General features: G+C 63.1%; 51 protein-coding genes (2 of these 51 only partly in view). 29 read left to right on the top strand and 22 right to left on the bottom strand.

Going from position 1 to position 56,905, the window contains the following annotated elements; genetic code table 11:
• Positions 1-529, top strand: the 3' portion of a protein-coding gene (locus C6V82_RS13955; protein ID WP_102587399.1) for a fumarylacetoacetate hydrolase family protein. It extends 137 nt beyond the left edge of the window; only the last 529 of its 666 coding nucleotides appear in the window; its start codon lies off the left edge, out of view; the stop codon is at positions 527-529.
• A 100-nt stretch (positions 530-629) separates the two neighbouring features.
• Here the strand turns inward: C6V82_RS13955 and speA are convergent, their stop codons facing one another.
• The 3 genes from speA to C6V82_RS13940 all read right to left on the bottom strand — a co-directional run bounded on the left by speA (position 630) and on the right by C6V82_RS13940 (position 3,940).
• The gene (gene speA, locus C6V82_RS13950; RefSeq protein WP_102587400.1) at positions 630-2,555 is read right to left on the bottom strand and encodes a biosynthetic arginine decarboxylase; all 1,926 of its coding nucleotides are present in this window, start codon (positions 2,553-2,555) and stop codon (positions 630-632) included.
• On the bottom strand, positions 2,552-3,511 hold the full coding sequence (locus tag C6V82_RS13945) for a homoserine kinase (protein WP_102587401.1): 960 nt from the start codon (positions 3,509-3,511) through the stop codon (positions 2,552-2,554). The genes speA and C6V82_RS13945 overlap by 4 nt, the downstream gene beginning before the upstream one ends.
• A gap of 87 nt (positions 3,512-3,598) precedes the next feature.
• Positions 3,599-3,940 carry a DUF2782 domain-containing protein gene (locus tag C6V82_RS13940; protein ID WP_229843209.1) on the bottom strand — a complete coding sequence of 114 codons (342 nt, stop codon included), beginning with the start codon at positions 3,938-3,940 and terminating at the stop codon, positions 3,599-3,601.
• A gap of 141 nt (positions 3,941-4,081) precedes the next feature.
• On the opposite strand from C6V82_RS13940, the gene polA reads away from it, so the two are divergent.
• The gene (gene polA / locus C6V82_RS13935; protein WP_102587441.1) at positions 4,082-6,847 is read left to right on the top strand and encodes a DNA polymerase I; all 2,766 of its coding nucleotides are present in this window, start codon (positions 4,082-4,084) and stop codon (positions 6,845-6,847) included.
• Between the two features lie 48 nt (positions 6,848-6,895).
• Here the strand turns inward: polA and C6V82_RS13930 are convergent, their stop codons facing one another.
• The 3 genes from C6V82_RS13930 to C6V82_RS13920 are packed head-to-tail and all read right to left on the bottom strand — an operon-like array spanning position 6,896 to position 10,511.
• A complete protein-coding gene (locus C6V82_RS13930) occupies positions 6,896-7,609 on the bottom strand; it encodes a sulfite exporter TauE/SafE family protein (protein WP_102587402.1) in 714 nt (237 codons plus the stop codon).
• Positions 7,606-9,141, bottom strand: a complete 1,536-nt coding sequence (locus tag C6V82_RS13925) for an amidohydrolase family protein (protein WP_219724484.1) — start codon at positions 9,139-9,141, stop codon at positions 7,606-7,608. Before C6V82_RS13925 ends, C6V82_RS13930 begins: the two co-directional genes overlap by 4 nt.
• Before the next feature lie 2 nt (positions 9,142-9,143).
• Positions 9,144-10,511 carry a uracil-xanthine permease family protein gene (locus tag C6V82_RS13920; protein WP_102587403.1) on the bottom strand — a complete coding sequence of 456 codons (1,368 nt, stop codon included), beginning with the start codon at positions 10,509-10,511 and terminating at the stop codon, positions 9,144-9,146.
• 199 nt (positions 10,512-10,710) lie between these two features.
• Here C6V82_RS13920 and C6V82_RS13915 point away from each other — a divergent pair, with 199 nt between their 5' ends.
• Positions 10,711-11,616 (top strand): LysR family transcriptional regulator, encoded by a 906-nt coding sequence (locus C6V82_RS13915; RefSeq protein WP_102587404.1) that lies wholly within the window; start codon positions 10,711-10,713, stop codon positions 11,614-11,616.
• Between the two features lie 82 nt (positions 11,617-11,698).
• Here C6V82_RS13915 and C6V82_RS13910 read toward each other — a convergent pair whose 3' ends face one another.
• The gene (locus C6V82_RS13910; RefSeq protein ID WP_102587443.1) at positions 11,699-12,727 is read right to left on the bottom strand and encodes a Fe(3+) ABC transporter substrate-binding protein; all 1,029 of its coding nucleotides are present in this window, start codon (positions 12,725-12,727) and stop codon (positions 11,699-11,701) included.
• 291 nt (positions 12,728-13,018) lie between these two features.
• Between C6V82_RS13910 and C6V82_RS13905 the strand changes: the two genes are divergently transcribed.
• Positions 13,019-14,140 (top strand): ABC transporter ATP-binding protein, encoded by a 1,122-nt coding sequence (locus tag C6V82_RS13905; protein ID WP_102587405.1) that lies wholly within the window; start codon positions 13,019-13,021, stop codon positions 14,138-14,140.
• Here C6V82_RS13905 and C6V82_RS13900 read toward each other — a convergent pair.
• From C6V82_RS13900 to dctP, 4 genes are all read right to left on the bottom strand, one after another.
• Entirely contained in the window at positions 14,057-15,664 is a 1,608-nt protein-coding gene (locus C6V82_RS13900; protein ID WP_102587444.1) for an ABC transporter permease, read from the bottom strand. The genes C6V82_RS13905 and C6V82_RS13900 overlap by 84 nt on opposite strands.
• A gap of 452 nt (positions 15,665-16,116) precedes the next feature.
• Entirely contained in the window at positions 16,117-17,445 is a 1,329-nt protein-coding gene (locus tag C6V82_RS13895; RefSeq protein ID WP_102587406.1) for a TRAP transporter large permease, read from the bottom strand.
• Complete coding sequence (locus C6V82_RS13890) at positions 17,442-17,945, bottom strand: TRAP transporter small permease subunit (RefSeq protein WP_102587407.1); 504 nt, start codon at positions 17,943-17,945, stop codon at positions 17,442-17,444. The genes C6V82_RS13895 and C6V82_RS13890 overlap by 4 nt, the downstream gene beginning before the upstream one ends.
• Positions 17,946-18,056: 111 nt before the next feature.
• On the bottom strand, positions 18,057-19,160 hold the full coding sequence (gene dctP / locus C6V82_RS13885; RefSeq protein WP_102587408.1) for a TRAP transporter substrate-binding protein DctP: 1,104 nt from the start codon (positions 19,158-19,160) through the stop codon (positions 18,057-18,059).
• Positions 19,161-19,551: 391 nt separating this feature from the next.
• On the opposite strand from dctP, the gene C6V82_RS13880 reads away from it, so the two are divergent.
• Both C6V82_RS13880 and C6V82_RS13875 read left to right on the top strand, forming a co-directional pair.
• Positions 19,552-21,723 (top strand): tRNA(Met) cytidine acetyltransferase TmcA, encoded by a 2,172-nt coding sequence (locus tag C6V82_RS13880; RefSeq protein WP_102587409.1) that lies wholly within the window; start codon positions 19,552-19,554, stop codon positions 21,721-21,723.
• 92 nt (positions 21,724-21,815) lie between these two features.
• Positions 21,816-23,276, top strand: a complete 1,461-nt coding sequence (locus tag C6V82_RS13875) for an aminoacyl-histidine dipeptidase (protein WP_102587410.1) — start codon at positions 21,816-21,818, stop codon at positions 23,274-23,276.
• A 42-nt stretch (positions 23,277-23,318) separates the two neighbouring features.
• Here C6V82_RS13875 and C6V82_RS13870 read toward each other — a convergent pair whose 3' ends face one another.
• The 3 genes from C6V82_RS13870 to C6V82_RS13860 all read right to left on the bottom strand — a co-directional run bounded on the left by C6V82_RS13870 (position 23,319) and on the right by C6V82_RS13860 (position 25,692).
• Positions 23,319-23,702 (bottom strand): hypothetical protein, encoded by a 384-nt coding sequence (locus tag C6V82_RS13870; RefSeq protein ID WP_102587411.1) that lies wholly within the window; start codon positions 23,700-23,702, stop codon positions 23,319-23,321.
• A gap of 228 nt (positions 23,703-23,930) precedes the next feature.
• Positions 23,931-24,404: a Dps family protein gene (locus C6V82_RS13865; RefSeq protein WP_102587412.1), complete on the bottom strand. Its 474-nt coding sequence runs from the start codon at positions 24,402-24,404 to the stop codon at positions 23,931-23,933.
• Positions 24,405-24,555: 151 nt separating this feature from the next.
• Positions 24,556-25,692, bottom strand: coding sequence for a glycerate kinase (locus tag C6V82_RS13860; protein ID WP_102587413.1), 1,137 nt, complete (start codon positions 25,690-25,692; stop codon positions 24,556-24,558).
• A gap of 125 nt (positions 25,693-25,817) precedes the next feature.
• On the opposite strand from C6V82_RS13860, the gene C6V82_RS13855 reads away from it, so the two are divergent.
• The 4 genes from C6V82_RS13855 (at position 25,818) to C6V82_RS13840 (ending at position 28,541) form a co-directional block, all read left to right on the top strand.
• A complete protein-coding gene (locus tag C6V82_RS13855; protein WP_102587414.1) occupies positions 25,818-26,357 on the top strand; it encodes a hypothetical protein in 540 nt (179 codons plus the stop codon).
• 8 nt (positions 26,358-26,365) lie between these two features.
• A complete protein-coding gene (locus C6V82_RS13850; RefSeq protein ID WP_102587445.1) occupies positions 26,366-26,737 on the top strand; it encodes a hypothetical protein in 372 nt (123 codons plus the stop codon).
• A gap of 185 nt (positions 26,738-26,922) precedes the next feature.
• On the top strand, positions 26,923-27,543 hold the full coding sequence (locus tag C6V82_RS13845; RefSeq protein WP_102587415.1) for a DUF1007 family protein: 621 nt from the start codon (positions 26,923-26,925) through the stop codon (positions 27,541-27,543).
• Positions 27,534-28,541, top strand: coding sequence for a nickel/cobalt transporter (locus C6V82_RS13840; RefSeq protein WP_102587416.1), 1,008 nt, complete (start codon positions 27,534-27,536; stop codon positions 28,539-28,541). The genes C6V82_RS13845 and C6V82_RS13840 overlap by 10 nt, the downstream gene beginning before the upstream one ends.
• Here C6V82_RS13840 and C6V82_RS13835 read toward each other — a convergent pair.
• A complete protein-coding gene (locus C6V82_RS13835; protein WP_102587417.1) occupies positions 28,538-28,960 on the bottom strand; it encodes an HIT domain-containing protein in 423 nt (140 codons plus the stop codon). The genes C6V82_RS13840 and C6V82_RS13835 overlap by 4 nt on opposite strands.
• 123 nt (positions 28,961-29,083) lie before the next feature.
• Here C6V82_RS13835 and C6V82_RS13830 point away from each other — a divergent pair, with 123 nt between their 5' ends.
• Both C6V82_RS13830 and C6V82_RS13825 read left to right on the top strand, forming a co-directional pair.
• Positions 29,084-29,830, top strand: coding sequence for a sulfite exporter TauE/SafE family protein (locus tag C6V82_RS13830; RefSeq protein WP_102587418.1), 747 nt, complete (start codon positions 29,084-29,086; stop codon positions 29,828-29,830).
• Between the two features lie 76 nt (positions 29,831-29,906).
• Positions 29,907-30,038, top strand: a complete 132-nt coding sequence (locus tag C6V82_RS13825) for an entericidin A/B family lipoprotein (RefSeq protein ID WP_102587419.1) — start codon at positions 29,907-29,909, stop codon at positions 30,036-30,038.
• A gap of 67 nt (positions 30,039-30,105) precedes the next feature.
• On the opposite strand, the gene C6V82_RS13820 is transcribed toward C6V82_RS13825, so the two are convergent.
• The 3 genes from C6V82_RS13820 to C6V82_RS13810 form a co-directional block, all read right to left on the bottom strand.
• Entirely contained in the window at positions 30,106-30,639 is a 534-nt protein-coding gene (locus tag C6V82_RS13820; RefSeq protein WP_102587420.1) for an acyl-CoA thioesterase, read from the bottom strand.
• A 115-nt stretch (positions 30,640-30,754) separates the two neighbouring features.
• A complete protein-coding gene (locus C6V82_RS13815) occupies positions 30,755-32,065 on the bottom strand; it encodes a short-chain fatty acid transporter (RefSeq protein ID WP_102587421.1) in 1,311 nt (436 codons plus the stop codon).
• A gap of 98 nt (positions 32,066-32,163) precedes the next feature.
• On the bottom strand, positions 32,164-33,549 hold the full coding sequence (locus tag C6V82_RS13810) for an MATE family efflux transporter (RefSeq protein ID WP_102587446.1): 1,386 nt from the start codon (positions 33,547-33,549) through the stop codon (positions 32,164-32,166).
• 252 nt (positions 33,550-33,801) lie between these two features.
• Here C6V82_RS13810 and C6V82_RS13805 point away from each other — a divergent pair, with 252 nt between their 5' ends.
• A complete protein-coding gene (locus tag C6V82_RS13805; protein ID WP_102587422.1) occupies positions 33,802-34,173 on the top strand; it encodes a hypothetical protein in 372 nt (123 codons plus the stop codon).
• A gap of 20 nt (positions 34,174-34,193) precedes the next feature.
• Here the strand turns inward: C6V82_RS13805 and C6V82_RS13800 are convergent, their stop codons facing one another.
• From C6V82_RS13800 to C6V82_RS13790, 3 genes are all read right to left on the bottom strand, one after another.
• A complete protein-coding gene (locus tag C6V82_RS13800; protein WP_102587423.1) occupies positions 34,194-34,442 on the bottom strand; it encodes a YfhL family 4Fe-4S dicluster ferredoxin in 249 nt (82 codons plus the stop codon).
• An 88-nt stretch (positions 34,443-34,530) separates the two neighbouring features.
• The gene (gene coaD / locus C6V82_RS13795; protein WP_102587424.1) at positions 34,531-35,010 is read right to left on the bottom strand and encodes a pantetheine-phosphate adenylyltransferase; all 480 of its coding nucleotides are present in this window, start codon (positions 35,008-35,010) and stop codon (positions 34,531-34,533) included.
• Entirely contained in the window at positions 35,011-36,891 is a 1,881-nt protein-coding gene (locus tag C6V82_RS13790) for a beta-ketoacyl synthase (RefSeq protein ID WP_102587425.1), read from the bottom strand. It abuts the gene before it with no gap.
• 423 nt (positions 36,892-37,314) lie between these two features.
• Here C6V82_RS13790 and trmB point away from each other — a divergent pair, with 423 nt between their 5' ends.
• The 16 genes from trmB to C6V82_RS13705 all read left to right on the top strand — a co-directional run bounded on the left by trmB (position 37,315) and on the right by C6V82_RS13705 (position 56,050).
• Positions 37,315-38,028 (top strand): tRNA (guanine(46)-N(7))-methyltransferase TrmB, encoded by a 714-nt coding sequence (gene trmB, locus C6V82_RS13780; RefSeq protein WP_102587426.1) that lies wholly within the window; start codon positions 37,315-37,317, stop codon positions 38,026-38,028.
• On the top strand, positions 38,025-38,357 hold the full coding sequence (locus C6V82_RS13775; RefSeq protein ID WP_180978241.1) for an SMR family transporter: 333 nt from the start codon (positions 38,025-38,027) through the stop codon (positions 38,355-38,357). Before trmB ends, C6V82_RS13775 begins: the two co-directional genes overlap by 4 nt.
• 67 nt (positions 38,358-38,424) lie before the next feature.
• On the top strand, positions 38,425-39,876 hold the full coding sequence (gene dacB / locus C6V82_RS13770; RefSeq protein WP_102587447.1) for a D-alanyl-D-alanine carboxypeptidase/D-alanyl-D-alanine endopeptidase: 1,452 nt from the start codon (positions 38,425-38,427) through the stop codon (positions 39,874-39,876).
• A 9-nt stretch (positions 39,877-39,885) separates the two neighbouring features.
• Complete coding sequence (locus C6V82_RS13765) at positions 39,886-40,257, top strand: diacylglycerol kinase (protein ID WP_102587428.1); 372 nt, start codon at positions 39,886-39,888, stop codon at positions 40,255-40,257.
• A gap of 76 nt (positions 40,258-40,333) precedes the next feature.
• Positions 40,334-43,339, top strand: a complete 3,006-nt coding sequence (glnE, locus tag C6V82_RS13760) for a bifunctional [glutamate--ammonia ligase]-adenylyl-L-tyrosine phosphorylase/[glutamate--ammonia-ligase] adenylyltransferase (protein ID WP_102587448.1) — start codon at positions 40,334-40,336, stop codon at positions 43,337-43,339.
• A gap of 240 nt (positions 43,340-43,579) precedes the next feature.
• A complete protein-coding gene (locus tag C6V82_RS13755) occupies positions 43,580-44,515 on the top strand; it encodes a sugar ABC transporter substrate-binding protein (RefSeq protein WP_102587429.1) in 936 nt (311 codons plus the stop codon).
• A gap of 174 nt (positions 44,516-44,689) precedes the next feature.
• A complete protein-coding gene (locus C6V82_RS13750; protein ID WP_102587430.1) occupies positions 44,690-45,700 on the top strand; it encodes an ABC transporter permease in 1,011 nt (336 codons plus the stop codon).
• A gap of 16 nt (positions 45,701-45,716) precedes the next feature.
• Entirely contained in the window at positions 45,717-46,676 is a 960-nt protein-coding gene (locus C6V82_RS13745) for an ABC transporter permease (protein WP_102587431.1), read from the top strand.
• Complete coding sequence (locus tag C6V82_RS13740; protein ID WP_229843210.1) at positions 46,673-48,325, top strand: sugar ABC transporter ATP-binding protein; 1,653 nt, start codon at positions 46,673-46,675, stop codon at positions 48,323-48,325. The genes C6V82_RS13745 and C6V82_RS13740 overlap by 4 nt, the downstream gene beginning before the upstream one ends.
• 71 nt (positions 48,326-48,396) lie before the next feature.
• Positions 48,397-49,476, top strand: a complete 1,080-nt coding sequence (locus C6V82_RS13735; RefSeq protein ID WP_102587432.1) for a maleylacetate reductase — start codon at positions 48,397-48,399, stop codon at positions 49,474-49,476.
• Complete coding sequence (locus C6V82_RS13730) at positions 49,473-50,858, top strand: amidohydrolase family protein (protein WP_102587433.1); 1,386 nt, start codon at positions 49,473-49,475, stop codon at positions 50,856-50,858. Before C6V82_RS13735 ends, C6V82_RS13730 begins: the two co-directional genes overlap by 4 nt.
• Positions 50,855-51,811, top strand: a complete 957-nt coding sequence (locus C6V82_RS13725) for an NAD(P)-dependent oxidoreductase (RefSeq protein ID WP_102587434.1) — start codon at positions 50,855-50,857, stop codon at positions 51,809-51,811. Before C6V82_RS13730 ends, C6V82_RS13725 begins: the two co-directional genes overlap by 4 nt.
• A gap of 1 nt (position 51,812) precedes the next feature.
• Positions 51,813-52,676: an intradiol ring-cleavage dioxygenase gene (locus C6V82_RS13720; protein WP_102587435.1), complete on the top strand. Its 864-nt coding sequence runs from the start codon at positions 51,813-51,815 to the stop codon at positions 52,674-52,676.
• Positions 52,677-52,755: 79 nt separating this feature from the next.
• The gene (locus C6V82_RS13715) at positions 52,756-53,346 is read left to right on the top strand and encodes a malonic semialdehyde reductase (protein WP_102587436.1); all 591 of its coding nucleotides are present in this window, start codon (positions 52,756-52,758) and stop codon (positions 53,344-53,346) included.
• A gap of 106 nt (positions 53,347-53,452) precedes the next feature.
• Complete coding sequence (locus C6V82_RS13710) at positions 53,453-54,193, top strand: sulfite exporter TauE/SafE family protein (RefSeq protein ID WP_102587437.1); 741 nt, start codon at positions 53,453-53,455, stop codon at positions 54,191-54,193.
• A gap of 66 nt (positions 54,194-54,259) precedes the next feature.
• The gene (locus C6V82_RS13705; RefSeq protein ID WP_102587438.1) at positions 54,260-56,050 is read left to right on the top strand and encodes an ABC transporter substrate-binding protein; all 1,791 of its coding nucleotides are present in this window, start codon (positions 54,260-54,262) and stop codon (positions 56,048-56,050) included.
• Positions 56,051-56,158: 108 nt separating this feature from the next.
• Here the strand turns inward: C6V82_RS13705 and C6V82_RS13700 are convergent, their stop codons facing one another.
• On the bottom strand, positions 56,159-56,905 hold the 3' portion of the coding sequence (locus C6V82_RS13700) for an SDR family NAD(P)-dependent oxidoreductase (RefSeq protein WP_102587439.1). 57 nt of this gene lie beyond the right edge of the window; only the last 747 of its 804 coding nucleotides appear in the window; the start codon falls outside the window, past its right edge — the gene reads right to left on this strand; its stop codon occupies positions 56,159-56,161.

The raw sequence follows: 56,905 nt of genomic DNA, 5'->3' as shown, positions 1-56,905 counted from the left end.
CAAACCCGCCACCAGCGCGGTGGAACTGGAAAAGCCCATCGAGGCGCCCTTTTCGCGAGGCGAAGTACACTATGAGACCGAACTTGCGCTGCTGATAGGTGAGGAGCTTACCCACGCCACCACCGACGAGGCCGAGCGTGCGGTGGTGGGTATCGGCCTTGCGCTGGACCTGACCTTGCGTGATGTCCAGGCGCGGCTCAAGGAGAAGGGCCACCCCTGGGAGGCCGCCAAGGCCTTCGACGGTGCTTGCCCGCTCTCCGCGTTCCTGCCGCTTTCCCAGGTGCCCAACTGGAGTGCACTGACCTTCAGCCTGGAGGTCGATGGCGAGGCGCGCCAGCATGGCGAAGGTTCCGACATGCTATTCCCGGTGGCCACGCTGGTAGCCGAGATGAGCCGTCATTTCACTCTGTTGCCGGGCGATGTGGTGCTGACCGGCACCCCGGCGGGTGTCGGCCCGCTACCCCGGGGGGCCGAGCTGCACTTCACGCTGACCGGGGGGCTCGATATCACCACCCGTGTGGTGGACTGAGCCGCTCGGGCTAGCCGGACGCGAAAACGCCAATGCCTCGCCCCCTGGCGTGTCGATCAGGACGGCGGGGCATTGTGTGGTCGTGATGCGGTGGCCGGTGTCACTCGAGGTAGGTATAGCCCGCGAGTCCCTCCGAGAGGTCATTGAGGAAGCGGCGCTGTTCGGCGCTGCTCAGGCCGCTGCCGCGCAATTGCATGGCCAGGCGGTCGCGCAGCACGCCGGCATCGAAGTTCACGTAGCTGAGCACCTGGGCTACGGTGTCGCCCTGGAGCACTTCGGAGAGCACCCAGTTGCCATCGCCGTCGAGTGCGGCATCCACCGAATCGGTATCGCCGAACAGGTTGTGCAGGTCGCCAAGAATCTCCTGGTACGCGCCGACCATGAAGAAGCCCAGCAGCTTTTCCTCGCCTTCCCGCCACTCGGGCAGTGGCAGGGTGGTTTCCACACCCTGGCCATCCACGTAGCCGTCGATACGTCCGTCGGAATCACAGGTGATGTCCTGGATGACACCGCGGCGTTCGGGCTCCCGATTCAGGCCGGTCAGCGGGAGTACCGGAAATATCTGCTGGATGCCCCACACATCGGGCACCGACTGGAACAGTGAGAAGTTGACGAACAGCTTGTCGGCAAGCTTTTCGGCCAGTTCGTCGGCGATCTCGCGGTGGGCGCGGTTGCTGCGGGTGTCCAGCCGCTTGCGCAGCTTGGCGCAGGCGGCGAAGTAGACGGCTTCGCCCTCGGCACGCGCGGTAATGTCGGTCATGCCGATCACGAAGCGTTCGTGCAGCTCGCCCATTGACTGAACCAGATCATGCCACGCCTCGACCAGGCCGCGCGGTTCCACCTGGGCGTGCAGCAGGTCATGGACCCGCCATAGCTCGTTGACCTGCGGGTCACCCTCGACCCGACGTTCGGGGGCCTGTTCGCTGATTCGCTCCTCGCCAATCACGTTGGCGATGAGCACCGCATGGTGGGCAGTAAGCGCGCGGCCGGATTCACTGATCAGGTGGGGCTCGGGCAAGTTCTGCTCCTGGCAGGCTTGACGGAACGCATAGACCACGTTGCGGGCATACTCGAGCATCGAATAGTTGGCCGAACAGAAGCTGCGCGAGCGGGTTCCCTCGTAATCGACGCCAAGACCGCCACCCACATCCACGGTATCCACCGGTGCGCCTAGCTCGACCAGGCTCTGGTAGAAGCGCGCGCATTCGCGCAGCCCGCCCTGGATGTCGCGGATGTTGGCGATCTGCGAACCAAGGTGGAAGTGCACCATTTGCAGACTATCGAGTGCATCCGCATCGCGCAGCTGATCCACTACGCTCAAGATCTGGCTTGCCGTCAGGCCAAACTTGGACTTCTCGCCACCGGTGTTCTGCCAGCGGCCACGGCCCACCGAGGCCAGCCGTGCGCGCAGGCCGATGCGTGGCTTGACGCCGATGCTCTCGGCCTCCTCGAGGATCAACGGTAGTTCGGAAAGCTTTTCGACCACCAGGTAGACGCGATGGCCGAGCTTCTCGCCCATCAAGGCCAGCCGCACGTATTCGCGGTCCTTGTAGCCGTTGCAGACGATCAACGAGGAGCCGTCGCCGGAAAGTGCCAGCACCGCGAGCAATTCCGGCTTGCTGCCGGCTTCCAGGCCCACGCGGCCACGGCCACGCTCCTGGGTGGCGAGGATCTCCTCCACCACCCGGCGCTGCTGGTTGACCTTGATCGGATAGACGGCGGTATAGCCACCGGAGAAATGCTCCTCGGCCATGGCAGTATCGAAGGCGGCACACAGCTGCTCGACCCGGTCATGCAGGATATCCGAGAAGCGCACCAGCACTGGGAGTCGTAGATTGGCGCGACGCAGCTCCGTGACGAGTTCGCTCAGCGGCAGCGCCGGCCCCTCGGCCTCGCTGCCCAGTGGCCTCACCAGGGCATTTCCGGCGTCGTCGACGTCATAATAGCCGCTGCCCCACTGGTCGATGTTCCATACTCGCCGGGCACGTTGCACCGGGTTGTCGTCACTGCCAAGGGGCTGGGTCATTCGGATACCTCCGGAAGCGGTAGAGCACCATGATTCAGGCGTGCCAACAGGATGCTGCGGAATTGCTCGGGGTCGTGAGGCGTCAGGTCGTGGGCGGGTGGGTCGACATAGACCACCAGCAGACGCGATAGCCAGTAGCGTAGCGCCGTCATGCGCAGCATCATCGGCCACGCCTCGCGCTCCGCATCGGTCAGCGGTCGTCGCACTTGGTAGGCGGAAAGGATGGCGTCGTGACGCTTGGCATTCAACTGACCATCGGCATCGGTAGCCCAGTCGTTGATGACGATGGCCAGGTCGAACAGCAGATCACCCGTGCAGCCGTTATAGAAGTCGATGATGCCGCCCAGTCGGTCACCTTCGAACAAGGTATTGTCGCGGAACAGGTCGCCATGCAGGGCGCCCTGGGGCAGCTCCGGGGCGGCACCAAATACACCCTGGTACGTCTCTACCTCGTCCTTCATCAGCGTCTGGTCCTGTGGCGAGAGGTACCCAAGCACCTTGTGGTGCATGGGCAACAGCCAGTGCAGGTCGCGCGGGTTGGGTCGGTGACCGGGGAAGTATCGGGAGACCTTGTGCATGCGCCCAAGCGCGTCACCCAGCGCCTGGCACTGGGCCAGGTTGGGCGCCTTGGGAAACTTGCCGGGCATCCGCGGGAACAGCAGGGCCGGCTTGCCGGCCAGGCTGTGCAAGGCGACACCTTCGCGGTCATGCAACGGGCCGGGCACCGGCAGGCGGTGCTCGTCCAGGTAGTCCAGCAGCTCGACGAAGAACGGCAGCTCCTCGTGATCACCCTGTTCGAACAGGGTCAGTACCAAGTCGCGCCGGTCGGTGGTGACGAAGAAGGTACTGTTCTCGGTGCCTGCGGGCACGCCCTCCAGGGAGACCAGCGAACCGGCGTCGAAGCGGTCCAGGAAGTCCGCGACTTGAGTCTCGGATAGCGGTGTGAATACGGCCATGTGTCTCTCACCCGGGTTGCCAAGCCGCCTATTGTAGCGACTTGACGGTATGATGCACGTGCCCGGGGGCGAGTTTCGTTCGCAGGCTCAGAATGTCCGCAGTATCCATTCCGGCACAGCGATACGGTTACCATCCTGACGCTCGAAATTGCCGTCACCATCGCGGTCGACCAAGTAGTAAGCCGGCCCGCTGGAGGGTCGGATCTCGATGGCGTAGAGCTCGCCATTGACGCGGTACTCGCGAATGGTACGGTCCTGCTCCTCGCGGATGGTGATATCCGGCTCGAGGTCGGCAGCCGATTGCGCCAGTGCTGGTGTGCCGGCCACCAGGGCAAGCCCCAACGCCGAGGCAGCCAGCGTCAGGATGATTCGATGGTGGGCGTGCATGATGACCTCCGTGCCGATATCGGCGGGAAGATGTGATGTCATCAGTGTAAGGCCTGAGGCGGCCAACGCCTATGATTGGGGAGGCACGCGCGGCAAAATGGCGCCGCAATGCGTATCATGGATGACCAGCATCAAGCCTTTCGTATCCACTGCTTCTGCATCGACCCACAGGATTGCCGATACATGGCCGACTCGCCCATCGTTCTCGTCGACGGATCTTCCTATCTCTACCGCGCCTTTCACGCGCTGCCGCCTCTGACCACCTCGAAAGGACAGCCAACGGGCGCCATCAAGGGTGTGCTCAACATGCTCAAGCGGCTGATCAAGGACTATCCGGACAGCCCCATGGCGGTGGTCTTCGATGCTCCCGGCAAGACCTTTCGCGATGAGCTGTTCGAGCAATACAAGGCGCAGCGTCCGCCGATGCCCGATGACCTGCGCTCCCAGGTCAAGCCGCTGCACGAGTGCGTACGTGCGCTGGGGCTGCCGCTCTTGTGCATCGAGGGCGTCGAGGCCGACGATGTGATCGGTACCCTGGCGCGCATTGCCACAGAGGCTGGCCGTGACGCGGTGATCTCCACCGGCGACAAGGACATGGCGCAACTGGTGAATGGCCATATCACACTGGTCAACACCATGAAGGACGAGACCCTGAATCGCGAAGGCGTGCAGGAGAAATTCGGGCTGCCACCGGAACTGATCATCGACTTCCTGGCGCTGATGGGTGACAAGGTCGACAACATCCCCGGCGTGCCGGGGGTCGGCGAGAAGACCGCGCTCGGTCTGCTGCAGGGCATCGGCGGTGGGCTCGACACCCTCTACGCCGACCTCGACAAGGTCGCGACCCTGGGGTTTCGCGGTGCCAAGACACTGCCGAAGAAGCTCGAGGAACATCGCGAGCAGGCCTTTCTCTCCTATCAACTGGCCACCATCAAGACCGACTGCGATCTGCCGGTGGGGCTCGATGATCTGGTCATCGCCCAACCGGACCGCGAGGCGCTAAAGACGCTCTACCAGGAGCTCGAGTTCAGGGCATGGCTATCCGAACTGCTCGATGGCAAGGATCAGGGTGTCGACGATGTGGCCGGCGGCACGCCGACTCCGGCCGACGATGAACCGGCCTCGTCTCCTGGCCGCCAGGCCCGTGAGGATTGCGTGATCGTCGAGCAGGCCGAATTCGACGCCTGGCTCGAACGCCTGAAGGCTGCCGATCGATTCTGCTTCGATCTCGAAACCACCAGCCTCAACTACATGGAAGCCGATATCGTCGGCGTCGGGCTGGCATTGCAGTCCGGTGAGGCCGCCTATATTCCGCTGGCCCACGACTATCTGGATGCCCCGGCCCAGCTCGATCGTAACGCCGTTCTCGAGGCGCTCAAGCCACTCTGGGGAGATGCCACGAAAACCAAGATCGGCCAGAACCTCAAGTACGACATCTCGGTACTGGCGCGCGCCGGCATCGAGGTGGCCGGTCCGCTCGAGGACACCATGCTCGAATCCTATGTGCTGGATTCCACGGCCACCCGCCATGACATGGATTCGCTGGCGCTGAAGTATCTCGGCGAGAAGACCGTCTCCTTCGAAGAGATCGCCGGCAAAGGGGCCAAGCAACTGACGTTCAACCAGATTGCCCTGGAGCAGGCCGCGCCCTATGCCTGCGAGGATGTCGACATCACCCTGCGGCTGCACGAGACCTTGCGGCCACGCCTGGATGCCGAGGGGCGTCTCGGCGAGGTGCTCGACTCAATCGAGCTGCCGCTGATCCACGTGCTCTCGCGGATGGAGCGTGGCGGCGTGGCGCTGGACCCTGAACGCCTGCACACCCAGAGCCAGCAACTGGCCAAGCGTATCCAGGAGCTCGAAGGCCGGGCCTATGAGCTTGCGGGCCGTGAGTTCAACCTCGGCTCGCCCAAGCAGCTCGGTCAGATCCTGTTTGAGGAACAGAAGATCCCGGTGATCAAGAAAACCCCCAAGGGCGCGCCTTCCACCGCCGAGGCGGTGCTCGAGGAGCTGGCGCTGGATTACCCGCTACCCAAGGTGATCATGGAGCATCGCGGGCTTGCCAAGCTCAAGTCGACCTATACCGACAAGCTGCCGAGACTGGTCAACAAGGCCACGGGTCGGCTGCACACCAGCTACCATCAGGCGGTCACCGCCACCGGGCGGCTGTCATCCTCCGACCCCAACCTGCAGAACATCCCGATTCGCACCGAGGAAGGGCGGCGCATTCGCCAGGCCTTCGTGGCGCGTCCCGGCTACCGCATCGTTGCCGCCGATTATTCGCAGATCGAGCTGCGCATCATGGCCCACCTCTCCGAGGACAAGGGCCTGCTCGAGGCCTTCGCCGAGGGGCGCGACATCCACTCGGCCACCGCCGCCGAGGTGTTTGGCGTGGCGCTGGACAAGGTCAGCGGCGACCAGCGACGCAGCGCCAAGGCGATCAACTTCGGACTGATCTATGGCATGAGTGCCTGGGGCCTGTCTCGCCAGCTGCATATCGAGCGCAACCAGGCGCAGACGTACATCGATCGCTATTTTGACCGCTACCCGGGCGTGGCTCGCTACATGGAGCGAATTCGTGCCCAGGCCGCCGAGGATGGCTTCGTGGAAACCGTGTTCGGTCGGCGCCTCTACCTGCCGGAAATCCACGCCCAGAATCACGCCCGCCGCCAGGGTGCCGAGCGTACCGCGATCAACGCCCCCATGCAGGGCACTGCCGCCGACATCATCAAGCGGGCGATGATCGATGTAGACGGCTGGCTTGCCGGAGAGGATTTCGATGCGCTGATGGTCATGCAGGTGCATGACGAACTGGTCTTCGAAGTCGCCGAGGCCCAGGTGGATGACTTCATCGAGCAAGCGAAGGTGCGCATGCAAGCCGCCGCCGAGCTCAGCGTGCCATTGACCGTCGAGGCCCAGAGCGGCGCCAATTGGGACGAGGCGCACTGACGACGGCGAGGCGGCAGCCATGCAGGGTGTCTGGCCAGCCGCTGCGGGTCATCTGGGAATCAGCAGCACGATGCCAGAGATCATGGCGAAGGACAGCACCCCGAGACGCAAGCGTCGTGCGTTCAGGCGGTGATGCATCATGCGGCTGGTGATGCTGCCGACCGCTAGCGCCGGCAGCAGGGACAGTGCCCATAGCCATTGGTGGGGCTGGAACTGCCCGGCGACAGCCAGGATGGCGAGCGATACCAGCTCGCCGACCAGAAAGCACAACGCGATGGTGGAGCGCAGTACCGGCCCCGGGCGGTGCTGGTAGAGCAGGGCCAGGGGCGGCCCGCCAACGCCGGTGGCGGTCTCGGTCACGCCGGTGATGACGCCCACCGCCGCACAAGCGCTGCGGCCGGGCTGAAATACAGGGGCGAACAGCGCGGCCAGAACGGCAAGAATCGTCGAGGCGCCGATCAACTGGTTGAGCCCATTGGCGGACATCACCACCAGAATGCCAAGCCCGGCAAGGGTGCCGGGGAGTCGCCCCATGCTGACCCAACCAACCCCTTTCCAGTCGATGGCGTCGCGCTCGCGCAGGCCTACGTAGCCATTCAGCGGCAGCATCAGGATCAGCAGGGCGATCGGCAGCAGGTCGGGGCGCACTAGCCCCATCACCGGCGCGACGATCAACGCGAAACCGATGCCCACCGCCCCCTGGATGAAGGCGGCAACGCCGGTGGCCAGAGCCAGCAGCGCGAAAATCCCGATATCACTCATGGGTGGTGCCGTTCGGTTGTGTGTTGATTGGATTGGGGCGAGGCATCTTGCCGATGTCGCGAGAGAGACGGTGAGTCATGTTGTGTGTGTTGTGGCGAGTGTTGTGGTGAGTGCTGGCGTGAAGGATGCAGTGCACGATGCTGTGCGGCAGTGGCATGCACGCGGTAGATCGGCGCCTGATGCACGGCGGCGGATGCCTCGCGAACCTGTCGCAGCAGCGCGCGCGCGTCCCAGCCCACGGGCCAGCCTTGCCAGCACCGTAACCGGCCATTGGTGAAGACGCCCGTCAACTGGTCACGGTTGGCGTAGCGAACCAGCTCCCAGGGGCGATCCCAGGAGGGCGTCATCTCCGGAACGTCCAGGTCGACCAGCAGGAAGTCGGCGGCCAGTCCCGGGGCAATCTCCCCGGTCAGGCCAGTCAGGCCGGCGACATCCGCCGCGCCACGCGTGGCATGCTCCAGCCACCGCCAGCCACCGCCACATGACGAGTCGCCACTGGCGAGGCCGAAGGCCAGCCGTTGGCTGGTCTCCGCGGCATCCATCAAGCGGAAGGCATCGCTGCGGGTGCCGTCCGTGCCGAGCCCGAAGCGAATGCCCATGGCCGCCATCTGCAGTGCCGGGGCAACCGCATTGCCCTTCCAGGCGCTCGCCACCGGGTTGAAAGCCACCGCCGTATCCGTGTCGCGCAGCAGGTTGAGCTCATCGGGGGTCACCAGGGTGGCATGGGCTACCAGCGCCTGTGGCCCCAGTGCCCCCACGGCATGCAGGTGCTCCAGGGGGCGCTGCCGGCGTGCCACCAGGGAGCGCTCGACGGCCTGAAGGTGCTCGTTGACGTGGGTCTGGAAGACGGTCCCGGCCTCTGCGCAGAGCGCAGAGGTGGCGTGCAGCATCGCGTCGCTGGCCGCCTCGGGAATGGAGATCGCCAGGGAAGGTTTGACGAGCGAATGGCCTTCCCAGCGCTCAAGATGACGCTCGGCGCGTTGCAGGATCTGCGGGCCCTCATGCATGGCTGCCGTGCCGCCCAGGTCATTGCAGATCAGGCCCAGTACGCAGCGCAGCCCCGTCTGCTCGGCGGCAAGCGCGATGGCCGCGGTGTCGCCAGCCGAGCGGGTGCCGGCGTCCACGGCGGTGGTGAAGCCTCCCCGGAGGGCTTCCAGTGCCGCCAACTTGGCGGACAACTGGAGCATGTCCTCATCCAGGCTGCCCTCCAGTGGCACCCAGACCCGCTTGAAAATCTCGGAAGGCTCGCCGCACACCAGCGACTTGCCAAGCGATTGGGTCAAGTGATGGTGAGTGTCGATGAAGCCAGGCATCAGCAATTGGTCCGGCAGCACGATGGGCGGCAGTTCCGGATGGCGACGGGTGAGCGCCTGCGCGTCATCCACCTCCTGGAAGCAGCCATCGGCGATCAGCACGGCCTTGCCGGAGTGACAGCCGTCAGCCAGCAGAACCTCTGCGGGAAGCAGCAGCAGACGTTCGGCGGCGAACGTGTCGGGGGACAAGGTCGAGCGAGGCGTGTTGGACATGTGCATCCTCATTCTCCTTCGGGTGCAGTGTCGAGAGTGCTCGCGTTTTCGCGTTGCCGTGAGCTGCCCAGGTGGTGGAAGAGGATATTGACTACGACTGCGGTCAGCGTGCCCATGGCCAGGCCATTGCCGAGGACGATCTGCAGGTGAGAGGGAAAGGCACTATAGAAACCAGGCACCACGATGGGCAGCAGGCCCATGGCGAGAGCCGATGCCAGGGTGAACATGTTGCCGTTCTGATTGAAGTCGACACGACGCAGGATGTTGATGCCCATCACCCCGATGATGGCGAACACGATCACGGCGGTACCCGCCACCACGGCGCTGGGAATGGCATGTGCCAGCCGGCCCAGGGGCGCGCACAGCGCGAGAACCACCAGCATGGCGCCGGCCGCGATGGTCACGTAGCGGGAACGTACCCCGGTGGCGCGGATGATACCGATGTTTTCGCCACTGGTGATGATCAGCGACGTGCCGAAGCAGCCACCGACGATCGAGCCCAGTGCATCGGCACGGATGTTGCGGGGCACGATGGCCTTGTGGTCTCCCTTGCGGCCGACGATCTCGGCGGTTGCCAGGGTCTGGCCCGTCGCTTCCGTCATGGATACCACGCAGAAGATGATCAGCGGCAGGGAAGCGAACAGGTCAAAGGTCGGCATGCCGAAGGGGAAGGGCTGGGGAACGGCAATCAGCGGGCCGTTAAGGACATTCTCGAAGGTCATGGCGCCGCTGAGAATGGCGATGGCGGCGCCGGCCAGCAGCCCAAGCATCACCGCGATACGCTGCCACATCCCGGAAAACACCCGGGAGAAGACCACGGTGCAGCCGATGGTGACCAGCGCCAGACCAATGCTGCCCATGCTGGCGAAGCCCTCTGACTCGGGGCGCCCGGTGATCAGTCCACCAAAGATACGGATCAGGTTGACCGCCACGAGCAGCAGCATGGTGCCGATCACGATCGGCGGGAAGAACTTCAGCAACCTGGTGAAGAAGGGTAGCGCCAGGAAATAGAAGAGCCCGGTCAGAATGACCGCACCGGACGCGGTCTGCAGGTCGGTGGCCTGGGCGATGCCCAGAAAGATCACCAAGGGGGCGCCGCCCGGCACCTGCACGAAGGGCAATCGGGCACCAAAGCCGAATAGCCCCACCGACTGGAGAATGCCGGCTAGGCCACAGGCCAGGAAGATCGCACTCATCAAGCCGACGGTGACGTCATCCGACAGGTCGAGGGTGTGGCCGATCAGGAAGGCCGCGGTAATCGGCGCTGCCGCCATCACCAGGACATGCTGAAGCCCGTACAGCAACTGGGTGCCAATCGGCAGACGTTCATCCACGGGTTCCACCGCCGAATCGGGTGGCCTTGGAGTGGTGTTCATGGCTGTTCCTCTTGTTGTTGTGAATCGTTGTTGTGAATCACTGTTGTGATGCAGGGACATCGTCTCGGCAGGTGACATCATCCGCCGGTAAGGGAACCCTAGCCGGGCTCGTCTGTTCTAGTCCATAATGATATTTAGTATCTAGCGTTGCCGAAATGGCAACGGTAAGGTTGTCAGGCAAGGCAGCGGGAGACACCACATGCATATGCTGTTGCCGGGGTTGCGCTATTTCGAGGAAGTGGCGCGGCAAGGGTCCTTGCGCAAGGCGGCGGAACGCCTGCATGTCGCGGCATCGGCCGTCAATCGTCAGATTCTCAAACTGGAAGATGAACTGGGTGTGCCGCTCTTCGAGCGTTTGCCGCGCGGGCTGCGCCTGTCGCCGGCGGGAGAGTTGATCCTATATCAGGTACGCCAGTGGCAACGCGATGAGCGCCGCCTGCAGGAGTACCTTGGAGAAATCCGCGGTACCGGCTGTGCCGAGGTGCGGATCGCCACTGTCGAGTCGTTAACCGACCAGTTGCTTCCGCGCGTGCTCGGCTCCTTTCGCGAGCGATTTCCCCGCGTGCGCTTCGTGGTGATGACGGGGTTGACCGATACGATTCTCGATCAGGTGCTCAAGGGAGATGCCGACATTGGTCTGTGCATCAATCCCCCGGTAACCCCTAGGGTGCGCTTCATGGAGCAGGTGGCGCTCGAGTTCGGCGCGGTCGTGGCGCCGGATCACCCGCTGGCGGAACACCAGGCGCTGAGGTTGCGGGATTGCGTTCCCTATCCCGCACTGTTGCCTGACAGGGATATGTTTCATGGCTCGACGCTGCAGCAGGTACTGGTAAGAGCCAATATCGAGCTCGAGCCATTGGCTTCCTGCAATCGCATCCTGACCTTGAAATCATTGGCCCGTGCAGGGCTTGGCATCGCATTTCTCAACCGGCTCGACATCGCCAGGGAGCTGGCTCATGGCGAGCTGCAGTTCAAGCCCCTGCTGGATCACCATATCGCCAAGGCACGTTTGACGCTGTGTTGTCATGGCGACCGTGCACTGCCGATGGCCATCGCGGTACTCGCCGAGCAATTGCGGGAAGCCATGATGGCCATCGAGCCTTGATGATAAATAAAAAGACCCGCGAAGCATTAACTGCGCCGCGGGTCTTGGATCAACCTGTCTTCAGGTAGTGGTGGTCATACCCTCAACGCCAGCCGGCGCGGTCGAAGATGCGCACTGCTTCGGGGTTGTTCTCGCCAAGCACGCTGATGTTCAGATCATCCTTATTGAACTCGCCCCAGGACTCGAGCACGGCGTTCATGCTGATGCCTTCGACCACCGGGAATTCGTTGTTGCCCTGGGCGAAGATCTCCTGGGCCGCATCCGAGGAAAGGAACTCGAGGAAGCGCACGGCGTTGTCGCGATTCGGGGCATCGGCCACCACACCGGCGCCACCGACGTTGACGTGCGTGCCGCGGTCATCCTGGTTGGGGAACAGGATCTCGACCTTGCTGGCGGCTTCGCGGTCGGCCTCATCGTCGGATTCAAGCAGACGCACGTAATAGTAGTGGTTGGCCACGGCGATATCGCACTCGCCGCTTGCCACGCCGAGAATCTGGTCGGTGTCGCCACCTTCGGGGTCGCGCGCCATGTTGTTGACCACGCCCTGGGCCCATTCCTCGGCGGCTTCCGCGCCATGATGCTCGATCATCGACGCCAGCAGCGACTGGTTGTATATATTGCTGGAAGACCGGATACACACCTTGCCTTCCTGGGCCGGCTCCGCCAGCGCCTCATAGGTGGCAACGTCGCTCGGGTCGACGGTTTCCGGGTTGTAGTAGATGGCGCGTACGCGCTGGCTGAAGCCGAACCACAGGCCTTCGGGATGACGCATGGCTTCCGGAAGGCGCTCGTTCAGCACGTCGGATTCCACGCCCTGGAAGATGCCTTCCTCTTCGGCGCGCCACAGGCGCCCTGCGTCCACGGTCATCATCACGTCGGCCGGGCTCGCCATGCCTTCTCGCTTGATCCGTTCGATGAGCTGGTCGGAGTCACCCTCCAGCACGTTGACCTCAATGCCGGTTTCCTCGGTGAACGCCTCGTAGAGTGCCTCATCGGAGTCGTAGTGACGGGCCGAGTAGAGGTTCAGCTCGTCGGCGAATGCGCCAGTGGCGAAGGTCGAACCTGCCAGGGCAGCGAGAAGCGGGGCAGCGAGTCGAGCGCGCTGTGTCATGTTGGTCACCTCTGCGGCGTTGTTGATGATAGCGTCATGAAAAATGGCTGTAAGCGAAAGCTTCATAATAATGATAATGCTTTGCATTTCACTCTTGGCTATTGAAGCGTGTCGACATGCTTCCGTCAAGGGCGAATACAGATTCGGAATGCAACTTGTTTTCACCTGCATTGGCGGGCGCCGATGACGTATGATGGTGGGATGGATTCAACTAGCGTGGTTGCCAAGATGTCGAGATCCCACTCCAAGCCCGCTCCGACAACGGCTGCTGCTGAGTCGCCGGTGTTGTCGATGCACGATGTGCATCACGCCTACGACAATATCGAGGTGGTCAGCGGTGTGGACCTTACGGTGGCTCCAGGGGAGGTCGTCTGCCTGCTGGGACCTTCCGGGTGCGGCAAGACGACCCTGCTGCGTATCGCCGCTGGGCTCGAGGCACTGCAGCATGGCAGCCTGGCGCTGGAAGGCCAGCAGGTCGCGGCTCCCGGTCGCCGGCACCTGCCGCCCGAGCGTCGCAACGTCGGCCTGGCATTCCAGGACTCGGCGCTGTTCCCCCACCTCTCGGTACTCGACAACGTGACCTTCGGCCTGCGCCAACTGCCCACCCGCGACCGGCAGCGGCGTGGCATGAAGTTGCTCGAGCAATTGGGCATGGCCGACTATGCCAAGGTCTATCCGCACATGCTCTCGGGGGGGCAGCAGCAGCGCGTGGCCCTGGCGCGAGCACTTGCGCCGGGCCCTGGCCTGATGTTGCTCGATGAGCCTTTCTCGAGCCTGGACGCGCGGCTGCGCGATCAGATTCGCGATGACACGCTACACGTGCTCAAGCAGGTAGGGGCCGCCACGCTGCTGGTGACACACGACCCCGAAGAAGCGATGTTCATGGCCGACCGCATCGCCCTGATGCGCGATGGTCGGATCGTCCAGACCGGCACCCCCTGGGAGCTTTATTGCACGCCATGTGAGCCGTTCGTGGTGTCCTTCTTCGGCGAGGTCAATGAGCTTCAAGGCGAAGTGCGTGAGGGCAAGGTGGCGACCCCGGTGGGGCAGGTGGATGCAAGCTGGCTGCCCGAGGGTAGCCAGGCCCGGGTCATGATTCGCCCGGAGGCCTTGATCATTCAGGAGCGCAAGGACGACGCGGGAGACCACCAGGTCAGTCATGTGCTGATGGCCAAGCTATTGGGTCGCAGCAGCTTGCTGCATATCTGTGCCCATGGTGCATCAGGGCAGGAGTCGCATATGCACGCCAGGGTGCCTGGCGTGTTTCTGCCGGCCACGGGCCAGGCGGTCGATATTAGCCTGGATCTTTCCCAGGTCTTCGTCTTTCCCTCACTGGGAGCCGGGACGCGAGCGGCGCATGGCGATACTCAGCAGGATCACCGGGAGTATGCCCACAGCCACGATGGCCAGTGAGGCCGTCGAGGCTTCGGCGAGACGTTCGTCCGAGGCCAGGCTGTGTGCCCGCACGGCCAACGTATCGAAGTTGAACGGTCGCAGGATGATGGTGGCCGGCAACTCCTTCATTACATCCACGAATACCAGGATCCCCGCCGCCATCAGGCTGCCGCGCATGATTGGCGTGTGAATGCGACGCAGGGTACCCCCGGGGCTCTGGCCCAGGGTGCGTGAAGCGGCATCCATGCTGGGGGTGACCTTGCCGAGACTTGCCTCCACGGCATTGAACGACACGGCCAGAAAGCGCACCACGTAGGCGTAGATCAGAATAAATGCCGAACCACTGAAGATCAGTCCGACAATCTCGCCGGTGTGGGCATGCAGCCAGGTGTTGAGCGTGCTGTCGAGCCAGGCGAACGGGATCAGGATACCCACTGCCACCACCGAGCCTGGAATCGCGTAGCCCATCGAGGCAACGCGGGTGGCCAGGCGGGTGGCCGGACTCGAGTTCAGGCGCGTGCCATAACTCAGCAGCAGCGCCAGCCCGACCGCCACGCCCGCCGCGATACCCGCCAGGGTGAGACTGTTCCAGGCGTAACCGATGAAGCGGGTGCCCAACTGGGCGTCGCCCTGCGTCAGGGCCAGTTGGGCGAGAATGGCGGCGGGGATCAGAAAGCCCACCAGCACTGGCAGGGCGCAGGCGAGGAAAGCGCCGAAAGCGCGCATGCCATGCAGCCGGTACTCGGGAATCTGCTGGTAGCGATTGGTGGTATGGAAGTAGCGCCGCTTGCCGCGTGACCAACGCTCCAGCAGTACCAGAGTGATCACGAAGGCCAGCAGGCAGGCGGCGAGTTGTGCGGCGGCAACCGGTTCACCCAAACCGAACCAGGTGCGGTAGATCCCCGTGGTGAAGGTATCCACACCGAAGAACTGCACGGCGCCGAACTCGTTGAGCGTCTCCATCAGCGCCAGCGAGACCCCACCGACGATAGCTGGCCGCGCCAGCGGCATGGCGACGCTGCGAAACAGCCGCCAGGGGCCATGGCCAAGGGTGCGACCTACATCCAGCACGCACACCGATTGCTCGAGGAATGCGGCCCGGGCCAGCATGTACACGTAGGGGTACAGCACCAGGGTGATCAGGGTCGCGGCGCCGCCCAGCGAGCGAATGCTCGGGAAATAGTAATCACCGACGCTCCAGCCGAACCACTCTCGCAGCGCACTCTGGAATGGACCTGCGATCTGCAGGAAGTCAGTGTAGGCATAGGCAATCACATAGGTGGGCACTGCCAGCGGCAGCAGCAGGGCCCACTCGAACACGCGCCGCCCCGGGAAGCGACACATGACCACCAGCCACGCCGTTGCGGTGCCTATCACCAGGGTGCCGAGGCCTACCGTCACCACCAGGATCAGCGTATTGGTCAGGTAGCGGCCTAGCACCGTGCTTGCCAAGTGGCGCCAGACACCTTCGGTCGGCATGACGATATGCGCGAGTACCGTGAGCACCGGTAGCGCTACGATAAGCGCCACGACGAAGATCATCAGGGTCCAGGGGCTTACGCGGCGTGGGAAAAGGCCGGCAACGCTTGGCAGCCAGCGGCTGGCAAATCCAGACAAGCGAGTCTCCTTGCGATGCCCTGCGAGAGGCGATGCCCTGCAGTTGGAAATAGGGTTGAATCAATCACGAAATGATATCAGTTCTTGTTCTCTTCCGCAGCCATTGCCCATTTCACAGGCAGGACAATCGCAGTTGGGCATCACGAGGGGCGCCGGGGACAGGTCGAAGAGGAGGTCTTTTGCCATGGATGGCAAAAGTAGCGCCCAGGGACGGGTTCACCGCGCCTCCTCGCAGTCCTGTCGACGGTTCAGCACCGAGTGAAACGGCTAACTGCGATAGTCCGGCATCTCACGGTGCTTGTCCCACGACGCATATGTCATAACGCAACGCGCCCGCCATCCGGGGATAGCGGGCGCGTGTCTTGCCGTTGCCTGTCTCAGTAGCCCAGCAGCATCGATGGCAACCCAGTGACCAGTGCCGGGAAAAATGCCATCAGCAGGCATGCCAGCACGATCAATGCGCAGAACGGGATCACCGCCTTGTAGAGGTCGATGATCTCGACCCCTGGCGGTGCCACGCCTTTCAGGTAGAACAGCGCGTAGCCGAACGGCGGGGTGAGGAAGGAGGTCTGCAGCACCACCGCGACCATCACCACGAACCACAGCACATCCACACCCATCGACTCGACGATCGGCAGCATGATCGGGAAGCTCAGCAGCACGATGCCTGTCCAGTCGAGGAACATGCCGAGGATGAACACCAGGAACAGCATCAGTACCAGGGCCCCGATGGTGCCCCCTGGCATTGCCGTCACCACGTTGTGGATCACGTCCATGCCGCCGCCGCGCGAGAACACCCCGGTGAAGGCGGTGGCGCCGACCAGCACCAGCATCACCATGGTGGTGGTCTTGCTGGCATCGATCAGCGTGCGGTAGCAGGTCGAAAGCTTGCGGTCACCGAAGATCAGGAACAGCACGAAGGCGATAGCCACGCCGATCGCCGAGGCTTCGGTGGCGGTGGCGATGCCGGTGAACAGTGAGCCGAGCACGCCAAGGATCAGCGCCATCGGTGGCAGCACGTACTTGAGCAGCATGACCACCAATTCACCCGTGGAGGTTTCGGCGCGTTCTGCTGCCGGTACCGGCGGCCCGTAGGAGGGCTTCAAGAAACAGATGATCAGCACATAGAGCGCGTACATCACCCCGAGCATCAGGCCGGGAATCAGCGCACCGGCGAACAGCGCGCCCACCGACACCGGCGAGTAGCTGGCCATCAGTATCAGCATGATGCTTGGCGGAATCAGGATGCCCAGGCAGCCACTGGCCATGATGACCCCGGTGCTCAGTTCCTTGTTGTAGTTGTACTTGAGCATCGGCACCAGGGCGATCATGCCCATCACCGCGATGGAGGCGCCGACGATGCCGGTGGTGGCGGCCAGCAGCACCGAGACGATGACCACGGTCAGTGCCAGCCCACCACGCAGGTTGGCCAGCAGCAGGCGCATGGCATCGAACATGCGCTCGGTGACCCCGGAATCGTTGAGAAAGCGCGCCATCAACACGAACAGCGGGATGGCCACCAGGACATAGTTGTCCATGGCATTGCCGTAGATGTTGTTGATCAGTGTGCCGAGCATCTTGATGCCAGGGCCGAACAGAGCGCCGAGCACGGCGACCCCACCTAGCACGAAGGCCAGCGGATGGCCCATGAACAGCCCCACCAGCAGGCCGCCGAACATGAACAGGGTAAGCATTTCCGCACTCATGCCGAGGCCTCCTTGCGCAGTTCCTGAACGGCGCGAATGACGATGGCGATGGCTTGCAGCAGCAGGCAAACGGCGGCCACCACGATGACGGCCTTCACCGGATAGACGGGAATGGCGATCATGCCGTAGGTGGTTTCGCTGCGGCTGAAGGAGCGTTCGAAGAAGCTCCAGCCGTAGGTCAAGAGCATCCAGATGAACGGCACAAAGAAGATCAGATAGCCGAGCAGTTCGACGGCGGCCTGCTTGCGACGGGAAAGCAGTCGCTTGAGCACGTCGACCTCGACATGGGCGTGATGGCGAAGCCCATAGGCGGCCATCAGCATGAAATGGGCGCCAAACAGCATCTTGGTGATATCGAAGGCCCAGTCGCTGGGGCGTCCGAGGAAGAAGCGCATGGCGATGTCGTAGATCACGATCACGGTGATCACGGCGAGCAGCGGGGCGACCAGGCGCCCGAAGCACTCGTTGAAGGTGTCGATTGCCTTGGCAATGGCATTCATGGTCGTGGATCTCGGGAATCGGGATGGATTCGCAGAACATGAGCGTCGCCACCGGCGAACCGGTGACGACGCGTCACTCAATGCACATCATCACTTGCAGATTACTGCACCTTACATGCAGGCCTCGAGTTCCTCGAGGGACGGCAGGTCGTCGGTGACACGGCTCATGTTGTACGGCACGGAAATATCGCGCCAGTTGGCGTAGTGATCCAGGTAACTGACCATGGAGTGGTAGATCTTGGCGTGCATCGGATCCTCGCAAGCACCCTGGAGAATCACCTCATTGGTGATCCGCTGGATCTCGGCGAGATCCTCGTCGGAGAGCTGGTTGATCTCGGTGCCGTCCTCGAGGAACTTGACGGTGCCATCGGTGGATTCACGCTCGGACCAGGCCAGCGACCACGCCATGGTGGCTTCGGCGGCGATCTTGAGCTTCTCCTGGGTCTCCTCGGAGAGGGCGTCCCAGGCATCCTGGTTGATCATCACCCCGAATACGCTGGCGGACTGGTGCCAGCCCGGTACTGACCAGTAGTCGGCCACTTCGGAGAAGCCGGCGTTGTAGTCGACCCCGGGAGTGGAAAACTCGGCGCCATCGACCACGCCACGCTCGATGGCCTGGTAGATCTCGCCACCGGCCAGGGTGACCTGGGAGCCACCGAGCTGTTCGAGTACGCGGCCCTGATCACGACCAGAGAGGCGAACACGCTTGCCTTCCAGGTCGGCCAGGCTCTCGATCGGGGTGCCGCCGCGGAAGCCGGATTCGTTGTTGGTGATGCCGTAGGGCAGGTAGACCATGTTGTACTGGCCGTAGACCTCCTGGTAGAGATCCCAGCCGCCCCACTGCATGATCCAGTTCAGGTAGTCGACGCCATTGAACAGGCTGGTGGTGGTGGCCAGCGGCGAGAACGCCGGGCTGCGGCCGGCCCAGTAGCCGGGCCAGTCGCCGGCGGCTTCGATGCTGCCGGTTTCGGTGGCGTCGAACACTTCGGTGCCGGGCATCAAGGTGCCGCCGGCGCGGAATTCGATCTGCAGCTCGTCTCCGGCCAGCTTGTTGACAAGCTCAGCCCAGTGCTGATCGATCTTGATCAGGTCCAGGTTGTCCGGCCAGGTGGTGGTCATGGTCCACTGCTCCTGCGCCTGGGCAGTGGTGGCAAGGGTGGCCAGCGCCACACCGGCGGCGAGGCCGGTGAGGGTGAATCGGGTCATTTTCTTCATGTCGGTGCTCCCTGAATGAACTTGTTGGTGCTGATCGAGAAGACACAAGAATCGTGAAGGTGTGCCCCGGAAGGGGGTAGCGTTGCCTGAAAAGCCTGAACCTGGCCACCTGAGCGTCTGACCGGATGGGCAGGCAAGGCAGCGAATTCAAGCTAGCACGCCCTCGCTGTCTTGATCGATAGTGGGCCAGTGACGAGGATACTGACGATCAGCAGTTTACGTAAGCGTAATTATGTTTGATCGGCTTCTCGATTCATCAAGAATAAAGCCATGATGATCAATATCTTGTTAGAGTGAATCAATTACTTACCAGGCTCGGCAGGGCGAGATCACAACGTTGAATGCCCTTGGGGCCTGCGACTAAAGTTCAGCCGATCGAGGTGGCGCGCCAATGATCGACCCGGCAATGCGGGATACTATCGATGCCCTGCTGTGCCATGCCAGCCACTTGGCGTCCCGGCGCTGGCGAGGGCTTGCCTGGCTCTCCGGCGACTCCGCGGTCTGCCATCGGCGGGCACTTGCCATATGGCGGGCCGGGCCCTGGCAGGCGCCGCTCTGGGTGGCGCCTCATGCTCCGCAGGAGTTGGCCTGCAAGCAGTGGTTGCCACCCGCCAAGGCGAGAACCCGGCTGGGGGGTGAGCATGATCTGCTGGTGTTCGACGCGGTGTCCGCCGAGGCGGGGTTCGACCCCGATGCCTTCGGTGCCCTTGCCGGCACGCTGCGCGCCGGTGGCCTGCTGGTGCTGATGACGCCCACCGAGTGGGGAGCTCACCCGGATGCTGACTACCAGCGCCTGGCAGTGCACCCCTGGCGTACCAAGTCCCTGTCATCACACTACCTGGCAAGGCTTTGCCGCTGCCTGGGTGAGGACCAGCGAATCGTGCACTGGCCTGCCGCCCGGCCGATACAACTGCCTGTGTATGCCGGCCACTCACCCGCGCCTGCGACGACAAGCACGGATGCCGACTGCCTGACCGACGATCAGGCACGCATGGTCTGGCAGTTGACACGCTTGCGCCGCCGCAGGCCGTTGGTGGTCACCGCTGATCGAGGGCGCGGCAAGAGTGCTGGATTGGGCATCGCCTGCGCCAGGCTGCTGGCGCGTGGCCAGGATCTGCTGGTCACAGCCCCAGCCCCCAGCGCCTTGGAAGCGCTGTTCGAACGACTGACTGTGTTGTGCCCAACAGGCCAGCGCCGCGCCAACCGGTTCTCCTCCGACAGTGCCTCGGTGGAGTTCCTGGCGCCGGACGAGTTGCTTGCCCAGGTGCGCGCCGGCAAGGCCGGCGGGCCGGGTAGCTGGTTATTGGTCGATGAAGCGGCGGCCTTGCCGGCGGCCATGCTCGCTGAGTGGCTGGCTGCCTTTCCGCGGATTGCCTTTGTCACCACCGTGCACGGCTATGAAGGCTCGGGCCGGGGGTTCGCGCTGCGCTTTCGTGTAAAGCTGGAGCGCCACACACCCGATTGGCAGGCCCTCCACCTCGACCAGCCGATTCGCTGGTCAGCGGACGACCCGCTGGAGCCGCTGGTCAACCGCATGCTGATGCTCGATGCCGAGCCTGTGATGCCCGCCAATGCTGGCGAGTATGTCCATCTGCGCCATGAACGTGGCCGCTTGGCACATGATGAGCCTCTACTTCGGGCTAGTTTCGGCTTGTTGGTGCAGGCACACTACCGCACCACGCCAGGGGATCTTCGCCACCTGCTGGACGCCCCCGGTGTGGGCGTGGTGACCCTGAACCGACATGAGTTGCCGGTGGCGGTACTGATCACCAACGATGAAGGTGGTTTCGATGCCGGCATGGCCGAGCGGGTGGCGCGTGGCGAACGGCGTCCACGCGGCCACCTGATGGCCCAATCGCTGGCCGCCCATGCCGGCAGCCGTGATGCCCTTCAAGGGCATCTGCGCCGAGTGCAACGCATCGCCGTACACCCCGATGCGCGGCGCTGCGGTCTTGGCAGGCAATTGATCGAACGCGAGCGTGAACACGCGCGTGACGAAGGGCTCGACCTGCTGGGCGCAAGCTTCGGCGCCGACCCGGCGCTGATGGCGTTCTGGCGCGCCCAGGGGTTTCGTGCCTTGCGTCTCGGCCTGACCCGCGAAACGGCCACCGGCGAGCATGCGCTGATGGTGGCCGTGCCGCTCAACGAAAGCGGGCAGCGTCTCGTCGAGGCGCTCACCGAGAATTTCCAGCGTGCATTGCCGGGGTTGCTGGCTTTCGAACTGTGTGAGCTGGCACCGGAGGTGGTCGTGGCACTGCTCGCCGAGGGCCCAGCCGCCCCGCTGACCGAGCAGGACCGTCGCGATATCGACGACGTGGCCCATGGCCACCGCGAGCCTGCCCTGGCACGCCCGGCGCTGCAGGCACTGGTGCGACGGGTACTGGCTGCGGACGTCGTGTTCGATGATCCTGATCTTGTGGCACTGGCGGGTTGGGCCTTTCAAGGCCGTGGCGTGTCCTGGCTTGCCGCCCATTGGCATGTTTCAGGCCGCCGTCAGGCGATTGAATCGCTGCGCCGGGCGGTGGCGAGACTTGCCGTTGCGCTGGCCCGATCTCAGGCTTGAACTTGTCTTGAACCCGGCTTGCCCCCAATTCTGGCTTTCCCGGCCGCGAGCCGATGGCTAGAGTAGTGCGATTGACCGTGATGAGGACTCCGATGAACGCACACCTCGACCAGCTGGAACCCCGGCCCGTATGGCGCCACTTTCGCACCCTGTGCAATACGCCGCGACCCTCGGGCCACGAAGCGGCGCTGGTCGCCACGCTTGAGCAATGGGCCGAGCGGCTGGGCCTGGCTCATGACCGTGACGATTACGGCAATCTGCGTGTTCGCAAACCGGCAAGCCCTGGCCATGAGTCAGCCCCCGGGGTGATCCTGCAGGGGCATCTGGACATGGTGGCCCAGGCCAATGCTGAGCACCCCCACGACTTCACCCTGGACCCCATCGACACATGGGTAGCTGATGGCTGGCTGCGTGCGCATGGCACCACGCTTGGTGCCGACAATGGGCTCGGTGTGGCGGCGGCACTGGCGATTCTCGAGGATCAATCGCTGATCCATGGTCCGCTGGAGGCCTTGTTCACCCTCGAGGAAGAGACGTCCATGGGAGGGGCGTTGGCGCTGGCCGAAGGGTGGCTCGATGGGCGCGTGCTGCTCAATCTCGATTCGGAGGACCGTGGGCAGGTCTACATCGGTTGTGCGGGTGGTGCCGATGTGCTGGTTGAGGCGCAACTTCCCAGCGCCGCCGCGGCCAAGGGAGAACGCTCCGCGCGCCTTTCGCTCACCGGGCTGAGCGGCGGCCACTCCGGCATCGACATCCACAAGGGGCTGGGTAACGCCAACCGGTTACTGGTACGAGTACTGCGAGCCCTCCAGGGTTCGGGTGTGCGGTTATGCGACTATCACGGTGGCACCCTGCGCAATGCGCTGCCTCGCGAAGCCTTCGCCACGCTGGTGCTCCCCGCCGACGAGCTTGCGGGGGCGATTCAGTGCGTCGAGGCACTCGAGGCCGAGCTTCGCCGCGAACTTGCCGGTGTGGATGACCAGCTCATCCTGACCTTGGCGGCGCTGGACGAACCCCCAGGTGAAGCGCTGACCCTGCAAGCCAGTCATCTGTTGGTGGCGGCGCTGCATGCCGCCCCTTGCGGGGTCGAGCGGATGAGCACGCAACTACCCGGTGTGGTCGAAACCTCGAACAATCTGGGGGTGGTGAACCTTGCGGCGGGGCGATTCATGCTCTGCTCGCTGGTGCGCTCACTGCGCGATACGGCCACTCACGACATGGCGGACCGCCTCGCTGCACTGTTCGAGCTCATCGGTGCCCGCACCCGGGTCGAGAACGCCTATCCTGGCTGGACGCCGCAGCCCGACAGCGCACTGCTTGCGCGCTTCTGCCGTCTGCACCGCCAGCGCCTGGGCAGCGATCCCGAGATCAAGGTGATCCATGCCGGTCTCGAGTGCGGCATTCTCGGTGGCAAGTATCCACACCTTGAGATGATCTCCTTCGGCCCGCTGATTCGCGGTGCTCATTCCCCCGATGAGCGGGTCGAGCTTGCCTCGGTGACGGAATTCTGGGATCTGCTGCGGGCGCTGGTAGAAGACTTGGCACAGCACTGAAGTGGACATGGCAATCCGCTTCGTCAAACCGGAGCGGCCCAATCAGTGGTTTACCTGGACCCTGATCACCGGGTAGCCGCCAACGGTGACCAGCGGAATATCGGTATGGCCGCGGTAGTCCCGGCGACGGTCATCACGACGGTAGTCGTGGTAGCGAGGCCTGTCACGGTGCCAATGCTTGCCGTGATCGTAGTCACGCTGCCCGATCCCGCGCCGTGAGACAGAGCGATGCTGCCGGTAGCGATGGGGTGCCTTGGCATGATGCCGGCGGTGGTGCTTGCCGCGTTCGGCGCGGTGATCGTGATGATGATAGTGGTGATGCACCTGCGGCTTGTGGCCGCCATGGCGGTGGCGGTCGGCCATTGCCGGCAGGCTGATCATCACGCTCATGGCGACAACGGCCAGAATCATCAGTAACGATTTCATGGGCTTCCTCCAGGGTCGATGACGAGACGGTGTGGGATGACCCCTGCGTTCCCTGAAGAAAGTATACCCCCGCGCACCCTGGCCAATACCCTACATGACGCTGTTTCGGGGGCGTTGTCGATTGTCTTCACAATCCTCTCGCGCTGACCCCAAACAACGACACCGCCTGCTGGCGGTGTCGTCAAGCACATCAGGATGGGTGTTCAGGCTGGCGTCAACCGATGCCGTTCAGCCAAGAAACGCATTGAGCATCCACACGGTCTTTTCCTGTTCGCGGATATAGTCGCCGGCTTGCGCGGCGGTGCCTTCATCATCGGCATCCGAGGCAAGCGACAGGATCTCGCGCTGCAGTTCGATCAGGCTCTGGTAGCCGGCCAGCACGCCGCGCACGCAGGCCTCGCCGTCGCTGACGTTCTTGTCCTCGGCGATCTTTGCGATTTTTACATAGTCGCTGTAGGCATGAACCGGCTGGTGGCCAAGGGTCAGGATGCGCTCCGCCACTTCATCGACCTTGGTCAGAAGGTCCGTATAGAGTTCCTCGAACTTGGCGTGAAGCTCGAAGAACTGTGAGCCCTTCACGTTCCAGTGATAGCCGCGCACGTTCATGTAGAAGATCTGGTAGTTGGCAAGAAGCTCGTTGAGCTTTTCCGCCAGTTGGCTGGCGCTTGCTTCGTGCAGGCCGATGGAATTGGTCTGGCTCATGCGGATGCCTCCTTGATCGCAGTGCACTGAGGGTGAGCACGCTAGACGATGGCGTTAGTTTACTCCGGCACCATGTAGGTGAAGAGTGAATTCTCGTCATGGCGTCCATAGCGTGCTTGTATTCACGAGGTGCCGACGACCCGGCACCATTTCAAGGGCGAGTTTTCACCAGCAGGCGCACCAGGCTCTCGGCACGGTCGGCGAGCAGTTCGGCGCAGCGCTCCAGCGCTTCCTCGAGTGCCATCGGCCCATCGGCCAGGGCGAACGCGGCAGTGACCCCTTCGTCGAAGGCGGCTTGCCAGCCGGGGGCCAGGCGGCCGGCCAGCACGATGACCGGGATGCCTTTGGCGCTGGCGGTGCGTGATACGCCAACCGGCGTCTTGCCGGCGAGACTCTGACCATCGAGCTGACCTTCACCAGTGATGACCAGGTCGGCGCCCTCCAGCAGCGCCTCGAAGCCTGCCTGGGCCATGATCAGCTCGATCCCTGGGCGCAACCTGGCACCCAGGAAGGCGCGGGCCGCGAAGCCCATGCCGCCGGCGGCGCCGGCGCCTGGCAGGTCGCGGTGATCCTCGCCCAGTGCCTCGGCGGCACAGTCGGCGAAGCGCGCCAGGGCGGTATCCAGGCGCTGGACATCCTCCGAAGAGGCTCCCTTCTGCGGGCCGAACACCGCGGTGGCGCCGCGCTCGCCCAGCAGTGGGTTGTCGACGTCCACCGCCGTCTCGACGGCAAGGGTGGTCAGGCGTGGGTCGAGCCCCGAGATATCGAGTTCGCCAAGCTCAGCAAGTGCTGCGCCACCCGGCGCCAGGGGCTGGCCGCTGGCGTCCAGCAACCGCGCTCCCAATGCGCTGAGCATACCGGCGCCGCCATCATTGGTGGCGCTGCCGCCGAGCATCAGCAGAAGCTTCGTAGCACCGGCATCCAGTGCCGCCAGGATCAGCTCGCCGACGCCCAGCGTCGTGCTGTGCAATGCGGTCCGCTCGTTGGGTGTGAGCTGTTGCAAGCCACTGGCCTCGGCCAGTTCCACATAGGCGGTGCGGCTGGCGGCGTGCCAACCCCAGGCGGCGGTGGTGGGGCGGCCCAGCGCATCGTGAACCCTGGTGCTGCAGCGTTCTGCACCGGTAGCGGCGAGCAGTGCATCCAGGCTGCCCTCACCGCCATCGGCAAGGGGGCATTCGACAGTTTCGATGTCAGCGGCAATACGGCGAATTCCGCAGGCCATGGCGTGGGCAGCCGCTTCGGCGGGCAGGGCGTCCTTGAAACTATCCGGGCAGATGACGATCTTCATTTAGGTGCTCGTGTCGGGGAATCTCACCCAAGCTTAGCCGCACGGGGCCGCACACTGAAGCCTCGGGCATTTCGCTCAGGTGACGCGATGCGTACACTTCTCAGCTAGACCTACGGAGAATGCCCATGCGCCTCTGGCCATTGCCCCTGCTGCTGGTGCTTGCCGGCTGCCAGACAGCCCCGACCGAACTACCGGTGGCCTCGCCGGCGCCTGCGGCGGAGTGCCGCTGGCAAGCCACGGATGCCTCTCCCCAGGAGTCGCTGCGACGCAGTGTCTCGGCACTGGAGGCCGAGGGCTTCCTGATTCGCCATACCGACCTGACGCTGGGTCTGGTGAGCGCCGAGCGCACGCGCATTCTGCCCGGCTATGGTGACCGCTACGACCCTTGGGAGCGCGCCGGAATGTTTGGCAGCGTGGGGGTTGGCGGTGGTCGCGGGGGCGTTGCGAGTGGCGTGATGATCGGCTTTGGTGGCGTCGGAAGCCTGACCCGCGATGCCACCCAGCTCGAGCGAGTCTCGGTTCTTTCCGGGGAGGCTGACGTGAGGGTCAGTCGCGACATCCAGTTGATCGACTGGCGAGGCGAACTTGTCGAGTCGCGAAACGGGAGTGACAGCGAGTTCTGCCAACGCCTGCGCCAAGGCATCGGCGCAGGGGGTGCTTCATGAAGGGCTTCATGAGGTTTGTCCTGAATCGTGGCTGGATCGCCGCACTGCTCGTGATGTTGCTGGGTGGCTGTGCCAGCTCCCCACAGGTCATCGACCCGCGCGAACTGAGCCTGACCGCGTCGCCTGAGCAGACGCTGCGCGCATCGGCGGAGACATTGATCACACGTGGATACGTAATCCGCCACGCCGATAGTGACCTTGGGCGGCTGGAGGCGTTGCTTTCGCGCTGGCCGGGTTACCGACTCCAGGTGCAGGTCAGGGCCGAGGGGCAGGGTAGCAGAGTGAGCATGGTGGCCACGCGAGGCGGGCGAGCCATGCCACCCTGGACCCTGGATCCACTGTTGATGGACATTCAGAACCGACTCGACCTGTTACCCTGAGGCGCGTCGATGTCTTGAGAGCCGACGTCTTGAGAACCGACGTCTTGAGAACCAACGTCTTGAGAACCAACATTGCTCTGGTGCCCTACGTGATTCGAACATCTTACGCCATGTTTTCGTTATTATATCGCCGGGCCTTGGCAACCACCCGTTGCAGGCGGTGTGCCCCATTGGTGTTGTGCGCCATGTTGTTGTCGTTACCCGTGGCCGTACAGGCGCACCCCCACGGCTGGATTGATCTGCGCATGCGCCTGGTTCTCGATGACCAGGGCCGCCTCGAGGCGCTCCATCAGTCGTGGAGCATGGATCCGTTCTATAGCCTGGTGATTCTCGAGGAGCTCGGCCATGCCGCTGGTGAGGATAGCCTTGAGGCAGGGCTTGACCAGTTGGGGGCGGAGATTCGCGATAATCTCTCGGGCCACGGCTATTTCACCGAGCTGCATGTCGATGACCAGCCTGTCAGCTTCGAAGAGGTCAGCGAGTACACCGTGCTCGAGCGTGATGGTCGCGTGCAGTTCGTGTTCCTGCTGCCGTTGTCGCAGCCACTCGAATTCGCTGAACACACCTTGCGCTACCAGGTTTTCGATCCAAGCTATTACCTCGAGATGGTGCATGAGGCCCAAGATGACGCTCCTGCACCCGGTGCGCTGGTCGTTGCCGGCGACCGGCAGTGTGACACCCGGATACTGCCCGCGGACCCGAACCCCGAGCGCATCATGGAAGCCGCCATGCTTGATGTCGATGATCAGGCACAGCCGGGCCTGGGCCGCCACTTCGCCGAGACCGGAGAAGTGACATGCCAGTGACGATGAAGCGAAGCCTCTTGCTGTTGTCGGTTGTCTTGTTGATGGGGCTTGCTTATCCGCTGTTGCTGCAGGACGCCTTCCAGGGGTTGAGCCTGCAACTGGTCGCCTGGCAGCGTGAGTTTCACCGCGCCTTGACGCTCGCCATCAGCGAATTCTCCGGCACACCCGGTGCCGCGACCTGGTCTGGCCTGCTCGGCATCAGCTTCGCCTACGGGGTTTTCCATGCCGCGGGCCCGGGTCATGGCAAGGCGGTGATCACCACCTATCTGCTGACCCAGGGGGGCGCGCGTCGCCGTGCACTGGCGCTGTCATTTGCGGCGTCTTTGCTGCAAGGGGGAGTGGCCATCGCCCTGGTACTGGTGCTGGTGCATGGCCTGGGGTGGTTGACCCGGCAGGCGATGGGTAGTGTGGCGTGGGTAGAGCAGGCTAGCTTCGTGATGGTGGCACTGCTTGGTGTGTGGCTATGCCTGCGTGCGGTTCGCCAGTTGCGCCGCCCGCTACCCAAGGTCGTAACGCAGGAGCTGTCGCAGCGTGCCCATGATGATGTCCATGAACATGACCACGCGTGCTGTGGCGGCCACCACCATGTCGATCCGAGCCGCGCCAGTGACTGGCGAACGGCATTGGCAACGGTGGTGGCGATCGGCATTCGCCCTTGCAGTGGTGCGGTGCTGTTGCTTGGGGCTGCCACGTTGCTTGGCAACTTCATGGTGGGCGTGGCAGCGGTGCTGGTGATGTCGCTGGGCACTGCCTTGAGTGTCTCGGCGCTGGCCCTGGCAAGCGTGTTTGCGCGGGGCTGGGCGGAACGCCGCCTGGTTGGGCAGGGTACGTTCGGGCGAGCCAGGCGGGCTCTGAGCTGGGCCGCGTTGGTGGGTGGGCTGGCCATCGTTGCCTTGGGCGTCTCGCTCACCGTGACCGGCGCCAGCCAGCCGGCAAGCGCTCCTTTGCTTGGCGAACCACCAACACGTAGCGGGTCATCCCACCCGTTTTCTCCTTAGCCGAGTTCCAGCCCCTCGACCTCGGCAAGAATCCGCTCGCGCATCTCTCCCTGGGCCTCCAGGTCGTAGGGCAGGGCCTCGCCTCGTCCCCATACTGGCGCCGGCCAGCTGTCATCATCCCGGCGCCTGACCACCACGTGCACGTGCAACTGGGCGACCACATTGCCAAGGCTTGCGATATTGAGCTTGTCGCCCTCGAACATTGCCATCATGGCGCGGCCAATCGCGGTGGCTTCCCGCCACAATTGCTGCTGGTCCTGTTCATCGAGCTCAAAGACTTCGCTGACCCCCGGGCGACGAGGAACCAGCACAAGCCAAGGATAACGCGCGTCATCCATTAGCCGCAGCTGGCACAGCGGCAGCTCGGTGACCGGGTAAGTGTCGTTTGCCAGACGCTCGTCAATCTCGAAATCGCCCATCTGATTCTCCATATGAAGACCCGCAGAGTCCGCCACATGATGCCACAGCCGAACGGTTGAGTTTTCCTGGCGTGTCCGGCGCATTATGCTGTGCAGCTTCGTTACCGAGGAAAGGATGTCCACATGCCCCTTCTTGAAGCGCTGGCCCTGTTGGTCATCGGCACCCTGGCCGGATTCATCAACGTGCTCTCGGCGGGGGGCTCGATGCTGACCCTGCCGTTGCTGATGTTTCTTGGCCTGTCGCCGCAGATGGCCAATGGCACCAACCGCGTCTCCATCGTGCTGCAGAGCATCTCGGCGGTGGCGAGTTTCCTGCGTGCCGGTGCCCGTCATGTCGAGCTCAGCCTGCGCCTTTCCGTGCCGGCGGTTCTGGGTTCCCTGGCCGGCGCCTGGCTGGCGCTGCAGGTCAGCGACGTGCTGTTCGAGGCGATCCTGATCACCGTGATGGCAGGCTCGGCGGTGTTGATGCTGCTGCCTCAACCGCGTCTGGACACGCGGCCCTTGAGCGTCGAGCGGCTGACCCCGACCGTTTACCTGGCGATGTTCGCCATAGGCCTTTATGGCGGCTTTATTCAGGTGGGCGTGGGTGTGCTGTTCATTGTCGTGCTGTACCGCATGCTGAAGATCGACCTGGCACAGGTGAACGTCTTCAAGGTATTGATCGTGCTGGTCTATACCCTGCCGGCACTGGCGATTTTCATGTTCCATGACCAGGTGCGCTGGGGCTATGGGTTGGTGCTGGCCGCCGGCAGCATGTTGGGTGCCTGGCTGGGGGTGAAGGTCAACATGAGCCCGCGCGGCGCCTTCTGGGTCAAGTGGCTCACCGTGATAGTGATTTTTGCCATCATTATGCGGTTATTACTGGGTTGATTCTGCATCCTTTGCCAGTCGGTGCTAGATTGCATTGGTAGTTCCTCAACAATTCAATTGGCAAGGAGGCAAGGCCATGCAACGTCTACTGGCTCTCGTGATGCTGTCGCTTTTCGCACTCTCGCTGTTGTCTGGCTGCAACACCATGCGAGGCGCAGGGGAGGACATCGAACAGGGCGGGGAGGCAATCCAGCGCTCCGCTGATTGATAGCATGCCCCGCGAGCCGGATCAGTGCTGCTTGGCCGGCTCAATTTCTCCCTGCTGAAGGCGGGGATCACGTGTGGTGCTCACCACGCGTCTTGGTACTGTCTTGCGCATGTTCCGTCTGGGCTCTCTGTTCCTCTTCGCTCGCCTGCTTGCGCAGTTTCTTGCGCAGTGCCGCCTTCTCGAAGCGCAACTTGCGCAGTGGTGTATCCAGCGTCAGTGGCGGTACGGGGGCCGGCTTGCCATCCTGATCCACGGCGACCATCGTCAGGTAACAGCTGTTGGTATGGCGAATCAGCTTGTTCTTGATGTCTTCGGCCACCACCTTGATGCCGATCTCCATGGAGGAGCGCCCCACGTGGTTGACGCTCGCCAGGAAGGTCACCAGTTCGCCGACGTGGATCGGCTGCTTGAACAGCACCTGATCCACCGAGAGGGTTACCACGTAGTGGCCCGAATAGCGGCTGGCGCAGGCGTAGGCGACCTCGTCGAGCTTCTTGAGGATGGCTCCTCCATGCACCTTGCCGCTGAAGTTGGCAAGGTCGGGGGTCATCAAGACGGTCATCGACAGTTCATGCTGGCCGGGCAGCGCTTGCTCTTCCATGTACGTGTTCCTGTAAGGATTCGGTATCCTGATAGCATAACGCCTTGCCCCCTATTCGGGGGCAAGGCGTGCCGTTGGATTGTTCACTCTGAATGAGGCGCTGCGCCTGCCTGGTTCAGAACCAGGTCAGGCCCACCCCGATGATCGCCCCGGTGATGAACAGCTGGATCAGGCAGAAGCCCATGATGTCCTTCGCCTTCAGCCCGGCGATGGCCAGCACCGGAAGGGCCCAGAAGGGCTGCAGCAGGTTGGTCCAGGCATCCCCCCAGGCCACCGCCATGGCGACGCGTGGGATATCCACGCCAAGCGCTTCGGCGGCCGGCAGCATGACGGGTGCCTGAACCGCCCACTGGCCGCCACCCGAAGGCACGAACAGGTTGACGATGCCGGCACTGATGAACGACCAGAACGGCAGTGAGGTTTCAGTGGCGAACGAGACCAGTGCCTCGGACATGGTGGCGGCAAGCCCGGACTGCACCATGATCGCCATGATCCCGGCGTAGAAGGGGAACTGGATGACGATGCCGGCCCCGCCCTTGATCGCCTCGTTCAGGCTTGTCAGCAGGTTGCGCGGGGTGCGGTGCAGCACGATGGCCACGAACAGGAACAGCATGTTGACGACATTTAGATTCAAGCCGCCGCCACGCAGTGCGAAATGGTCGAGCAAAAACAGCAGCCCTGGAATGCCTACCAGCCAGGCGAGGATCACGCTGTTCTCAAGACGCTCCGCCGGTCGCGTGATGCGTACGCGGGACGTGTCATCCTCCTCCAGCAGCTTGGGGTCGACGTAGACGCTGTCCTTGTCATCGGGAAGCATCAGGCGGTTGACCAGCGGAATCGAAATGAACAGACACACCACGATGGCCAGATTGAAGAAGGCGAAGATCGTCGAGCCGGTGCCGATCACGCCAATCTGGTCGGCACTGAAGTGGCCGTCGGTGGCAATCGTCAACGGGATGGAGCCGGCAAGCCCGCCATGCCAGACCACGAAGCCCGAGTAGGCGCTGGCAACAAGCAGCCGATAGTCGACGCGCACCAGGCGCGCCAGCTCTTTGGCGAACAGCGCGCCCACCACCAGCCCGAAGCCCCAGTTGATCCAGCTGGCGGCAAGTGACACATAGGTCACCAGCAGGATGGCGCCACCCGGGCCCTTGGCGAGGCTGGCGAGTTTCTGCAGCAGCTTCTTCACGGGGGGAGAGCTTGCCAGCATGAAACCGGTGACCAGCACCAGCAGCATCTGCATGGAGAACGTCAGTAAGCTCCAGAAGCCATCGCCCCAGAAGCGCAGCACCGCCAGTGGCGTCTGGCGCTCCACGGCGATGGCCGCAGTGGCGGCGATGATCGTCAAGAGCAATACGAAGATATAGGGGTCGGGCAGGTAGCGGTCGACCAGCTTCACGGCCGGTTTTGATAAGGCCTTTAGCATCATGAGCTCCCTTGAAATTTTCAGTCTCTGGCGTGCCCCAGGAAAATAGCGCACGTTCAGTGGCTTGCGCCACTTTTCCCTCAACGCTTGCAAGATCGTCAGGGGACATTTCCACGCTCGCTTGCCGCGTCCGGACGGGTTCCGGCCGACCAGTGGTGGCGGCGATGATGCAGGTAGTAGCCGCCGAGCACCCAGGAGCGCACCGTGGCGAAGGCCAGGAAGGCGGCCCACAAGCCATGGTTCAAGTGCTCGGGTGCCATCAGTGCCTCAAGCAGCCACCAGGTCGGCAGGTAGGCGACGAGACCGGCAAAGATGCTGTTGCGCATCTCGCGAATCGCCGTGGCGCCGATGAACACCCCGTCGAGCAGGTAACTCCACACCGCGATCAGCGGCATCACCACCATCCACGGCAGATAACTTGCGGCGGTTTCGCGGACCTCGGGCAGGCCTGTGAGCAGTGCGATGAGCGAGGCGCCTCCCATCACGAAGGCAAGCGAAAAAAGTCCTGCGGTCGCAAGCGAGAACCAGGCGGCGCTGCGCACCGTAGCGCCAAACTCGTCCCAGCGTTGGCGTCCTACCGAACGACCGACCAGCGCTTCGGTGGCGTGGGCGAAGCCATCCAGTGCGAAGCTCGTCAGCATGATGAACTGCATCAGTACCGCATTGGCGGCCAGCACGGTATCACCCTGCGCGGCCCCCTGCGCGGTGAAAAAGGCCATGGCGAACAGCAGGCCCAGAGTGCGCACGAACAGGTTGGCGTTGACCTGGAAGAGCTCTGCATAGGCGGCAAGGGCCAACAGCCTTTCGCGCAGGAAGCGGCCCGACAGCACCCGCAGCTGCCGGCTGACCAGCCACAGCCCGAACGTCAGCGCCGTATAGTCGGCGATGACCGTGGCCCAGGCCACGCCGTCGCTGGTCATCCCGAGCCCGACCACGAAGAGCAGGTCGAGGAGGATATTGACGCCATTGGTCAGCACCAGGATGCCGAGTGTCACTCGAGAATTCTGCTGGCCGAGGAACCAGCCGAGGATGGCATAGTTGGCGAGCACCGCCGGTGCCGAGAGGATGCGAATCCGGGCGTACTCCGCCGCCAGTTCGGTGGCTACCTTGCTGCCATCGAGCAACCAGAGCCCGAGGCCGATCAAGGGAGAGGAGAAGACGATCAACAGCGCGCCGATGCCTGCCGCCATCAGCAGTGACTGGCCCAGCAGGTTGCGCACGTCGCCGTCGCTTTCGCGCCCCACTGCCTGGGAGGTCAGGCCGGTGGTGCCCATGCGCAGGAAACCGAAGCCCCAGTAGAGGAAGCTGAATAGCGTAGCGCCAAGCGTCACCCCAGCGAGATAGCGCGAATCTGGCAGGTGGCCGACCACGGCGGTGTCCACCAGGCCCAGCAGCGGTACACTGATATTGGACAAGATAATCGGCCAGGCAAGCGTCCAGATTCGCTGACGGGCGATGTCGGTGTGAACAGATGACGAGGCCATGGCGGCTTCCGGCATGCATGAAGCCGCTCAGCATGGCGCTCCAGCACGGGAGACGCAACCGCTTCGCACTGTGCTCATCACCTATTGCCCCTGGATCGCCATGCTGGCCTTGGGCGCCGCGACAAAGCGGGCTACCTTAGTCATCAGGTTATCTTCGTCATCAGGCTAACGTGGATCACTTGGCGCGCTGGGGCGGTGCCCGGCATGGTAACCTGGCCCAATGTGCCGGGTAGGCAGAACAAGGGGAACGACATGAAACGATCTGGCAAGCGCACGACCTTGCTTACCAGCCTGACGCTGGCCGTCATGCTGGTAAGCCTTCCAGCGGTGGCACAGGAGCAACACCAGCGACACAACCTGGAAACCCAGCCGGGCGGCGGAGCGATGATCCTGGATGCTCTGGTGGCTCGCCCGTTGCTGGCGGCGGCCACCTTGGGGGGAACGGCACTGTTCGTGGTGTCACTGCCGTTTTCTGCGCTGGGCGGCAATATGGAAGGGGTGGCCGAGACGCTGGTCATGACGCCTGCCAGGGCAACCTTCAAGCGTTGCCTGGGTTGCACGAACAGCCTGCCACCAAGCCAACGCCAGTCTTCCGGCATGGTGGAACCCGACCACGCGCCATGAGTCCTGCTTGAGTTGCGCTATCAGGCCGCGGTGATGACGTGGTACTTCTCCATCAACTGCTGGTGGGTTTCCTTGCGCTCCGGGTCCAGCGGAATGCAATCCACCGGGCAGACCTGCTGACACTGTGGTTCGTCGTAGTGGCCGACGCACTCGGTGCACAGGCTAGGGTCGATGACGTAGATCTCCTCGCCCGGCGAGATCGCCCCGTTGGGGCATTCGGGTTCGCAGACGTCGCAGTTGATGCACTCGTCGGTGATCATCAGAGCCATGGGGGTACCTCACGGATTCGCTGGTCGGGTGCCAAGGCGGCCCGGCGGGATTGAAGCGCTTGGGGCGTCTCAATCCCGAGTCGTTTGGTCAGGTATGGTACTGGCTCTTCAGCGTTTCGGCGACCCTGGGATGGACGAGTCCCGTGATATCGCCGCCGAGCTTGGCGATCTCGCGCACGATGGTCGATGAGATATACGAGTTCTCCACCGCCGGGGTGAGGAACACGCTCTCGAGCTCGGGCGCCTGAGCACGGTACATGTTGGCCAGTTGCAGCTCGTACTCGAAATCCGAGGCGGCACGCAACCCGCGCAGGATGATGCGCGCTCCTTGCTCATCCATCATGTCGGTCAGCAGGCCAGAGAAGCCGATCACCGCGACATTGCCAAGCCCGCTGGTGATTTCGCGGGCCAGTGTGATTCGGGTCTCGAGTGCCAGGGCAGGGTTCTTGCCGGGGCTTGCCGAGATGGCGATCACCACCTTGTCGAACAGACGTGAGCCGCGTTCGATCAGGTCGAAATGGCCGTTGGTGATGGGGTCGAAAGTCCCGGGATAGACGGCGATATTCATTCAGTCCTCGAGCCTTCCAAAAGGGTTGTCCACGGCGAGAGACACCGCGCGGGCGAAGCCCGGAATCTTGATGGCGGTGTCGCTGACCTCGAGTTCCGGCCCTTCCAGCACCCCTTCGCCGAAGCGGTAGCGCGCCCGGAAGTGGCCAAGGTCGGCCTGTTGATGGTAGTGGGCGGCACTCTCGCGGATGGCCTCGCGCCGCGCCCGCCAGGCGTCCAGTGCGGCCTCGCCATGGCGCTTGGTGAGCAACCGCTCGGTCACCGCCGGCGACAGCACGACCCCCGTGGCGTTGTTGCCCCCGAAGCCCTTGGCATTGATGAAGGCGGCATCGGCGGTGAAGGGGGTGGGCTCGCGCGACAGCCTGAGGTGGTCGGCGTACACATCGTTCGCCACCGCATCCAGGGTGACAATGCCTGGCAGCAGATCATGGGCGAAGCTGCCAAGGGCGCTGGTCAGTTGGTCACCGGCGGCACTGCCCTGGGAATGCCCGACGAACGCCTTCACGGCCACCACCGGCCAGGATTCGATGCCGTAGGCGCGGGCCACCAGATCGAAGACATGTGACTCGGTGACCCGGTTCTTGGGGGTGCTGGTGCCATGGGCATGCAGGAAGGTACGCTCGCGCAGGGCGCGTTCGCCAAGCATGTCGCGTACCAGCGAGGCGGCCTTGCCCAGGGTGATGTAATTACCGATGCCAGGGGCGGAGATGGAACGTTTCCAGCCGTCGGCATTGACGAAGACTCCCGGCACACTGCCGAGAATCTCGGCGCCGACTTCGAGCGCCAGGGCATCGTCCATCAGCATGATGAACTGGCTGGACTCGGCGATGGTGAAGCCGCAATTACGTGCGAAGGGGCGGCACGCCCGCTGGTAATCCGCATCGGTCAACAGTTCAAGCGCATCGAGTGCCTTGAGGCTGTCGTCGTCCGCCAGTGCGCCCATGGCGCGAAAGCCCTCGATGATTTCCGGGGTGACCGGGGCATCGGCGGTGCCGACCATGACCACCCGGCGGCGTCCGGCACTGATGTCATCGACCCCCAGGCGCAGGTTGTAGAGAAAGCTGGCGCAAGCGCCAAGTGCCGCGCCGGTTCCCCCCACGCTGCCAAGCACATAGGCGTTGAGGAAGTCGGCGGGCATCTGCCCGTACCCCAGTGGCATCTGCTTTGAGGTCGCGCGGTTACCGGATACGAAACACTTCAACAGCCCGCCCCAGCCCTCGTCGTCGAGCTGGCCGATGGAGTTGCCGGCGTAGACCGCGATCTCGTCGGGGTCGAGCTGGTCGCGCAGGGTGTCCCATTCCAGGCCACTGTCGCCCAGGCAGTCGCTGGCGGCGAAGATCGCCATGGACAGGCCGCGCGGGTGGTGCACGCTGCGATAGAAACGGCTGGGCTCGAACCCACTGGGCAGTTGGCCGGCGGCACGTACCTGGGCCTGGCGGGTCTCGGGCAGCATGACCTCCATGTTGCCGGCGGGCACCTCGACCTCAAGTGTGTGACGGTCGATTTCGCGCACCTGCCAGGTAGGCGGCAAGTCGTCGGGTAACTGGCGGCGACGGATGCGAAACGTCAGTGGCGTGTCCAGCGCCAGGCTGGCCTTGCGGTTGGCGGGCAGGCCCGCGGCGTTGAAGCAAGGCGCCTCAATGCGCCGGATCAGCGTATGGTCCAGCACCTGCTGGCGCGTCTGCTCGATGATCTGGGCGGCGTCGAGCGGCCGGCCTTCGGCATCTAGCCAGCTCTTATCCGCCTGACCGCTGGCCAGGCGCATCATCGCCGCCAGGCCAAGCAGCGTGCGGGCCTGAAGTTGATCGGGAAGGGCGTCCAGCACGGTGCGACGAAACGCCTGGTGACCCGAGGTTCTGCCGGCGGGGTTCACGCCGCCCATACCGACGATCACCGGTAAATGTGACAAGCCGGGGTCCTCGTTGCTGTTGATGACTGCGCACCGTCCAAACGTGGCACCGTCCAAACGTGCGAGCCGGATGCAGGTTTCTGGTGATCGATCATAGCACCCGGCCTGCCGCGACGTCATGCCACGACAGGCCTGGTGGTGGGGGTGAAAGGATATTAATCATGAAACGAATGTTTGAATTTTTTAGCGTCGGCCGGTACCATGAAACGGCTGTTTGAGTCATATGAGTGGTTGTGGGCGCGCCTGGTGGCAGGCGCGCCCTTTTTTTCGTGGATGGTTTCCTGTGAATGACGGAGTTGACGGTTGGCCAAGACCGGTGCGGAGGTGGAGACGCTGGGGTCGCCCGTGCGGGGCTGATAGAATGCTGTCTTTTCGTCATCCGCACGGTCATCCGCCATGCAAGTCAGTTCCCGAGCCGTCGTGACCAACCAGCCGGGTCCCCACCAGGATCTCGCCAGGCGCGTGGCCCGTGCCGTCGAGCACCCGCTGCGCAAGCCGCTGGCCGAGCATACCCGTGAAGCCTTCGATCACGCCTGCCAATGGCGTGATGCGCGCCCGGACATGCCGCTGGTTCTCGATGCGGGCTGCGGTGTCGGTCTGTCGACACGTACGCTTGCCCTCCAGTTTGCCGACCATGCGGTGATCGGTATCGACCGCAGCGCGGACCGGCTGTCCCGGGAGCATGGCAAGCTGCCGGACAATGCGCTGCTGATGCGCGCCGACCTGGTGGATTTCTGGCGGCTCGCGCTTGCGGCCGGTTGGCAGCCCGCTCGACACTACCTCCTGTATCCCAACCCGTATCCCAAGGCCGCCCACCTCAAGATGCGCTGGCATGGACATCCGGTGCTGCCGGTGATCCTGGCCCTGGGTGGTCGCCTCGAACTGCGCTCCAACTGGCCAATCTACGTGCAGGAATTCGCCCAGGCGGTCAGTCAGGTGACGGGGACGCAACCCGAGATGACCCGGTTCGACCCGGATGGCGACTTCCTGACACCGTTCGAACGCAAGTATCACCACAGCGGACAATCCCTTTGGCGACTCGAGGTCGAGTTGCCCCACGCCCCCAGCCTGGTGCCGAGTCTTTCGGAACCTACCGAGGAGCTTTACTGATGGCATTCGTTTATCTTGCCCTGGCGATAGTCGCCGAGGTGGTCGGCACCAGTGCGCTGAAAGCGTCCGAGGGTTTCACCCGTTTGTGGCCGAGTGTCACTGTGGTGGTGGGGTACGGGCTGGCGTTCTACCTGCTTGCCCTGGTGCTGCGCAGCATACCGGTGGGTATCGCCTATGCCATCTGGGCCGGGTTGGGTATCGTGCTGGTCACCCTGGTAGGGGTAATCGTCTATGGTGAGCGACCGGATCTGCCGGCGCTGCTGGGAATGGCGATGATCGTTGGTGGCGTCGTGGTCATTCAGGTGTTCTCCTCCGTCTCCGCGCATTAACCTGCTACCAGCCTCTATGGAAGGCGCCATGATGGTGCCGACACTCTTCACCGGTTCTGGAGTCTTCATGCGCTGCGGCAAGCTTTTCGTCGTCATCGCCTTGCTCTTCGCCTCTATGATGCTGCTGGCACCCTTCGCTAACGCCAGCGGTTTCGCGCGGCTCAGTGAACTCGCCGAGCGTGGGTTTCTGGTTAGTGCCGAGGCGCGCCTGCTCGATACCGGCGAGGTGCTGGGGGCCATCGAACCCCGGCGCCAACTGTCACCGGCGTCTGTCAGCAAGGCCTACCTGGCGGCGGCGGCCCTCGACCGCTTCGGCCCACAGCACCGCTTCACCACCCGCCTGGTCAGTGATGCCGAGCTGGATGCCAATGGCGTATTGCAGGGTGACCTGGTATTCGACGGTGGTGGCGATCCGTCATTGACCAGCGAGGATCTGTGGCGGCTCGCACAGCGACTGCACCAGGCCGGGGTGCGCGAAGTCGAAGGCCGACTGGTGATCAGCCAGTGGCGCTTCGGCCCGGTGGAGTGCATCACCACCGATCGCTGCCAGGCCCATTCGCGGGTCGCCAACGCCTACAGCGCATTGCTCACGTCGGCTGGTGTGAACCATGGCAGTTGGTGTGTCAGCGTGGCGCCCGCCGCCACGCCAGGGGAGCCGGCGCGTCTGACCAGCTGCGACAGCCAGGCACCGATCGTCGGTCTCGACAACCGCGTCGACACCCGGCCCGCCAACGGTGGCACCGAACTGTACGCCGAGCGTGTGCTGGACAACACCGGTGACGTGATGGTGGTCAGCGGTCATATCGCGCTCGGCAGTGCACCTCGCTCGATCTATCGCGCCAGTTCCGACCCGGCAGCTCAGACGGCAAGCACTCTTGCGGCGATGCTCGGGCAGGCCGGTATTGGCATTGCCCAGGGCACCACTACCAGCATCGCCGAACCCGCGGCCACGGCGAGGTCGCTGGCCGAGGTGGAAGGCCTCCCGATGCAGGAAGTCTTGCTGCGCGTCATGAATTACTCCAACAACTTCATGGCCGATGTGTTGACCATGACGCTGGTGGATCAACCGCGCGGCAATCTGGTTCAAGGTGGCCAGGCCATCGAGCATTTCGTCGCCGGCATCCCCGACCATGGCCCGCTGGAGTTGCGCAGTGGCAGCGGCTTGACCCCGGAGAACCGGACCTCTGCCCATGGCATCAATACGCTGCTATCCAGCATGTATCATCGTACGGCGTTGTTCCCGAGCTTCGTGGCCAGCTTCCAGTCGCCCGACAATGGCGTGATGCGCTTCATTCGTCGTGGCCCGCCGATTTTCCAGACCCATGTGATGCTCAAGACCGGTACGCTCAACCAGCCCGTGGCCGTGCGGTCTCTTGGAGGGTACTTTCGTACCGTGAATGGGCGCTGGGGGGTATTCAGCGTCCTGGTCAATGGCACCTCCAATACCCCCTGGCTGAACTGGGCCCAGGTACTGGACCCGCTGGCCGAAGATATTGAGCGGATGATCAATACCCATTAAGGAACCATCATGAAGCCCGGACATACCGGTTGGCGCCACCTGGTGCACTCCACCCGCTACTCGCTCAAGGGGCTCAAGGCCGCCTGGCGCAATGAGTCGGCCTTTCGTCAGGAGCTCGGGCTGTGCGTGGTGTTGCTGCCACTGGCCTGGTGGGTTGGTCAGGGGCCGGTGGAGTGGATCCTGCTGGTGGGCAGTTGCCTTGTGGTGTTGATCGTCGAGCTGCTCAACAGCGCCATCGAAAATGTCGTGGACCGAATCGGCACCGAGCACCACGAGCTTTCCGGACGTGCCAAGGACATCGGTTCCGCGGCGGTGATGGTGGCGTTGTCGCTGGCCGGCATGACCTGGGGGTTGCTGGCCTGGCAACGGTTCTTGGGCTAACACCACTCGGTGGGTGCCCCCGGCGGCCAGGCTTCGCTATGCTGGAGATATTCGCCAACGCCGATGTGAGATGCCCATGGCTCTGCCTGACGACTTCCTGCCGCTCACCGATATCCCCGAGCCTCTCGTGGCGCCATTGCGGCACGTCCACGAGCGACTGGCCCAGTCGCTGGAACAGGCCGATAACCTGGCCGGGATGAGCGCGCGGGAGTCGCCCCTGGAGGATTGGCTGGGGTTGTCGGAGTCGCGACGCAAGCAGATGGCGCGGGTGCTGGCGATTTCCGACTTCGTCGCCGAGACCCTGGTGCGCTACCCGGAATGGTTGCTGCATCTGGATGCCAGTGGCGAACTGGATGCCGCGCCCGACGAGCAGACCCTGAGAGCCTGGCTCGATGAGCGGCTCGAGGATGCCGAGGACGAGGCCGCTCTGCATGCCGCCATACGCCGCTTTCGCCGCGCGCGAATGACCGGCATCGTGTGGCGCGACCTGACACGCCCGCCCGGAGTCGACATGTGGGCCACGGCCGCACAGGTCTCAAGACTCGCCGAGACTTGCCTGGAGGGGGCGCTGGCCTGGCTCGAACGCTATCTCGAACCGCGCTGGGGAAACCCGGCGGTGCGCCAGGACGGGAGCGAGCAACGCCTGGTGGTGCTCGGCATGGGCAAGCTCGGCGCGGGCGAACTCAATCTCTCTTCGGATATTGATCTGATCTTCGCCTTTCCCGAGAAAGGCGATACCGAAGGGGGGCGAAAGTCGCTCGAGCATCAGGAATACTTCACCAAGCTTGGCCAGAAACTGATCAGCGCCCTGGACGCGGTGACCGCCGATGGCTTCGCCTTTCGTGTCGACATGCGCCTGCGTCCGCTGGGCGACGGCGGGCCGCTGGTCGGCAACTTCTCCTCGCTGGCCGCCTATTACCAGGATCAGGGCCGCGAGTGGGAACGCTACGCCATGCTCAAGGCCAGGCCCGTGGCCGGTGACGTCGAGGCGGGCGGCGAGTTGCTGGCAAGCCTGCGTCCCTTCGTCTATCGCAAGTATCTCGATTTTGGCGCCATCGAATCGCTGCGTGAGCTCAAGGGCATGATCAATCGCGAGGTTCGCCGCCGGGGCATGCAAGGCAATATCAAGCTGGGGCCTGGCGGTATCCGCGAAGTCGAGTTCGTGGTTCAGGCCTTTCAGCTGATCCGTGGCGGACGCGATACTGAACTGCAGGTCACGTCGCTGAAGACCGCATTGAGGCGCTTGCCGGAGCTGGGGCTTCTGCCTCAGGAGGTGGTCGATGAACTCGAGCCGGACTATGTCTTGCTGCGCGACCTGGAGCACGCGCTTCAGGCGCTCGAGGATCGCCAGACCCAGAGCCTGCCCGACGACGAGACCGACCGCGAACGCGTGGCACTGGCCCTGGATATGCAGGACTGGCCCGCACTGATGGCACGGCTAGACGAGGTGCGTGGCCGGGTGCGGCGTCATTTCGATGCGGTGGTCGCCGACCCCGAAGACGAGCTGGAAGACGACGAGGAGGCTGACACGCGGAATGCCGAGGCACAGGGCGTTTCGCTGGAGAGCTGGCGCGCCTTGTGGCGTGGTGAATTCGACGAGACCGAGGGGCGCGAATTGTTCCAGAGTGCCGACTTCGCCGACCCCGCTGGCTCGCTGCGTCGCCTCAATGCCCTTGGCCAGTCGCGTCAGGTGCAGAGCATGCAGCGTATCGGCTATGAACGCCTGGAGGCGCTGATGCCGATGCTGCTGGACGCCGTGGCGGGCAGTGAAGCCCCGGATATCGCGCTCGAGCGGGTATTGCCGTTGATCGAATCGGTGTTGCGGCGCACCGCCTACCTGGCGTTGCTGCGCGAGAACCCCGATGCGCTCGGCCACCTGATGACGCTGTGTTCGGCGAGCCCATGGATCGCCGAACAGATCGCGCGCTACCCGATCCTGCTCGATGAGCTGTTGACGCCCGATACGCTCTACACGCCGGCCGACAAGTCGCGGCTCTCCGACGAGTTGCGTCAGGCCCTGGGGCGCATCCCCGAGGATGACGAAGAGGCCCAGCTCGAGACACTGCGGGTCTTCAAGCACGCCCAGGTATTGCACGTGGCGGCCTCGGACATTGCCGGCACCCGCCACCTGATGAAGGTCAGCGACTACCTGACCTATATCGCCGAGGTGATTCTCGAGGCGGTACTGGCGATGGCCTGGAAGCACCTGACCCGCAAGCATGGTTTCCCGCAGACACGAGAGGGTGGCCGTGCCGGCAACGACCCGGAATTCCTGGTGGTCGGCTACGGCAAGCTGGGCGGTATCGAGCTTGGCTATGGCTCGGATCTCGATCTGGTGTTCATTCATGATGGTGCCAGTCAAGGCTCGACCGATGGCGAACGTCCGCTCGACAACAGCGTGTTCTTCACCCGGCTCGGTCAACGCATCATCCACCTGCTGACGGCGGTGACCCCCGCCGGAACGCTCTATGAGGTGGACATGCGCCTGCGGCCCTCCGGCAACTCGGGGCTACTCGTCTCGACCCTTTCGGCCTTCGCCGATTATCAGCGCCGCGAGGCCTGGACCTGGGAACACCAGGCCCTGGTACGCGCTCGAGTGGTGGCGGGGTACGCCCGCCTTGCCGAGCGCTTCACCGAGATTCGTGGCGAGATTCTCGGTGCCAAGCGCGACCTCGATGCCTTGCGTGACGAGGTGGTGAAAATGCGCCAGAAGATGCGTGATCACCTGGCCAGCAAGCAGGAAGGCGAGACCTTCGACCTGAAGCACGACCCCGGTGGCATGGTCGATATCGAGTTCCTCTGCCAGTACGCGGTGCTCTCCATGGCCAACGACACACCGGAGCTGCTCGAGTGGAGTGACAATATGCGCATCCTCGAGACCCTCGAAGCCACCGAAAGGCTTCCGGCAGAGGAGTGCCAGCGCCTGCGCGATGCCTATCTGGCACTGCGCAGTGCCGCGCACCGAGCCTCGCTGACCCGCGACCCTTCCCGTGGGCGCGACGCCGATTTTCAGGCCCATCGCCAAGCCGTCATCGACGCCTGGCAGCGGCTGCTGTCCCCCGACGAAGGCAAGTCCGGCTGAGCGCTCCGCGACCGCCATGGCTTGCTGGTCGACGAAACCTCCGACGCCCCGCTGGGAATTCCCGCGGGGCGTCGGCGTATTCGGGCGGCCAGATAAAACATCCAGTTTGGACATTTCTCCTGCCTGGCCTCGTTGCGGCTCAACCTCGGCCAGGCATAAGCTCGCTTCACCAATCCGCAGTACGCGCCAATGTGTCTGGCGGATGGATTAACAACTACTAGAAAAGAACAGGAGAGTCGCATGCTCAAGAAGACAATTATCACAGCATCAATGCTTGCCGTTTCGGTGACAGCCGCCCAGGCTGATACCTACCGAATCGGCATTACCCAGAACAACGTCGGCGTCGATAGCTACCAGACCACCTACGAAAGTGCCTTCGAGGATGCCGCTGAAGAAGCCGGTAATGTCGATATCGTGGTGCTCGATGCCGGCGGTGATGTCGCACGCCAGATTGGTCAGATGCAGGATCTTATCCAGCAGCAGGTCGATGCCATCATCATCTGGCCGACCAACGGTCAGGCGGTCATTCCCGCCATTCGCCAGGCACATCAAGCCGGGATCCCCGTGGTGGTGACCAACTCGAAGATTGCCGAAGCGGGTCTCGACTTCATTGCTGCCTTTTCCGGCCCGGACAACGTCCAGCAGGGCATATCATCCGCCGAGATGATGTGTGATGCCCTGGATGGCGAGGGTCAGATCGTGCAGATATCCGGCCAGCCGGGCTACACCACCGCCATCGAGCGCGCGACGGGGTTCGAGGAGCGCCTTGCCGAAGCCTGCCCAGGCGTCGAGTTGCTGGAGACCCAGCCGGGTAACTGGAACCGTGAACGTGCCCAGCGCGTGATGGAGGATTTTCTCACCAAATACGACCGTATCGATGGCGTCTACGCCGGTGACGACAACATGGGCGTTGGCGCTTTGAATGCCGCCAAGGGGGCCGATCGCGCCGACGAGATCATCTTCATCGGTGCCACCAACTTCGCCGTGGGCTATGACGCCATCGAGCGTGGCGAGTACTACGGCTCCATCTACCAGTCTCCGGTGGATGATGCCGAAGCGGCACTGCAGACGGCCCTCGATGTGCTGGCGGGAGAGGACGTGCCGAAGATGAATTTCTTCGAGACGCCCAAAATCACTGCCGAAAATCTCGGCGAGTTCGATCGTCCGGTTTTCTGAAGGCTGAGCAGGCTGCCCGGAGGTGTGCGGTGATCGATAGCCGCCTCCGGGAGTCAGCACGTGCCTGGTCGCAGGGGTTCCTGCGTCGGGCACATGGCAAGCAGCAACGCGTGGCATGGTGACGCATGGCGCTTGCCAGAGCCTTTCGAGGTGACTCCCATACAGGTGATTAGCATGGCTTCTGCAGAACAACCCAAACCCGGTCTGCCGACCGGAAAGCTCAACAAGGCGGGCTTGATGAGTTTTCTATCGGCCCAGGGAATACTCGTTTTCTTCCTGCTCGGCATGATCGTCTTCTCATTCTTTTCCGAGCAGTTTCTTTCTCAGTCGAACATCATGACCGTGGTAAGACAGGCCTCGATCATCGGTATCATTGCCGTGGGTGTCACGGTGGTGATTATCGGCGGAAACCTGGACCTTTCCGTGGGGTCGATGCTGTCATTCTCCACGGTATTGGTGGTCGACCTGCATGACAAGATCGGCCCAACCAATGCCATTCTTTTGATGTTTGCCTTGACACTCATGATCGGCGCCGTGAATGGCTTCTTGATCGGCTTTCTGCGCCTCAATTCGCTGATAGTGACGCTTGCCATGCTGTCGGCCATTCAGGGGCTGGTGCTGATCTATAGCGGCGGCCAGAACGTCGATATCGCCAATCAGGAAGGTACCTGGTTCGCTTTCTTCGGGCGCGGCTATCTCGGCGGCATCGCGGTACCCATTCTGATATTCGGCCTGCTGGCCATCCTCGTTCAGATCGTCATGTCGCGAACCGGATACGGCCGGCGCATCTTCGCTGTCGGCGGCAACCCGATGGCTGCCGTCTACTCCGGCATTCGCAAGAACTGGTGCGTGTTCAGCACGTATTTGATCTCGGCCTTTTGTGTGGCATGTGCCGCACTTGTGCTCGGCTCGCGAGTGATGGGCTCCCAGAACAACGTTGGACAAGGTTATGAGCTGCTGGTGCTGGCCGGCATCATCCTGGGGGGCACCAGCCTGCTGGGAGGCGCCGGAAGTATCTGGAAGACGGTGATCGGCGTGCTGATCCTGGGTTTCATCCAGAACGGTCTGCTGTTGATGGGTTACCCCTACTACACCCAGTGGATCGTGACCTGGGTGATCATCATCCTGGCCGTGTGGCTGGATCTCGCCAACAAGCGCAAGCGCTTGCTGACGACCCACTCATAAGGCGGAGGCTAGACACATGACGTCACTGAAAGGGTTCTTCCGTGGCAAGACGTCCATCCAGCCGATCTGGATCTTCGTCATCGCCATCTTCATTTTCTTCAGCTTCATGTCCGAGTACTTCCTGTCGCTTGGCAACATCACCAACATCCTGGTGCAGACCTCGACCATCGGCCTGATCGCACTCGGCATGACGTTGGTGATGATCAACGGCAATATCGACCTGTCGGTGGGGGCGACCCTGGGGCTTGCCGCGTCACTGGCGGTGGGGCTCCAGGAAATCAGCATGACGCTGGCCATCCTGGCCGCCCTCGGGTCGGGCATGCTGCTCGGCGCCATCAATGGCCTGATCGTGTGGAAGACCGGAGTCAATGCCTTCATCGTCACGCTGGGCGCCATGCTCGGGGTACGCGGGCTGATCTTCCTGTATACCGGGGAGGAGTCCTTCTACTCGATGAACTTCGCGTTCTCCGACTTCGGTGCCAGCACCATCGGGCCGATTCCGGTGCTGGCGATCATCTTCCTGCTCTGCACCCTGGTGATGCATCTGGTGCTGACCCGCACCGGCCATGGCCGCAACACCTTTGCGGTGGGCGGTAACCCCGAAGCCTCCATCGATGCCGGCATCCGCCTGGGGCGCCACATGATGATCAACTTCATCATCGTCGGCTTCTTCGCCGCCTTGGCGGGAGTGCTGCTGGCCAGCCAGATGGGCGCTGCAACACCCAACCTGGGACGCGACTACGAGTTGTGGACCATCACTGCGGTGGTGCTCGGCGGCACCAAGTTGACCGGCGGCTTCGGCAGCATCACCGGCACCCTGGGCGGCGTACTGGCCATCGGCATCCTGCGCAACGGCATGAACCTGATGCAGGTGCCGGCCTTCTACGTGCTGGTCATTCTCGGCGCGATCCTCATCTCGGTGCTGATCATCGACAAGAAGCTCAATGCGCCCTCGACCAAGGAGGTGCGGATATGAATCCCTCCCAGGAGAATCATTCTCAGGACAGCCATTCTCAGGACAGCCATTCTCAGGACAGCCATTCTCAGGACAGCCATTCTCAGGACAACCTGGCCCATGGCGGCGCCCAAAAGCGCCAGCCGATCGACGCGCAGCCGGTGCTTCAGCTCAAGGGCATCACCAAGCGTTTCCCGGGTGTAGTGGCCTTGAACAACGTCGACTTCGATGTGCGACCCGGCGAGGTGCATGCCCTGCTTGGCGAGAACGGTGCCGGCAAGTCGACCCTGATGAAGGTGCTGGCAGGCAAGCACCAGGCCAACGAAGGCAAGATCATCCTCGGTGGTGAGGAGATGGCCTTCGAGAACCCCAAGCATGCCAAGCGGGCTGGCGTCGTGCTGATACACCAGGAGCAATCGCTGGTATCGGAGATGACGGTGGCCGAAAACATCTTTCTCGGCAGCCTGCCGAAGAAGCCGGGCAACCGGGTCGACTGGCGCAAACTTCGCGAGGACACCGAGAAAATTCTTGCCACCCTCAAGTGCGGTTTCCAGCACGACGACCTGGTGGGCTCGCTGTCGATCGCCAAGAAGCAGATGGTCGAGATTGGCCGGGCGCTGGTATTCACCCCGCGGGTGGTGGTGTTCGATGAGCCGACCGCCTCTCTGACCGATCACGAAAAGCCGGTGCTCTATGACGTGATCGATTCGCTGTGCCAGCAAGGGGTGGGGATCGTCTACATCTCCCACCGCATGGATGAGATCTTCCACCTGTCGCATCGCATCTCGGTGCTGCGAGACGGCGAGTACACCGGCACGGTAAATACTGCCGACACCAACGAGGATGAGGTGACGCGGATGATGATCGGCCGCAGCCTGGAACTCGACCACGCCAGCAAGCCCGGTGAGTTCGGCGAGACCATGCTCGAGGTGCGCAACCTGTCGGTGAAGCGGGTCTTCGAGGATGTCAGTTTCAACGTCCGCAAGGGTGAGATCGTCGGCATGTATGGCCTGGTGGGAGCGGGGCGCTCCGAAGTCGCCGAGACCATCTTCGGGCTGCGTACCCCCTCGGCGGGAGAGGTGGTGCTGGATGGCGAGGTGGTGCAGTTCCGCAGTGCCCATGACGCGGTGGTCAGCGGTGTCGCGCTGGTGCCGGAGGACCGCAAGGACCAGGGGCTGATCCTCGGCATGAACTGCCGCGACAACATGACTCTGGCGAGCCTCTCCGGTGTTTCCTCGATGGGTTTCATGAAGAGTGGCGAGGAGCGCGCCGTCTACGACAAGTACCACCAGGCGATGAAGATCAAGACCCCCAGCTGGCGCCAGAAGGTCGGCAACCTGAGTGGTGGTAACCAGCAGAAGATCGTCATCGGCAAGTGGCTGAATACCCATCCCAAGCTGCTGATTCTCGACGAACCGACCCGTGGCATCGATGTGGGCTCCAAGTCGGAGATTCATACCCTGGTCAAAGACCTTGCCAAGTCGGGGTATGCGGTCCTTGTGATCTCGTCGGAGATGCCGGAGGTGCTTGGCCTGAGCAATCGCATCATCGCCATGTACGACGGCCGGGTCACTGCCGAGTTCGATGGTGACAGCGTCAGCGAAGATGAGCTGGTGCAGGCGATTACCGGCATGGCTGGGTCATCGCCGCCAAAGGCGCAGGCCGGCTAGGCGAATCGCCGCCATCGCGGCGCCCCTGCATGGGGCGCCGACATGCCTCACCTATATTCGAGGAAAGATTCATGCAACCCTTTGTTTATCATGGCCTGCCCTCTCGTGTGGTATTCGGCCAGGGAAGCCTGTCGCGACTCACCGAGGAACTTGAGCATCTCGGCTGTCGCCGCGCCCTGGTACTGGCCACCCCCCAGCAGCAGCAACAAGCCCGCGATGTGCTGGAACAGCTTGGTGAGCGAGGCATTGGCCTCTATACAGAAGCCGCCATGCACACGCCGGTCGAGGTGACCGAACGCGCCATGCGGGTGGTCGAGGAGCTCAGCGTCGACTGTACCGTGGCGATTGGCGGTGGCTCGACGATCGGCCTTGGCAAGGCCATCGCCCTGCGCACCGGGCTGCCCCAGGTGGCGATTCCCACCACGTATGCCGGCTCCGAGATGACCCCCATCCTTGGTGAGACCCGGGATGGCATCAAGACCACACAGCGTACCCTCGACGTGCTGCCGGAAACGGTGATCTACGATGTCGACCTGACGCTGTCGCTGCCCGCCGTCATGTCCGGCACCAGTGGTATCAACGCGATTGCCCATGCGGTGGAGGCACTGTATGCCCGCGACGGCAATCCGGTGATCGCGCTGATGGCCGAGGAGGGTATCCGCGCGCTCGCGAAAAGCCTGCCGCGTATCGCAAGCGATCCCGCCAATGCCGAGGCGCGCTCCGACGCCCTGTATGGCGCCTGGCTGTGCGGCACCTGTCTGGGTTCGGTGGGCATGTCGCTGCATCACAAGCTCTGCCACACCCTGGGCGGCTCCTTCGACCTGCCCCATGCCGAGACCCACACTATCGTGCTGCCCCATGCGCTGGCCTACAACGCCCCCGCGGTCCCGGAGGCCATGGCGCGCATTGCACGAGCGCTGGGTTGCACGGATGCCGCCGCAGGGCTTTACGACCTGGGCCGTTCAGTGGGGGCGCCAAGCGGGCTTGGCGAGATCGGCTTCCAGGCGGCGGATGTCGACCGTGCCACCGAGATCGCTACGCAAAACCCGTACTGGAACCCCCGTGACGTCGAGGCCAAGGGCATTCATCGCTTGCTGAGCGATGCCCAGGCGGGTCAACGTCCGCAAGTCGGCGATGGGGGTGAGCAATGAAGACACTCTTCACCAACGCCTGCGTCGTCACCATGGATCCAGACCTCGGCGAATTGCCGGATGGCCAGGTGCTGGTCGAGGATGCGCGCATCGTGGCAGTGGGCGATGAGCTTTCGGCGGACCCTCGTGCAAAAGGCGCCGAGCTGATCGACTGCGGCGGGGGCATCCTGATCCCCGGGCTCGTCAATGCACACATGCACACCTGGCAGACCGGCCTGCGCGGCGTGGCCGCCAACTGGACGCTGCTCGAGTACTTTCGCCATGTGCATCGTGGCCTGGCGGCGCTGTTTACCCCTAGCGATATTTACATCGCTACCCGCATGGGGGCACTCAACCAGCTCAATTGCGGCACTACCACCCTGGGTGACTGGTGCCATAACAACCCGACCCCGGAACATACCGACGCCGCCGTGCGTGGGCTGAAGGAGTCGGGGATTCGTGCGCTGTTCATGCACGGCTCGCCCAAGCCTGATCCCAAGCCCGGCCAGCCGCACTTCAGCGAGATTCCCCACCCGCGTCATGAGGTAGAGCGGCTGCTGGCGGGCGAGCTGGCCGACCCCGAGGGCCTGGTGACCCTGGGACTGGCGATTCTCGGCCCTCACTACTCGACCCTCGATGTGACTTTGCACGATTTCGCGCTGGCCAAGGAGTTCGGTCTGGTGGCGTCGATGCACCAGGGCGGTGGCGAGGCGGTATCCCCAGGCGGCTGGGATGAGGTGGAAGCCCGTGGCCTGCTGGGCCCTGACATCAACATCGTGCATGGCCAGAGCCTCGATGACGGCCAGATGTCACGCTTCTGCGCCAGTGGTGTGACCTTCTCGATCGCCCCGGAAAACGAGATGACCCAGGGCCACGGCTTCCCGGTCACCGGGCTGGTGCGCCGGCACAAGGGGGTCGTGTCGCTGGGTGTCGATCTCGAATCGGTGCTGTCCGGTGACATGTTCAGCGTGGCGCGCATGGCGCTGGGCATGCAGCGCGCCCTCGACAACGATGCCTCGCGCCGCGAGCAGGGCAAGATTCCCGATACATCGACCATCACCACTCGCGAGGCGCTGGGCTGGATCACCCTGGATGGTGCCAAGGCGCTGGGCCTCGATTCACGCGTTGGCAGCCTTACTCCCGGCAAGCAGGCCGATATCGTGCTGCTCGACAGCCACCAGTTGAACATGCAGCCGGTCAATGACCCGATCTCCACGGTGGTGATGCAGGCGAGTCTCGCCAACGTCGCAAGTGTGATGGTGGCCGGGCGTTTCAAGAAACGCGACGGCCGCCTGCTCGCCGACCTCGACGAGGGGATTGCCGAGTTGGGCGATTCCGGTCACCGCATCCATGCCGAATTGCTGGCCCGTGAGGCGCAATCGAGTCAGGAGACAGAGCAATGACAACACACACAACGACAGCGCATTCCACCGAACCTGCTCGTTCCGCGCACCGGGTGGCCTGGGTAGGCCTTGGCAAGCTTGGCTTGCCGATGGCCGCGCGGATCATCCAGTCGGGGCGAGACGTGCAGGGATTCGATCTCTCCGCTGAACGAAGCGCCCTGGCGACGCAGCTCGGGGTCACCGTCCATGACAGCCTGGCCGCGGCCGTCGCCGAGTGCGACCTGGTGTTCGTATCGATTCCCGATGACCGTGCACTGATCGGCCTGTGCCTCGAACAGGGCGATCTGGTGCGCCACATGATGCCGGGCAGCGTGTTGATCGAGACCAGTACGGTGAGTGTCGAAGCCTCCGCCCGGGTGGCCGAAGCGGCAAGCGCGCGTGGCATCCATTACCTGCGCAGCCCGGTATCGGGTAACCCGGTAGCCGCCGAGGCCGGCACGTTGTCGGCCATGGTGTCAGGGCCCCGCGAGGAACTGGAGGCCGCCAAGCCGGTGTTCGATGCCTTCACCAAGGCCCAGTACTGGCTGGGTGACGAGGAGCAGGCGCGGGTCGCCAAACTGGCCATCAACCTGATGATCGCGGTGAGTGCCGGAATGATGAGCGAGGCGCTGACCCTGGCCCGCAAGGGCAATATCGGCTGGGAGGCGATGCTCGAGCTGATCGCCGACAGTGCCGTCGGTTCACCGATGGTCAAGTACAAAGTGCCGCCGCTTGCCCAACGCGATTTCAGCTCGACCTTCTCGGCTGCCCAGATGGCCAAGGATCTCGACCTGATTCTCGACTGTGCCCACAACGAAGGGGTCTGCACGCCCTTGGCTGCCCAGATGCGCGAAGCCTACACTTCGTTGATCGCCGTGGGCCACGGTAACGACGACTATATCGCCACGGTTCACCACACCGAGCGTCTTTCCGGGCTCGGCGAGCCGGCGCTTGCCCAAAGGGAAGGACACTGACATGCGCAACCTGAATGCCGACAACATCACCGCTGCCGTGAACGAGCAGTTCGCGGGTTGCGAAGACCCGCGACTCAAGACCCTGCTCGATGGGCTGGTGAAGCACCTGCACGCCTACATTCGCGAGGTGCAACCCAGTGAAGCCGAGTGGACGCAAGCCATCGACTTCCTGACCCGGACCGGACAGATGTGCGACGACCGGCGCCAGGAATTCATCCTGCTTTCCGACACCCTCGGGGTGACCATGCTGGTCGATGCCATCAACCACCCGAGCGGTGATCCGCTGATCACCGAGAGCACGGTACTCGGCCCGTTCTACGTCGCCGACCCGCCCCAGGCCAATCAGGGCGAGGCGATCGACTGGGGCGTGGAAGGTGAGCCATTGTTCGTCGAGGGAGACGTGCGAGACGCACAAGGCGAACCGCTGGCCAACGTGGTCATCGATGTCTGGCAGTCCGACAGCGAAGGCTTCTACGACGTGCAGAAACCCGAGCTCGACGGAGCATCACTGCGCGCCCGTTTCACCACGGATGACCAGGGACGTTACGCTTTCTGGACGGTGACGCCTTCTCCCTATCCGATTCCCACCGACGGCCCGGTCGGCAAGATGCTCGAGCTTACCGGGCGCCATCCCTATCGGCCCGCCCATGTGCACTTCATGTTGATGGCACCGGGGTATGAGACGCTGGTTACCCAGGTATTCGCCGAGAATGACCCCTACCTCGATTCCGATGCGGTGTTCGGAGTCAAGGACTCGCTGGTGATGGAATATGCCCAGCGGCCGGCGGGCCAGGCACCGGACGGGAAACACATGGAATCCCCTTATCGCTACCTGAGATACGACTTCGGCTTGAAGGCGAGCTGAACGTCGCAAGCCGCGTAAATCGATTCGCTTCAACCCGGTTGGCTCGAGTCGACCGACGACACCCAAGAGAGGACAGCACATGACTGCTATCAACCAGACCGCCATCGCCACCTTGTTCACCGAGGCGCGTACCCACAATGTCTGGCAGGACCGAGAGGTCAGCGAACAGACACTGCGCGAGCTCTACGAACTGATGCATTTCGGCCCGACCTCGATGAACTGCCAGCCGACCCGCATCCTGTTTCTGACCACCGACGAAGCCAAGCAACGGCTCAAGCCGGCGCTGATGCCAGGTAACCAGGAGAAGACAATGAAGTCGCCCGTGGTGGCCGTGCTCGGCTTCGATACCGAGTTCCATGAGCACCTGCCGCGCATGTTCGCCCACAACAAGGATGCCAAGTCGCTGTTCGAAGGCAAGCCGGACTTCATTCACACCACCGCCTTTCGCAACAGCGCCATCCAGGGCGGCTACTTCATCCTGGCGGCACGGGCGGTTGGCCTGGACGCCGGGCCGATGTCCGGTTTCAACAACGCCGCGGTGGATGAGGAGTTCTTCCCCGACGGCAAGGTGAAGAGCAACTTCCTGTGTAATCTCGGTTATGGTGATGCCGAGGCACTGTTCCCGCGTGGTGACCGCTTCACCTTCGACGAAGTCTGCAAGGTGCTGTAGTCAATCCATTTGGATTAGCTGCAGGCTGCCTGGCAACGAAAGGGGTCGTGGATGACGACCCCTTTTTCGTGTATCCCGTTTCCGTGTAATTCAGAAGAGGCGTTCGATGGCTATCGATTGGGTATTCGTGGTGCTGATGATCGTGGCGGTGCTGCTTACCGGGATTTCCAAATCGGGATTCGCCGGGGGCGTGGGTGTCGTGGCGGTGCCGCTGATCTCGCTCAAGGCAAGCCCTGCCTTTGCCGTAGCGGTCATGCTGCCACTGTTGATCGTGATGGACGTCTTCAGTCTCAAGGCCTGGTGGCGACAACGCGTCGACCGGCTATTGTGGGTGATGTTCCCCCCGGCGGTGCTGGGGGTGGCGATCGGATATTTTACCTACGGCTGGTTCGACGAAGCACTGCTCAAGCTGCTGCTGGGTGTGTTCTCGGTACTGTTCGGGCTGTGGGGACTGTTCAAGCCGCTGCGTGGGCGGGTGATGTCGAGCTGGGTGGGCAGGCTGTGCGGGGGGATTGCGGGCTTCACCAGTTTCATCGCCCATGCCGGCGGGCCGCCACTCAACTTCTACCTGCTGCAATGCCAGTTGACCAAACAGCAATTCCTGGCGACAGCGGTGGTGTTTCTGGCCATTATCAACCTGGTGAAGCTCGTGCCCTATGCGATGCTTGGCCTGCTCAACATGGACAACCTGCTGGTGGCGTTGATGTTGATTCCGGTGGCGTGGTTAGGGGTTCGCCTTGGGCTTGTCATCCAGAAACGTATCAATGGCGAGTTGTTCTTCCGCTTGATTCTTGGGCTGCTGATACTGCTGGGTCTTCGGCTGATCTACGATGGGGCGGGTTGGTAATCGAGATTGGGTAGACGAATGATTAGACAGGAATGGGTAGACAGTAATAGGTAGACAGGAGTGGACATGCGTGGCGATTCCGATGATCTGACTGACCTCGATGACACCCACCCGGAGGGGCCTTACGACAACCTGTCGCAGACACCCGTATCGAGGATCTCCAATACCGAATTCGCGCGATTCATCGATTTCATCGAGAAGTTCGAGGACGAAACCGAAGGGGCGCTCTCGATGTCCCTGGGTTACCGCGAGATGCGCATGCTGCTGCACGTCATGCGCAACCACTTGGCTGGCCGCCTGACCACGCCGACCTCGCTCGCCGATTCTTCCGGGCTCTCCTACGGCACCGCCAAGCGTGGCATCGAAAGCATCATCCAGCGCGGGCTGATCATTTCACGTCCGAGAACCAAGAGCGGCAAGACCGTCTCCCTGCACCCTTCGCCGGCGATGATCCAGGAGTGGGAGGACTACGCCGAGCGGATCAAGGGCATCCTCGGGCCACTTTTCGGCATCGACCCGAAGTCGGATTCCGCCCGCAAGATGTTCCTGGGCTCCTCGGCCCCGGAGCGCGTGATCTCGACGCCCGCCGTGCTTTCGGCTCGTCTCGAACTGAAAGGGGGGCTGCGCGTGCTGGCGCATGCCGACCCGACCTTCATGGCCATGCACAACCTCAAGCGGCAACTGGAATCGATCTTCGGCCTGGAAATTCGCAACAAGGCGCGGTCGATCGATAACCTGTTGGCGGAGATCCTCGACAATTCCCGGCTGGCGAAATCGCGCTACGATATCGTGGCCTGCGATCTTCCCTGGTTCGGCGAGCTCGCGGCCAATGGCGTGCTGATGCCTCTCGACGCATTGATCGAGCGAGATGGCCATGACCTCTCTGATTTTCATCCGGTGGCCATCGAGAGTTCCGGCTATGCCGGCAGTCAGTACGGGATACCGGTGCAGACCACACCCGAACTGCTCTGTTACCGCCGGGATATCCTCGCCGAGGCGCAACTGGCGCCACCCACCACCACAGAAGATCTCGTCAAGGTGGCCAGGAAGCTTCACGACCCTTCCAGGGGGCGCTATGGCATCGCCTGGAACGCCGCCAGGGGCACGCCGCTTGGCCATACCTTCAGTTTCCTGATGGCCAAGTTCGGTCAGCCGATCCTCGATCTGCCCGCCTGCCCGGGGGGCTATGATTTCCGCCACGCCAGTGGCGAGCAACTGCGGCCGATGTTTCAGTCGGATGCTGCCTACCGGGCCTGCGAGTACATGCTGGACATTCTCAAGTATTCGCCACCCAACATTCTCACCATGTCCTGGTACGAGCGTGCCCAGTCCTACGCCTCGGGTGAATCCTGCATGGCCTACTGCTACACGCTGCTCGCGCCGCTGATCGAGTTCGACCGCGACTCGCCCGCCTATGGCAATACCGAATATCTCCCCCATCCGATCGGCAATCATGGCCGGGCGATAACGCCGATAGGCGGCTATGCCCTGGCGATTCCGGCCAATCTCGCCGAAGAGCGTATCGAAGCCGTATGGACGGCGTTACGCCATCTGACATCCGCCAACATGTCCAAGCTCTACATCATGAACGGCAGCCTGGTGACCCCCCGCTTCAGTGTCAGCCAGGACCCGGAAGTATCGGCATTGTCTCCGCTCATCGACATCGTCGATGAGATGGCGAAAAAGGATGTCCTGCAGGCCTGGCCCCGTCCGCCAGTCCCCGGGATTACCGAGCTGATCAGCATCGCCGGCAACGAGATATTCGAGGTACTGGATGGGCGGCGCTCGATCAAGCAGGCCCTGGCGATCGCCCAGCAGCGTGCCGACAAGGTGATGAGGGACAAGGGGCATTATTGAGGCAGGGGGTGAATCGTGAGTTATGAGGGGTGAATCGTGAGGCGCGAATCGTGAGTTGTCAGTGAGCCCCATGTGCCATGGCGGAACATGGGGCCTCTCATGGGGTGCTTATTGCATGATCATGCCGCCGTCGATCATTAGCAGCTGGCCGGTCATGTAGTCAGACTCGGGGCTTGCCAAGAACGAGGCGGTGCCGACCACGTCTTCCGGGTAGGAGTAGCGCTTCATCAGGATCATCTTCGCGGCGAGTTCATCCATCGACTGACCCTGCTTGTCGAACTTGCCGATGCTGACCAGGTCCTTGTCGAGTTGCTCCCACAATTCCGTACGCACAACGCCCGGGCCATAGCCATTGACCGTGATGTTGTGATCCACCAGTGCCTTGGCGCCACCGTTGATCATGGCAAGCACGGCATGCTTGCTGCAGGAGTAGGGCACCACGTCATCGAAGGCCTGACGCGAGAGGATCGAGCCGACGTTGATGATCTTGTAGGGGCCGTTTTCCTTGCCCTGGCTGATCATCTGCTTGGCGGCTTCCTGCATGCCGAGCAGGCAGCCCAGCGCATTGACATCCATGATCTGATGCCAGTTTTCCTCGGTGATATCCAGAAACATCAGTGGCTTGTTGATGCCAGCGTTGTTGACCATCACATTCAGGCTGCCAAAGGCCTCGACGGTGGCCTTCACCGCTGCCTGCACCTCGGCGCGGTCCGTGACGTTCAGCTTGACTGCAATCGCCTCGCCGCCATTTGCCTTGATGCGCGAAACGACCTCTTCGCATCCTTCGACGTTGATATCGGCGACGCACACCTTGGCACCCTGGGCGGCATAGTGCTCGGCAACGGCGGCGCCCAT

The sequence above is a fragment of the Halomonas urumqiensis genome (genome assembly GCF_003028575.1).
In the GTDB taxonomy this organism is placed as follows: Bacteria; Pseudomonadota; Gammaproteobacteria; order Pseudomonadales; family Halomonadaceae; genus Halomonas; species Halomonas urumqiensis.
Note: the sequence above shows the minus strand (reverse complement) of the source record. Positions and strands in the feature narration are given on the sequence as shown.

Bases quoted from the DNA above. Each gene is read 5' to 3' on its own strand.
- C6V82_RS13740 (WP_229843210.1), top strand. From the start codon at position 46,673: ATGAATCCCTCCCAGGAGAATCATTCTCAGGACAGCCATTCTCAGGAC.
- C6V82_RS13825 (WP_102587419.1), top strand. From the start codon at position 29,907: ATGCAACGTCTACTGGCTCTCGTGATGCTGTCGCTTTTCGCACTCTCG.
- C6V82_RS13840 (WP_102587416.1), top strand. From the start codon at position 27,534: ATGCCAGTGACGATGAAGCGAAGCCTCTTGCTGTTGTCGGTTGTCTTG.
- C6V82_RS13850 (WP_102587445.1), top strand. From the start codon at position 26,366: ATGAGGTTTGTCCTGAATCGTGGCTGGATCGCCGCACTGCTCGTGATG.
- glnE (WP_102587448.1), top strand. From the start codon at position 40,334: ATGGCTCTGCCTGACGACTTCCTGCCGCTCACCGATATCCCCGAGCCT.
- C6V82_RS13710 (WP_102587437.1), top strand. From the start codon at position 53,453: ATGGCTATCGATTGGGTATTCGTGGTGCTGATGATCGTGGCGGTGCTG.
- C6V82_RS13870 (WP_102587411.1), bottom strand. From the start codon at position 23,702: ATGAAATCGTTACTGATGATTCTGGCCGTTGTCGCCATGAGCGTGATG.
- trmB (WP_102587426.1), top strand. From the start codon at position 37,315: ATGCAAGTCAGTTCCCGAGCCGTCGTGACCAACCAGCCGGGTCCCCAC.
- C6V82_RS13845 (WP_102587415.1), top strand. From the start codon at position 26,923: ATGTTGTTGTCGTTACCCGTGGCCGTACAGGCGCACCCCCACGGCTGG.
- C6V82_RS13790 (WP_102587425.1), bottom strand. From the start codon at position 36,891: ATGGGCGGCGTGAACCCCGCCGGCAGAACCTCGGGTCACCAGGCGTTT.
- C6V82_RS13815 (WP_102587421.1), bottom strand. From the start codon at position 32,065: ATGCTAAAGGCCTTATCAAAACCGGCCGTGAAGCTGGTCGACCGCTAC.
- C6V82_RS13820 (WP_102587420.1), bottom strand. From the start codon at position 30,639: ATGGAAGAGCAAGCGCTGCCCGGCCAGCATGAACTGTCGATGACCGTC.
- C6V82_RS13880 (WP_102587409.1), top strand. From the start codon at position 19,552: ATGATCGACCCGGCAATGCGGGATACTATCGATGCCCTGCTGTGCCAT.
- C6V82_RS13835 (WP_102587417.1), bottom strand. From the start codon at position 28,960: ATGGGCGATTTCGAGATTGACGAGCGTCTGGCAAACGACACTTACCCG.
- C6V82_RS13855 (WP_102587414.1), top strand. From the start codon at position 25,818: ATGCGCCTCTGGCCATTGCCCCTGCTGCTGGTGCTTGCCGGCTGCCAG.
- C6V82_RS13905 (WP_102587405.1), top strand. From the start codon at position 13,019: ATGCACGATGTGCATCACGCCTACGACAATATCGAGGTGGTCAGCGGT.
- C6V82_RS13940 (WP_229843209.1), bottom strand. From the start codon at position 3,940: ATGACATCACATCTTCCCGCCGATATCGGCACGGAGGTCATCATGCAC.
- C6V82_RS13730 (WP_102587433.1), top strand. From the start codon at position 49,473: ATGAAGACACTCTTCACCAACGCCTGCGTCGTCACCATGGATCCAGAC.
- C6V82_RS13720 (WP_102587435.1), top strand. From the start codon at position 51,813: ATGCGCAACCTGAATGCCGACAACATCACCGCTGCCGTGAACGAGCAG.
- C6V82_RS13900 (WP_102587444.1), bottom strand. From the start codon at position 15,664: ATGATCTTCGTCGTGGCGCTTATCGTAGCGCTACCGGTGCTCACGGTA.
- C6V82_RS13930 (WP_102587402.1), bottom strand. From the start codon at position 7,609: ATGAGTGATATCGGGATTTTCGCGCTGCTGGCTCTGGCCACCGGCGTT.
- C6V82_RS13725 (WP_102587434.1), top strand. From the start codon at position 50,855: ATGACAACACACACAACGACAGCGCATTCCACCGAACCTGCTCGTTCC.
- dctP (WP_102587408.1), bottom strand. From the start codon at position 19,160: ATGAAGAAAATGACCCGATTCACCCTCACCGGCCTCGCCGCCGGTGTG.
- C6V82_RS13915 (WP_102587404.1), top strand. From the start codon at position 10,711: ATGCATATGCTGTTGCCGGGGTTGCGCTATTTCGAGGAAGTGGCGCGG.
- C6V82_RS13765 (WP_102587428.1), top strand. From the start codon at position 39,886: ATGAAGCCCGGACATACCGGTTGGCGCCACCTGGTGCACTCCACCCGC.
- C6V82_RS13800 (WP_102587423.1), bottom strand. From the start codon at position 34,442: ATGGCTCTGATGATCACCGACGAGTGCATCAACTGCGACGTCTGCGAA.
- C6V82_RS13925 (WP_219724484.1), bottom strand. From the start codon at position 9,141: ATGCACATGTCCAACACGCCTCGCTCGACCTTGTCCCCCGACACGTTC.
- C6V82_RS13750 (WP_102587430.1), top strand. From the start codon at position 44,690: ATGGCTTCTGCAGAACAACCCAAACCCGGTCTGCCGACCGGAAAGCTC.
- C6V82_RS13755 (WP_102587429.1), top strand. From the start codon at position 43,580: ATGCTCAAGAAGACAATTATCACAGCATCAATGCTTGCCGTTTCGGTG.
- dacB (WP_102587447.1), top strand. From the start codon at position 38,425: ATGCGCTGCGGCAAGCTTTTCGTCGTCATCGCCTTGCTCTTCGCCTCT.
- C6V82_RS13830 (WP_102587418.1), top strand. From the start codon at position 29,084: ATGCCCCTTCTTGAAGCGCTGGCCCTGTTGGTCATCGGCACCCTGGCC.
- C6V82_RS13945 (WP_102587401.1), bottom strand. From the start codon at position 3,511: ATGGCCGTATTCACACCGCTATCCGAGACTCAAGTCGCGGACTTCCTG.
- polA (WP_102587441.1), top strand. From the start codon at position 4,082: ATGGCCGACTCGCCCATCGTTCTCGTCGACGGATCTTCCTATCTCTAC.
- C6V82_RS13890 (WP_102587407.1), bottom strand. From the start codon at position 17,945: ATGAATGCCATTGCCAAGGCAATCGACACCTTCAACGAGTGCTTCGGG.
- C6V82_RS13735 (WP_102587432.1), top strand. From the start codon at position 48,397: ATGCAACCCTTTGTTTATCATGGCCTGCCCTCTCGTGTGGTATTCGGC.
- C6V82_RS13865 (WP_102587412.1), bottom strand. From the start codon at position 24,404: ATGAGCCAGACCAATTCCATCGGCCTGCACGAAGCAAGCGCCAGCCAA.
- C6V82_RS13910 (WP_102587443.1), bottom strand. From the start codon at position 12,727: ATGACACAGCGCGCTCGACTCGCTGCCCCGCTTCTCGCTGCCCTGGCA.
- C6V82_RS13805 (WP_102587422.1), top strand. From the start codon at position 33,802: ATGAAACGATCTGGCAAGCGCACGACCTTGCTTACCAGCCTGACGCTG.
- C6V82_RS13895 (WP_102587406.1), bottom strand. From the start codon at position 17,445: ATGAGTGCGGAAATGCTTACCCTGTTCATGTTCGGCGGCCTGCTGGTG.
- C6V82_RS13860 (WP_102587413.1), bottom strand. From the start codon at position 25,692: ATGAAGATCGTCATCTGCCCGGATAGTTTCAAGGACGCCCTGCCCGCC.
- C6V82_RS13810 (WP_102587446.1), bottom strand. From the start codon at position 33,549: ATGGCCTCGTCATCTGTTCACACCGACATCGCCCGTCAGCGAATCTGG.
- C6V82_RS13715 (WP_102587436.1), top strand. From the start codon at position 52,756: ATGACTGCTATCAACCAGACCGCCATCGCCACCTTGTTCACCGAGGCG.
- speA (WP_102587400.1), bottom strand. From the start codon at position 2,555: ATGACCCAGCCCCTTGGCAGTGACGACAACCCGGTGCAACGTGCCCGG.
- C6V82_RS13875 (WP_102587410.1), top strand. From the start codon at position 21,816: ATGAACGCACACCTCGACCAGCTGGAACCCCGGCCCGTATGGCGCCAC.
- coaD (WP_102587424.1), bottom strand. From the start codon at position 35,010: ATGAATATCGCCGTCTATCCCGGGACTTTCGACCCCATCACCAACGGC.
- C6V82_RS13705 (WP_102587438.1), top strand. From the start codon at position 54,260: ATGCGTGGCGATTCCGATGATCTGACTGACCTCGATGACACCCACCCG.
- C6V82_RS13745 (WP_102587431.1), top strand. From the start codon at position 45,717: ATGACGTCACTGAAAGGGTTCTTCCGTGGCAAGACGTCCATCCAGCCG.
- C6V82_RS13920 (WP_102587403.1), bottom strand. From the start codon at position 10,511: ATGAACACCACTCCAAGGCCACCCGATTCGGCGGTGGAACCCGTGGAT.